This window comes from Reyranella humidisoli, from assembly GCF_019039055.1.
In the GTDB taxonomy this organism is placed as follows: Bacteria; Pseudomonadota; Alphaproteobacteria; order Reyranellales; family Reyranellaceae; genus Reyranella; species Reyranella humidisoli.
Window position 1 is genome coordinate 1175269 of sequence record NZ_JAHOPB010000001.1, and the last position, 56096, is coordinate 1231364.

Consider the following 56096-nt stretch of genomic DNA (forward strand, 5'->3'; position numbering starts at 1 on the left):
TGACCGACACCCTCCCCGTTTCTTTGGCCGACGTCCGCGCCGCCGCCGCGCGCATCAAGGGTGCCGTCGTCCATACGCCCTGCCTGCGCAGCGAGACACTGTCGCGCATCGCCCAGGCCGATATCTGGGTGAAGTTCGAGAACCTGCAGTTCACCGCCTCCTTCAAGGAGCGCGGCGCGCTCAACACACTGCTGCAGCTCACCGACGAGGAGCGCCGCCGCGGCGTCATCGCCATGTCAGCCGGCAACCATGCGCAGGGCGTCGCCTACCACGCGGGACGTCTCGGCATTCCCGCGACCATCGTGATGCCGTCCTTCACGCCCAACACCAAGGTGAAGCACACGCGCGACCACGGCGCGCGGGTGGTGCTGAAGGGCGACACGCTGTCGGAAGCCGCGGCCGAGGCGCACCGCCTGGCCGACACGGAGAGACTGGTCTTCGTCCATCCCTACGACGATCCGCGCATCATCGCGGGCCAGGGCACGATCGCGCTGGAGATGCTGGCGGACGCGCCGGAGATCGACACGCTGGTCGTCCCGGTCGGCGGCGGCGGCATGCTGGCGGGCTGCGCCGTCGCGGCGCGCGGCTTGAAGCCCGACGTAAAAATGATCGGCGTCGAATCGGCCGGCTACTCGGCCATGCGCCAGCTCCTGGCCGGCGAGACAGTGACGGTGGGCGGCGACACGATCGCCGAGGGCATCGCCGTGCGCGACATCGGCCAGACGCCGCTTGCCATCGCGCGCGCCCTGGTCGACCGGGTACTGGCGGTCGATGAGGTGGCAATCGAGCGCGCCATCGCACTGTTCCTCGAGGTCGAGAAGACCGTGGCCGAGGGCGCGGGCGCCGCGGGCCTCGCGGCCCTGCTGGCCCATCCCGAGGTCTTCAAGGGCCGCAAGGTCGGGCTGATCCTCTGCGGCGGCAACATCGACACCCGCCTGCTGGCCTCGGTCCTGCTGCGCGGGCTGGTCCGCGACGGCCGCATCGTGCGGCTGCGCCTGATGATCGGCGATGCGCCGGGCCAGCTCGCCCGCGTGGCCGGCCTGATCGGCGGGGCCGGCGGCAACATCGTCGAAGTGCTGCACCAGCGGTTGTTCGGCGTGGTCGCCAAGGCCACCGAACTCGACGTCACCGTCGAAACCCGCGATCGCGCCCACCTGGGCGAACTCCTGGCCGCCCTCCAATCCGACGGCTTCAAGGTCCGCGTCCTGGAGGGCGCGGACGCGTAAGTCCGCCGCCAGCGTGCGGAACTATTTCGGCGCCAGAACGACCGCGCCCGCCGCGGCATCCGTGACCCCGAGACCGTTGCCCAGGTCTTCGAGCGTGTCGCGGAAGGAATTGAGGGTCGCGATCATGGCGGGCCGCGCCGCGACGCAGGCGTCCATGTCCGGCCACTCGGCGATCAGGCAGTAGGAGCGATCGCCGGTCTTAATGATGTTTGCATGCACCAAGCCCGGCCATGCCTGGGCGATGTCCTTGTGGGCATCCAGGAACGCCTGATCGCGACCAGGCTTTACGCGGAAACGCACTGCATTGAATGCAGACATCGGCCCCTCCCCCGTAGATCCTGAAACGATACGCACCTCCCGCGTGCCCGCGCAACACACGCCCGGCGCCGACAGGCCGGGATTTCAGCCCCAACCGCCTCCATAGTCGGCAAAAAAAGCCCAAATGACACAGAGCAGGACGTAGCGGCGTTCGCCCACTCGCCCTAAAAGACCGGCCATGTCCGCCTCGACCCAGTACGTCCCCTCGCCCACGCCCGACCTGGCCCGTATCCAGCGCGCGTTGATCTCCGTCTCCGACAAGGAGGGCCTGGTCGAGCTGGGCAAGGCGCTGGCGGCGCACGGGGTCGAAATCCTCTCGACCGGCGGATCGGCCAAGTCGCTGCGCGACGCCGGCCTCAAGGTGGTCGAGGTGAGCGACCACACCGGCTTCCCCGAGATCATGGACGGGCGGGTGAAGACGCTGCAGCCCTCGATCCATGGCGGCATCCTCGCCCGCCGGACCGACGCGGGGCACCAGAAGGCGATGAGCGATCATAAAATCGCGGGTATCGATCTGGTGGTGGTGAACCTCTACCCGTTCGAGGCGACCGTAGCGCGCGGCGCCGACTTCCCGACCTGCGTCGAGAACATCGACATCGGCGGCCCAGCGCTGATCCGCGCCTCGGCCAAGAACCACGACTTCGTCACGGTCGTCGTCGATCCCAAGGACTATGCCCCGGTGCTGCAGGAGCTGGAGGCCAACAAGGGCGCGACGACCCTGAAGCTGCGCCGCACGCTCGCGGCCAAGGCCTATGCCCGCACCGCGTCCTACGATTCGGCGATCGCCAACTGGTTCGCTGGCCAGGAAGGCGAGACCTTCCCCGAGCGGCTGACCCTGTCGGCCGAGCGCGTGCAGACGCTGCGCTACGGCGAGAACCCGCACCAGAAGGCCGCCTTCTACAGCGACGGCAGCAAGCGGCCGGGCGTCGCCACGGCGCGCATGGTCCAGGGCAAGGAGCTGTCCTACAACAATATCGGCGACACCGAATCGGCTTACGAGTGTGTCGCGGAGTTCGCGGAATCGGCCATCGTCGTCGTGAAGCACGCCAACCCCTGCGGCGTGGCGGTCGATGCCGACCAGTTCACCGCCTACCAGAAAGCCTATGCCTGCGATCCGGTCTCGATCTTCGGCGGCATCGTCGCGGTCAACCGCACGCTCGAAGCCAAGGTCGCGGCCGAACTGGTGAAGCTGTTCCTCGAAGTGGTGATCGCGCCGGACGCGACGCCCGAGGCGCTGGCGATCCTCGCCACCAAGAAGAACGTGCGCGTGCTGCTGGCCGGCGCCCTGCCCGATCCGACGACGGCGGGCATGACGCTCAAGAGCGTGGCCGGCGGCTATCTCTTCCAGACGCGCGACAACGGCCACCTGACGAAGGCCGACCTCAAGGTCGTGACCAAGCGGTCGCCGACGGCGAAGGAACTCGACGACCTGCTGTTCGCGTTCACCGTCTGCAAGCACGTGAAGTCGAACGCCATCGTCTATGCCAAGGACGGCGCCACGGTGGGCGTCGGCGCCGGCCAGATGAACCGCCGCGACAGCTCCCGCATCGCCGCCATCCGCGCCGCCGAATCGGGCGAGGCCGCGGGCCTCAAGGTGAGCCCGGCGGTCGGCAGCGTCGTGGCGTCGGACGCCTTCTTCCCGTTCGCCGACGGGCTCCTGGCCGCCGCCGAAGCCGGCGCCACCGCGATCATCCAGCCGGGCGGCTCGATGCGCGACAAGGAAGTGATCGACGCGGCCGACGAAAAGGGCCTCGCGATGGTCTTCACCGGGATGCGGCACTTCCGGCATTAAAGAACCTGTCGGCTCGACCGGAGCGCGCAGCGCGGAGTGGAGAGACCTTCTCTCGACTTAAAGCCGGCAAATCGTGGAGAGAAGGTCTCTCCACTCCGCCTCGCTACGCTCGGCTTCGGTCGAGACGACGGGGTTTTATGAGACCTTGATCTGCTTCGCCGACGCCATCGCCTTGCGGCGGGCTTCCTTGACGGTGCGGGCGGTCGCGAGCGCGACGGCCATGCGGCGGTGGCCCTTCACCTCGGGCTTGCCGAAGATGCGCACCGACGTTCCCGGTGCGGCCAGCGCCTTGGCGATGCCGGTGTAGGTCGGGTCCTTGAGAGTGCCGTCGCCGAGGACGGGCACCGAGGCGCCGGGCTGGCAGGTGATCTCGGGAATCGGCAGGCCGAGGATGGCGCGGACGTGCAGCTCCATCTCGCTCATGTTCTGCGACACCATCGTGACCATGCCGGTATCGTGCGGACGGGGCGACAGTTCGGAGAACCAGACCTTGTCGCCCTTCACAAACATCTCGACGCCGAACAGGCCGCGGCCTTTCGCGCCGCACAGTTCGTTCACGACCTTCTTCGCGATGTCGCGCGCCTTGCGCAGGGCGGTCTTCGACATGGCGTGCGGCTGCCAGCTTTCGCGATAGTCGCCGTCGACCTGGATGTGGCCGATCGGCTCGCAGAAGCCGAAGCCGCCGTCATGGCGCACGGTGAGCAACGTGATCTCGTAGTCGAAGTCGATGGCGCCCTCGACAATGACAAGACCGGTGCTGGCGCGCGTGCCCTCCATCGCGGTCTTCCAGCTCCTGGCCACATCGGCGGGCTTGCGCGCGACGCTCTGGCCATGGCCGGACGACGACATGGTCGGCTTGATGAAGCAGGGAAAGCCCACCGCCGCCGCGCCTGCCTGCAGCTCCTCGAGGCTGCCGGCGAAGCGATAGGGCGAGGTCGGCAGCTTGAGCTTTTCGGCCGCCAGCTTGCGGATGCCGCGGCGGTCCATGGTGAGTTGGGCGGCACGCGCCGTCGGGATGACGGTCCAGCCCTCTTTCTCCAGCTCGACCAGCGTGTCGGTCGCGATGGCCTCGATCTCGGGCACGATGAAGTCGGGCTTCACCGTCTCGACGACATGGCGCATCGCTCCGCCGTCGCGCATGTCGAACACGTAGGCGCTGTTGGCGACCAGCATGGCCGGCGCGTCGGCATAGCGGTCGCAGGCGATGACCTCGATGCCGAAGCGCATCGCCTCGATGACCACTTCCTTCCCGAGTTCACCCGAGCCCAGCATCATGAGCTTGATCGCGGAGGGCTTGAGCGGCGTGCCGAATTTCTTGATCTTCATCCGGCGATAATAGCAGAAGCCCGACCGCCTCTGCGCCCTCTACGGGATCGGCTCGACCGCGCCCACGGCGAAGCCCCGCGGCAGGACCTCGACGTCGAGCGGCAATCGACCGATTGTTTCCCCGTCCAGATCGACCAGCGTGTCGACCTCGGACGCAAAGCGGAAGGATCGCCCGCGGCTCGTGCACACCTTCGGATGGCCGACATGCGAACCGTCGGCCAGCCGCGGCATCACGCCCAGCAGGGCGCCGAGCCGGGACACGTCGCCGACCTCGACGAGATCGAGCATTCCGTCATCGAAGGCGGCGCCCGGTGCCAGGCGCAGGCCGCCGCCGCCGTTTTCGGTGTTGGCGATCAACGCGGTGAATAGATTGCTGGTGCCCCTGTCGATCCCATCGACGGTAATTGCAACGCCACGGGAGCGGAAACCCAGGATGACGGCGGGCGCCATCAGCATGTAGGCGACGTCGCCGAACTTCTTGGCCCAGCGCGACTGCGACGTGCGCTGGCTGACCAGAGCGGCGGCACCAATCGCCGCCATCAGATAGCCGAAGCGCTCGACCGGACGGCCCTCGGCGCCGATGCAGCGGACGCGTACCAGATCGATCGCCCGTCGCCCCGTCGCCGCCGCCGCGTCATAGGCCTTCGATGGATCGGCGCCATGGCCGAGTGCCCGGCAGAGTTCATTGGCCGTGCCCGCGGGAATCGGGCAGAGGACCGCTTCGGGCGCGAGAAGCTGGCCTGACGGATCGAGCAGGCCGTTCAGCGTCTCGTTCACGGTGCCGTCGCCGCCCACCGCCACGAACCGGCGGGCCCCGCTCATCAGAGCTGCCCGCGCGAGTTGCGTGGCGTGACCCGGCGCTTGCGTGAACTGCGCCTCGAACGGCCCCAGCCGCTTCTCGAGTTCGGCCTTGATCGCCGGCCAGCGCAGCCCCGCGCCTCCCTTGTGGGCGAAACGGTTGACGATCACCGAGGTCTTCATGGCTGAACATTAAGAGGGCACGGGCGCGCCACAGACAATGGGAGCGGGGAATGTTCTCGCTTTCCCGCTGTAAATTTGAGGGGATATCAGCGCCCTCGAACGCCGTTCCCCGAAGGCCTGTCGGTTACCTCGGCGGGAATTGACACCAGTCCACGTGGCAACCACATGTCGACATCGCGACGCAGAATTGTTCGCGGGGGAGTTCCGAGTTGTCCGTAAGCCGTCGCCTGCTGGCCCTTGCCGGCCTTTCCCTCCTGTCGCTCTCCACCGCAGCCCTCGCCCAGGGCGGCCCCCCGGCCATGCCGGTCGGCGTTTCCGAGCCGGTTGCCAAGCGGGTGACCCAGTGGGACGAATATTCCGGCCGCTTCGAGGCCGTCGCTTCCGTGGAAGTACGCGCGCGCGTCTCGGGCTTCATCGACAAGATCGATTTCCGCGACGGCCAGATCGTCAAGATCGGCGATCCGCTCTTCACCATCGACAAGCGGCCCTACGAGATCGCCGTCGATGTCGCCGACGCCGACGTCGCGCGCAACAAGGCCCAGGTCGACCTCGCGGAGCTGCAGGTCAATCGCGGTGCGTCCCTAATCGCCTCGCGCACCATCACCGAGGCCGAACAGGATTCGCGCAAGTCGACGCTCGCCGTTGCCCGCGCCCAGCTCAAGTCGGCCGAGGCCGCGCTGCGCAACGCCCAGCTCAACCTCGAATGGACGAACGTCACGGCGCCAATCGCGGGCCGCATCTCGGACCGCAAGGTCGATGCCGGCAACCTGATCTCAGGTGGGCAGACCGGCGCCACGCTGCTCGCCACGATCGTGACGCTCGATCCCATCCGCTTCGTCTTCGACATCTCGGAGGCCGACCATCTCCGCTACAGCCGCCTGATCCTGTCGGGGGCGCTCGCCTCCTCGCGCGACGGCGCCAATCCCGTCCGCATCCGGCTTTCCGACGAGACCGAGTGGAAGCGCACCGGCAAGGTCGACTTCGTCGACAACGCGATGACCGCCCGCTCGGGCACGATCCGCGTTCGCGCCCTCGTCGACAACAAGGACCAGCTCCTGACACCCGGCATCTTCGGCCGCCTCCAGCTCTTCGGCGGTGAGTATGACGCGCTGCTGATTCCCGACTCGGCCATCATCTCCGACCAGGCGCGCAAGATCGTGTTCGTCGTCGGCCCGGGCGACGTCGTCCAGGCCAAGCCGGTGACCCTGGGCACGCTGGTCGACGGTCTGCGCGTGATCCGCTCCGGCCTCGCGCCCACCGACAAGGTCGTGCTCGACGGCCTCGCCAATCCCATGGTCCGGCCGGGCGCCAAGGTCGTGCCCCAGAAGGCCGAGATCACCGCCAAGGCCGGGTAAGGGCCGGTCATGCGTTTTTCCCATTTCTTCATCGACCGGCCGATCTTCGCGTCGGTTCTCTCGGTCATCATCGTGATCGTGGGCTTCATCGCCCAGCGCGGCCTGCCCGTGGCGGAATATCCCGAGATCGCGCCGCCGACCGTCAACATCACCGCGACCTATCCCGGCGCGTCCGCCGAGGTGATCGCCGAGACGGTCGCCACGCCGATCGAGCTCGAGGTCAACGGCGTCGACGACATGCTCTACATCCAGTCGCAGTCGACCGGTGACGGCCGCCTGTCGATCAACGTCGTGTTCAAGCCGGGGGTCGACATCGACCAGGCCCAGGTGCTCGTGCAGAACCGCGTCGCGGTCGCCCAGCCGCGCCTGCCCGAGGACGTGCAGCGCCTCGGCATCGTCGTCCGCAAGGCCTCGCCCGACCTGATGATGGTCGTTCACATGGTCTCGCCGGACGGCAGCCGCGACCAGCAGTACATCTCCAACTACGCCACGCTCTACGTGAAGGACGTGCTGACCCGCGTCGACGGCGTCGGCAACGTGTTGGTGTTCGGCGGCCGCGACTACTCGATGCGCATCTGGCTCGACCCGGCCCGAGTCGCCGCGCGCAACCTGACGGCCGGCGAGGTCGTGCTGGCGCTGCGGGCAGCAAACCTCCAGGTGGCCGCGGGTGCGGTCAACCAGGCGCCGGCGGTGTCGCCGGGCGGGTTCACCCTGTCGGTGCGCACGCTGGGCCGGCTGAGCTCGCCCGACCAGTTCGAGAACATCGTGATCCGCGCCGAGACGGACGGGTCGGTGACACGCCTCCGCGACATCGCCCGCGTCGAGCTGGGCGCGCAGGACTACACGCTGAACGCCTACCTCAACAACAAGACGGCCACCGCGCTCGGCATCTTCCAGCGCCCCGGATCCAACGCGCTCTCGACCTCGGACGCGATCATCGCGGAGATGGAGCGGCTCAAGAAGAGCTTCCCGGCCGGTCTCGACTACACGATCGTCTATAATCCCACGACCTTCATCCAGGCCTCCGTCGACGCCGTCATCACCACGCTGTTCGAGGCCGTGATCCTCGTCGTCATCGTGGTGATCCTGTTCCTGCAGACCTGGCGCGCGGCGATCATCCCGATTCTCGCCATCCCGGTCTCGCTGATCGGGTCGTTCGCCGTGATGGCTGCAGTTGGCATCTCCTTCAACACGCTGTCGCTGTTCGGCCTGGTGCTGGCGATCGGCATCGTGGTCGACGACGCCATCGTCGTGGTCGAGAATATCGAGCGCTACCTGGCGCAGGGCATGTCGCCCAAGGAGGCGGCACACAAGACGATGGACGAGGTCGGCGGCGCGCTGATCGCGATCTCGCTGGTCCTGATCGCGGTGTTCCTGCCGACCGCCTTCATCACCGGCCTGCAGGGCACCTTCTACAAGCAGTTCGCCATCACCATCGCCGCCTCGACCGCGATCTCGGCCTTCGTGTCGCTGACGCTCTCGCCCGCGATGGCGGCGCTGCTGCTGAAGTCGCACGCCCTGTCGCATGTGGAGAAGGCGAGGCCTGGCCTGATGGATCGGCTGGCCTGGCCGGTCCACTGGTTCTTCCGCTGGTTCAACCGCGGCTTCGACGCGCTGTCGAACTTCTACGGCCGCATGACGGCGCGGCTGATCCGCATGGGCTTCATCATGCTGGTGATCTATGCCGGCCTGCTGGCGCTCACCCAGAACCGCCTCGCCTCGACCCCGACCGGGCTGGTGCCGCAGCTCGACCGCTCCTACCTGATCGCGGCGATGCAGCTTCCCGCCGGCTCGACGCTCGAACGCTCGGACGCGCTGGTACGCAAGGCGAGCGAGATCATCATCTCGCGCCCGGGTGTCGCGAACGCCGTCTCATTCGTCGGCTTCGACGGCGCGACCTTCACCAACGCGCCGAACACGGGCGTGATTTTCGTGACCCTGAAACCCTTCAAGGAACGGCCGGGCATTACCAAGGACATGATCCTGGCCGACCTGCGCGGGCAGATGTTCGCGTTGCGCGAGGCCTTCGTGTTCGTCCTCGAGCCGCCCTCCGTGCCGGGCATCGGCACCGGCGGCGGCCTCAAGGGCTACGTGCAGGACCGCGCCGCGCGTGGGCTGACGGCGCTGGAGGGCGCCACCTGGGCGCTCGCCGGCGCGGCCGGACAGGCGCCGGGCCTGACGCAGGCCTTCACGCTCTACAATACGCGCACGCCGCAGATCTTCGCCGACATCGACCGGACCAAGGCCGAGCAACTGGGCGTGCCGATCGCGCGCGTGTTCGAGACGCTGTCGGCCTACATGGGCTCGGCCTACGTCAACGACTTCAACATCCTCGGCCGCACCTACCGGGTCACCGTGCAGGCCGACGATCCCTATCGCCTCACCCTGCGCGACGTCGAGAACCTCAAGACGCGCAGTGTCTCGGGCGAGATGGTGCCGATCGGCGCCGTCGCGACCTTCGAGGACATCACCGGCCCCTACCGCGTGGCGCGCTACAACCTCTATCCGGCGGCCGAGGTGCAGGTCGCCCTGCAGCGCGGCTACTCCTCGGGGCAGGGCATCGCCACGATGGAAGCGCTGGCGGAGAAGGTTCTGCCGTCGGGCTTCGGCTTCGAATGGACCGAGATCGCGCTGCAGGAGAAGCTGGCCGGCAACACCGCGATCCTGGCCTTCGGCTTGGCCGTGCTGTTCGTGTTCCTGCTGCTAGCGGCACTCTACGAGAGCTGGCTGCTGCCGCTGGCCGTCATCCTGATCGTGCCGATGTGCATCCTCGCGGCCATGATCGGCGTGAACATCCGCGGCCTCGACCGCAACGTCCTGGTCGAGATCGGGCTGGTGGTGCTGGTTGGTCTCGCGGCCAAGAACGCCATCCTGATCGTGGAGTTCGCCAAGCAGGCGCACGAAGCGGGCATGACCCGCTTCGACGCGGCGGTCACCGCGTCCAAGACGCGCCTGCGTCCCATCCTGATGACCTCGCTGGCCTTCATCCTGGGCGTGGTGCCACTGGTCATCAGCACCGGCGCCGGCGCGGAGATGCGCCAGTCGCTGGGCACCGCGGTGTTCTCCGGCATGCTGGGCGTGACGATCTTCGGCCTGATCTTCACGCCGGTCTTCTATGTGCTGAGCGTCGGCCTGGCAGAGCTGCGCTTCAAGTGGCGCAAGCAGGACATCAAGCCGGAGTTCAAGCCGGAATAGGTCTCGGCGCGGGTGGCGGGCGCATCAGGGCGAACGTCACCTGCACCAGACCGGCGGTGAGGCCCAGCGCGACGCCGAGGCGCCAGGCGAGGTCGTAGGAGCCCAGCGCGTCGAACAGCAGGCCCCCGCCCAGGGCGCCCGCGAAGCTGCCGACCTGGTGGCTCATGAAGGCGACGCCTTGGATCATCGCCTGCCAGCGCAGGCCGAACATCTCGACCACCGATCCAGCGACCAGCGGGCCGACGCCCAGCCACAGGAACCCCATGGCCGAGGCGAAGACCAGGGTGCTGGCCGGCGTCGGCGGCATCACGAAGTAGCAGGCGAGCACGATCGAGCGGGCGATGTAGATGCCGCCCAGCAGGCCGAGCTTCGACCAGTGGCCGCCGGCCCAGCCGAAGAACAGGCTGCCGAAGACGTTGAACAGCGCGATGGCTCCCAGCGCGCCGGCGCTGAGCGACGGATCCATGCCGCAGATCGCGAGATAGGACGGCAGGTGCGTGGTGATGAACAGAAGCTGCATGCCGCAGACGAAGTAGGCGGCCGTCATCACCAGGAACGATGGATTGCGCAGCGCCGCCGCGAGCGCAACGCGCGGCGAAGCGGCGCTGATGTCTCCCGTCGCGGGCGTCGGCGGACTCAATCGATCGACGCGGCCCGCGATCCAGGCGGCCGGCAGCATGAACACGACGAGGGCCAGGAAGCCGAGCAGCCCGGCGCGCCAGCCATGCTCGGTCGTGAGCAGCTGGCCGAGTGGCGCCGACAGCAGTGCGCCCAGCGAGCCGGTGGCGGTGATGGCGCCCAGCACGAGGCTGCGCAGCTTCGCCGGCACCGAACGCGCGCCCACGGCGAGCGAGATCGCGGAGGCCGTGCAGGCCAGTGCCACGCCGATCAGCACGCCGCCGCCCAGCATCACGCCGGTCATGCCGCCGGCCATCGCGAACAGGGCGAGCCCGGCCACGTAGAGCGCGGCCCCGGCCGTCATGATCGGCCGGAACCCCCACCGCACCGCCAGCGCGCCCGCAACCGGCTGCAGGAAGCCCCAGGCGAGGTTCTGGACCGACATGGCCAGGGCGAAATCGGAGACGGTCAGTGCGATGTCGCGGGTCAGCGGCTGCATGACGAGGCCGAAACTCTGGCGCACGCCCATGCCGAGGCTCAGCATGACCGAGGCCCCGATCAGGATCGGCATGACCGGCCGCAATTCCTTTAGGATGGCCACGGCGCGCCTCCATCTTGATTACACAGACCTGTGTACCTTAAGGTCGGCACCGGAAGAGGGTCAAGGCATCATGGCGAGAGCGGGCAGCAGGGCAGCGATGCAGGAACGCATCCTCGAGACGGCGGACCGGCTGTTCTACGGCCAGGGTATCCGCGCCGTGGGCGTCGACACGATCGCGGCCGAGATCGGCATCAGCAAACGCACGCTCTACAATCACTTCCCGTCGAAGGACGACCTGATCGTCGCCTATCTCTCGCGGCGGCTGCGGCCCGCGCCGCCATCGGACCGGCCGCCGATGGAGCAGATCCTGGGCGCCTTCGACCGGCTGGAGCGGACCATCGCCACGGGCGTGTTCCGCGGCTGTCCCTTCGTGAATGCCGTCGCCGAGCTCAAGGAGCCGGCCCATGCCGCCAACAAGATCGCGCTTGCGTTCAAGGAGCAGCGGCGGGTCTGGTTTCAGGAGCTTCTGGGACGGCTCGGCATCAAGGAGACGGAATCGCTGTCGATGCAGCTCCAGATCCTGATCGACGGCGCCATCGCCGCCGCCATCGTGCGCGGCGATCCGAAGGTCGCGGCGGCCGCGCGTGAAGCGGCGACGGTATTGTTGAAGGTTGCGGGCGCCCCTCTATTCAAAAAGCAGCGTTAGCCTTGGCGCGCGCTTCGAAAGGTCAGGTCGGATCCGGTCGCAACACGCGATGCAGGTCGAGCACCGGCGGCTGGTAGCCGAGTTGCGAGAGCAGCGTGTGGACCTGGGCGCGGTGATGGGTCTGGTGATTGAAGAAATGCGGCAGGATCACCGACCACGGATCCTCGGTGTCGAAGCCCGAATTGTTGACGTAACGCACACTGCCACGCTCGAAGCCCTCGGGTAGGTTCGCGAAGAAGTGCTCCATGTGCCGGTCCAGCCGCTCTCGTTCGGCGCGGAGCGCTTCGAACTCCTCGAACTGGGGGGCGCCCAGGTTGGTCGAGGCGTGCGAGCCGCCCTCGAACCGCGCCATCCAGATCCGGTCGCCCAGCAGGAGATGGTTCAGCGTGCCATGCACGCTGCCGAAAAAGGCGCCGAGGTCGCGGCGGTATTCTGCGCCGGAGAGGCCGGCGCAGGCCGCATAGAGGGTTTTGTTGGCCAGCCGGTTGTAGCGAGCGTACTGGCCCCAGAGCCCCTGCATGGTCGTTCTAGCGGGCGGCCGCCGAGACCCAGCGGGCCAAGCCGCGCACGAGGCCAGCCACGACAGCGCCCCGCATGCGCAGCGCGCGGGCCTCGAAAGCCTGACGTTCGGCGATGGTGGGATAAGGCGTCGTGAACATGAAAGAACCTCCAAGGGAATGAAAAGAACCTAATTCCTTTCTGGATCTCAGATAATACGGAGTGTTTGACTATCACCTGTGAAAGTAATTCATTAATAGCGCAATGATCGATCATGCGAGCGAGATGGCGGCCTTCGTCCGGGTCGTTGATTCCAAAGGCTTTTCGGCCGCGGCGCCGAGCCTGGGCCTGACCCCCTCGGCGGTCAGCAAGCTGGTCACCCGGCTGGAAACGCGGCTGGGCGTGCGGCTGCTGCAACGGACGACGCGGGCGCTCAGCCTCACCGAGGAAGGCGAGGCCTTCTATGCGACCGCGCGGCGGATCGTGGGCGAGATCGAGACGCTGGAAAACCAGATCAGCGGCCAGAGCGGCACGCCGCATGGCTTGCTGAAGGTCACGACCTCGCTCGCTTTCTCCACCCACCAGCTCGCGCCGGTCATCTCGGAGTTCCTCGAGCGCTACCCGCTGCTGCAGCTCGAGCTGATGCCGACCGACCGCGTGGTCGACATGATCGAGGAGGGTGTCGACATCGCCATCCGCATCGGGCGCCTGGCCGACACCAGCTTCATGGCGCGCAAGATCGGCGAGGACGTGCGGCTGGTCTGTGCGTCACCGGCCTATCTGGCGAAGCGTCGCGCGCCCCAGCGGCCCGAGGAGCTGACCCGGCACAATTGCATCGTTTCGCGCGACCGCACCTATCTCAACCGCTGGCCGTTCCGCATCGACGGGGAGGTGCGCGAAATCGAGGTCGGCGGGCGCGTCGCCGTCACCGAGGGCGAGGCACAGATGCGGCTGGCACAGCAGGGACTCGGCATCGTGCGCCTGACCCGCCTCACCGTAGCGGCTGCCATCAAGAACGGGGAGCTGGTCTCGCTGCTGGAGGAGTTCCGCGCCGAGCAGCCGATTCCGATCCATGCGGTCTATCCGCACCGCCGCCATCTCGCGCCCAAGGTGACGGCCTTCATCGACTTCATCGTCGAGAAATTCTCGCCGCCACCGTGGGAGATGCTAGGCTCGGTTCCAAGCAAGGACGCCAAACAGTAAGGGAGGCAAGAGTGGACGCCGATACCGACCTCTTCGTGCAGGCTTTCTGGGTCAAGTGCCGCGACGTCATCCGGCCCGAACTCGACGATGCCGTCGATGCACTGCGCGCCGCGGGGCATGAAGCCAACATCTCGACGCAGGAGTTCTCGCCCGGCGAGAAGACGTCTTCCGAAAGCTCGCCGAGCCTCCTGCTCACCATCCATCGCGGCGCTTCGTCGGACAGCCGGGAGCTTCGCTATCGTGGCGACGTGCCATCGCGCGAACTCGAGGTCACGGCGACGGGCTGCAAGACGGCGCGGTCCGATCTCTCTCTCGTCACCCAGGCCAGCGTGAAGAACGACATCGCGCTCTGCCTCGGCTCGTTGATCAAGTAACCGGGGAGTATTCCATGGCCGACGCCATCGACGACCTGTTCCGCCGCTTCGGCAAGGCCTTCAACAAGGCCGATGTCGACGCGATCGCCGAGTGCGTGACCGAAGACTTCGAATGGCGCCTCAATACCGGAGGTGGACCGACGGGTCGGGTGCTGAAGGGCAAGGAAGCGCTGAGGGCACACTTCGCCGACAAGAGCACGGCGCATCGCGAGGTTCGTTTCTCCGAGGCGAGCATCCACCGGGCCGGCGACAAGCTGTTCGGCACCTTCCGCGCCACCGGCATCGACCATGCCGGCAAGCCGTTCGATCGCTACGGCATCGACCTCTACGAGGTGAAGGACGGCAAGATCGCGCTCAAGGACAGCTACATGAAGGCCGAGTGATTTCGATGTCGAACGATACCGTCCTCTGGGAGATCGACCGCCGCGGCGTGGCCACCGTCACGCTGAACCGGCCCAAGGTGAACAACGCCTACAACGGCGATCTCATCCAGGGACTGCACGATGCGATGGATTCGCTGGGCGCCGAGAGCGGCCTGCGCATCGTCGTGCTGCGGGGCAACGGCAAGCATTTCCAGGCCGGCGCCGATCTGTCGTGGATCACCGGCGTCGCGAAGCAGTCTCCCGCCGAGAACGAGAAGGTGAGCCGCCTCACCGCCTCGGCGGTCACGCGATTGGACACTTGCCCCGTCCCGACGCTCGCCCTGATCCAGGGCGGCTGCTTCGGCGGCGGCACGGGCATCGCGGCGGCCTGCGACGTCGTCGTGGCGCAGGAAGACGCGCTCTTCTCCATCAGCGAAACGCGCTGGGGCCTGATGGCCGGCATCATCCTGCCGCAGCTCTGCCAGGCGATCGGCCTGCGCCAGACGCGACGCTACGCGCTGACCGGCGAGCGCTTCGGCGCCCACGACGCGCGCCGTCTCGGCCTGGTGCACGAGGTCTGCCCGGTGGGCGGCCTGGCCGAAGCCGGCGAGAAGATCGTCGAGTCCGTGCTGATGAACGCACCGCGCGCCACCACCGCGACCAAGCTGCGTTCGCTCGCCTCGGCCCGCGCCTTCATCGACGAGGGCGAGTTGCGCGATCTCATCGACGAGCACGCCCGCACCCGCCAGCAGGACGAAGCCACCGAGGGCCTCGCGAGCTTCACGGAGAAGCGCAAGCCGTCCTGGTATCCGGGCTGACGCGCTCGGAAGTGGCGTTTCTGGATTGTGCCTGCTCACCCGGCAATGCCCGGGGGATTCATGAGGCTGACGGTGGCAAACGGTCTTCCAGGCTGGCACATTATCGTCACCGATGATGTCCTACGACGAGCTTTTGGAGACGATCCGCCGACAATTCCCCGGATCGTTCGTTCAGCAAGCAGGGGAACGGCCAAAGCTTCGCATCCCCAGGTTGCGGCTCGCGTCGCAGGCGCTCATAGCAAGGCTTGCTCAAGCCGGGGTCGACATCGAAGTCCAGGGTGGGCTTCCGACGAACGACGCACTCGTTGAGGCAGCGGCCGGACTGTCCGCCGAAACGGCGCACGCATTGGGCATCGGGCTGCCACCGCTGCCTGCCCATCCCAAATGCAGGCCGCTCGCGGCGGCGCTCGGCATGGACCTCGCCGTTGCCGACGTGGTGGTCGACCGCCTCTGGGTTGCCAGCCTGGAACTTGGGCGCGGTGGTCGTTACCTCTATCTCGACTGCAAGCTCGGCCATGGCCTTCGCGGACTGCAACTCGCGCTCCCTGGAAATGAGTGGACAGGACTCGATCGCCGGCGAGCCACTGTCAGCTGGGCGCGACAGCATGTCGAGGGAGCGACCTTCGGCCTTCTGCCCGAGCAGCCTCCCGTCGACGCGCCGGATCGAAGCTTCGACGGTGTCATCGCCGTTGAGGCATTTCTGGGCTCCTTGTCCTCGGAGTCCCTGCAGGCATGGCTGGGCGAGATCGGTCGCCTAGTGAAGCCGGGCGGCTTTGCAATGCTGGCGGTCAATGGCTATGCGAGATTGATCCAGTCGGCGTCGCTCGGGTTAGAGTCGGTCGCGGAACTCGGCAGAGCATACCAGGCGCTCGTCGCAAGCGGGCGCGCAGAACTGAACAACCGCGGCAAGCCGATCTCTCTCTACGGTCCGCCCTGCCTTGCCGCCGCAACGTTCGGCGGCGACTGGTTGGTGGATCCCCCTGCGATCGGCGCAGGTCCGAACCGTCGCGACCTCTATTTTGCACAACGGCGGGTCTCATTAACCTCGCATGCACGTCCGATCGAAATTGCCGGTTCGGTCGAGGCCGCGAAAACGACGCCGGTCGGCGCCAGATTCGGTCTCAAGAAAGCCGTCCTTGTCGCGGAGGCGGGAAGCATTACGCGCCGTGCACCGTTGATGATCGACGATCGCGCCGTCGCGCCCGATCTCCGGGCCGTCTTGGCGAGCTGCCTCTTGCGGATGCGCACGGATTTCCCGGACCAGTATCTGCTGCGTTTCACCGATGCGGCTGTCGTCGGCGAAGGTAGCGTGGTTCTTTTTGACGGCAGACGCTACTGGCTGCTGGCCGACAGCGCGCGGGAGTTCCTCAAGCCGGACATGGTGCCCAAGGGCATGGCGGTCGGCAGCAGTCGCGGTACATTCATCATGCCGGGACATGTCTCCCGGACCATCGATGACTGCTGTCTCTTGCTGCAGCGGCCCTGGTCGGAGAATTTCGGTCACTGGCTCGTCGATCAGGCAGCGGCGCTTTCTTTTCTGGTGGAATCAGGCGCCCTGCCGACGCGGCGCATCATCGTCACCAAAACGGCCAGCCTTGGCTTGCGCCAGGTGATCCGGCAGACGATCGATGCCATCTTGCCCGACGCGATCGTGTACGAGCACGACATCGGCGAAGTCTGGCGATGCCGCGATCTCGCCTACTTGATGCCGGTCCATGTTCCCCCGCTATTCAAGCTGCCGGCAGCGTTGCAATCATTGCGCAAGCACCTGTTGCCGCCGCCGTCCTCCCTCTCGGAGGCGACGCCACCGACGCGCCGACTGCATGTCCTGCGATCAAGAGGGGGGAGCCGCCGGCTGGTCAACGAGGCGGAGATCCTCGAGATCAGCGCGCGCTACGGTTTCGAGACGATCGTACCGGAGACCCATTCTGTGCGGGAGCAGGCGAGGATATTCGGCGAGGCCGAGTCGATCGTTGGGGTGAAGGGAGCGGCGCTCACCAACATCATCTTCGCTCCGCCTTCCTGTCGCGTGATGGTCCTGTCGCCGGGCGACTTCATCGATCCCTTCTATTGGAACATCGCCGGCACCCATCACGCGCACTACGCCGAACTCTTCGGAGCACTCGCGCAGGAGGACCGCGCCATCAGCCATAACGACTTCACGATCGATCCCATCCGCTTCGATGCCGCCTTGCGGCGTATTCTCGCTGCCTGATGGGGTTCTGTGTGCCCCAAGGATTGGCAAGCTACTCAGCGGCCTGCTTCTGCGCGGTGCGATCGGGCGTCAGCGTGTAAGTCGTGAACTGGCGGTTGAGCGCCGGCATCGGGCAGGCTTCGAGATGGCCCGCGGCCGGGCGCATCAGGATCATCGCCGTGGTCGCCGTGGAGACGCCGCGCGAGTTGAGGCGCGGCGGGCGGCACACCGAGTAGGGCGTGCCCCAATCATCGAAGAAGGCCTGGCGGAGATCCTCCAGCGTGAGCTTCCCGCGCTTGGGTGACAGCTGGTCGCGCACGCGCTTGTCGCGATAGATCGAATCCGGCGTCTCGGCGAGACCCGTGTCCTTCACCTTGGCGCGCGCCGAATCGGCGATCCAGTGATTGGCGTGCACATAGAGGCCGCGGTCGGGCGCGATCCAGAAGGTCTCGTCGGGCGCGCATTCGAAGCCGAAGGCCTCGCCTCCACAGTGGCTCACCGCCATGTGGTTCGAACCGGGCTTGGGCGTCGACACGATGGTCTGCACCGCGTGGGCGAGATGGGCGGCTTCCAGCACCTTGCGGCGGATGAACGGCAGCGGCACGCCCGGCCCGCGCTGGTAGTCACGGTCGCATTCCAGCGCGTTGGCGGTGAGGCCGATGCCCGCCGAGTTGAGGCCGGAGCGCGCCAGCCCGCCTGCTTCGGTGAAGGTCAGGATGTCGGGCCCGTCGTCGCGGCGGATGCGCAGCACGACGCCGTTCTCGGCGCATTCCGAGCGCCAATCCCAGTTCTGGCCATGCAGCAACACGCCGTCGGCGCTGGCCTCGGGCAGTGCGAGCGCAGCCGTGCAGCCGTCGGGGAAGTGCTTGGCGGCCTGCTGCTTGCGCGCCGCGACCACCATCTCGGTGCGGGCGTTCATCAGCACGACCGCGGCGAAGGGCTCGTTCGCCCCCTCGGCGATGCCGCGCATTTCCTCGGTGTAGGTCGGATCGAACCTGTCGATCAGCGGCACCATCGCCTCGGCGCGCCGCTCCAGTTCCTTCCAGTCGACGCCCGACTTGAGCAGCGACTCGGCGTACATCTTCGCCCCACGCCGCAAGCGATCGGCGGCGGCCTTACCGTGGATCCGACCGCGCTCCCTGGGGCCGCCGGAGAGATCGATCAGCGGGAAGGGAGCGTAGTCGGTCATGGGAGCCTCTTAGGGATGACCCAGCAGGGCCTGGCGGAAACGGTCCTTGAGATGCGCGCCGTCCTGCGGCGGCATCACGAACTCGAGCTTTTCTACCATGACCTTCACGAGCCGGAACACCGGGCCCTTCTTCGTGCGCACGTCCTTCACGAGGTCGGCGACCTCACTGGCCTCACGCACCGTCGTGGCGTCGGGGATGCCGCAACCGCGCGCGATCATGGCGAGGTCGGTGCCGGCGCCAGAATCGGTCGGGCCGTTGTTGCGCGGGCTGGTGTGGGTGGCCTGGTTGCCGGTCTCGCCGAACTTCTCGTTGTCGAGCACGACGATCGCCAGGTTCTCCGGCATCTGCGTCGCCACGGTGGCGAGGGAGCCCAGGCTCATCAGCATGTCACCGTCGCCGGTGATGACCAGCACGCGCTTCGTGGGCTGGGCCAAAGCGAGGCCGAGGCCCATGCCGACCGGTGCGCCCATCGAGCCCCAGAGCGGCATGTTGAGCGGGCGGTCGCCGGCCGCGGTGATGTCCCAGTTGGACGAGCCGAGGCCCGCGATCACCAGCAGGTTATCGTCGGCGCCGTCGAGGAGCTGCTTGACCAGCGGGCGGCGCTGCAGCGTTGCGCCTGACTTGTTGGGGCTCATCCTACTTCTTCCCGAAATTCTTGATGCCGATCAGCTTCTGGCGCAGCAGCACGGCGACGGCCTGGCCACCGTTGAAGGCCGACCGTGCGGCGGCGTCGACCGTGGCCTTCACCTCGTCGGCCGTCTCGACCGAGTAGAGCAGTACGCCCATCGCCTCGAGCACCTTCGGCGTGCCTTGGCCCATCGGGTACTGCCATGAATTGAACTCGCCGTAATCGCCGCGCATCGTGATCAGCGTCAGGAACGGGAAGCGCAGCGTCTTGGGCATGCCCATCAGGTTGATGGTGTTGCCGACGCCCGAGCTCTGCATCAGCAGCACCGAGCGCTGCCCGCCCAGCCAAGCCCCGGCGGCGAGCGGAATGCCCTCCTCCTCGGTCGTGAGTGCCAGGGTGCGGATCGAGTTCGACCTCTGGCAGGCCTCGATCAGGCGGCCATGGCCGGCGTCGGGGACGTGATAGACCTGCTTGACGTCGTGGTCCTGGAAGACCTCGAAAATCTGGTCGCGCCAATCAACATTGGAAGGGGCAGGCTGCGTCGGTGCGGCGGTCATGTTTCTCCCAATCCGGCTCAGGTTCGGCCGGGACCTTAGCTATAACGCCAGCGAAACTGGACGACCGTTGGGAATGAACAGATATAACTATATTGTATGGCTCCCATGGAGCTTTCCCAACTTCGCACCCTGATCCACGTCGCCGACCTCGGCAGCCTGAGCAAGGCGGCCGATCGGATCGGCATCGCCCAGCCCGCGCTCAGCCGACAGATCCGGATGCTGGAAGAGGAGCTGTCGGTCCGGCTGTTCACCCGGCACGGTCGCGGCATGGTCCTGACGGAAAAGGGACGCGAGATCCTCGAGCATGCGACACGCGTCATGGCCGAACTGGAGGAGATCCGTGCCACCGCCTCCGACCTCGACGCGCCCCTGAAGGGCCGGATCGCCATCGGGTTTCCGCCGACGGTGGCCGACATCCTCTCGCTGCCCCTGGTCGCCGCCTTTGGACAGACCCATCCCCAGGTCGAGTTGCGGCTGGTCGGCGCTTACACCGGCCATCTGATCGACTGGCTGCATCGCGGCGAGATCGACGTCGCCATCCTCTACGATCCGCAGTCCGCCCGGTCGCTGCGGTCCGAGCCGTTGCTGCTTGAGAAGCTGTTCCTGATCGGACCGCCCGACTCGGGGCTTTCCAGCGGCCGCTCGATCCCGTTCTCGGAACTCGAGGGCAGGCGTATCCTGCTGCCCAGCACGCGCCATGGGTTGAGGACGATCGTCGAGCAATGCGCCATCGAGGCCGGCATTGCGCTCCAGATCGCCGTCGAGGCCGATTCCTACGCCACCCTGAAGGATCTGGTCCGTCACGGCCATGGCTGGACGATCCTGCCGCTGTCACCCATCTACGACGACATCGCGGCAGGCCGGTTGCTCGCGGCACCGCTGACCGATCCGGCGCCGGTCCGGCAACTGGTTCTGTCCTATCCGGCCGACCGACCGGTTTCCCGCCTCACGCGTTTCGCCGGAGACAAGATCGCCGAGATCGTTGCCGACCAGGTCGAACGGAAGATCTGGCCGGGGCAGTTGCTCAGAAAGGCTTGAGCACCACGAGGAAGACGATGCCGATCATCAGCAGGGTCGGGACCTCGTTCCACCAGCGGTAATGGTTGGCAGGCCGGACGTTCTGGTCGGCCGCGAACTCCTTGCGCCAGCGTCCGTACAGGTGATGCACCGCGGTGAGGCCGCAGACCAACGCGAACTTGGCCTGCCACCACGGCGCGTGCCACCAGTCGCCCTGCCAGGCGAGGGCCAGACCGAAGACCCAGGTCAGGATCATCGCCGGGTTCATGATGCCGCGCAGCAGGCGGCGCTCCATCACCTTGAAGGTCTCGCTCTGCGTGGAACCTTTCTCGGCATCGGCGTGATAGACGAACAGGCGCGGCAGGTAGAGCAGCCCCGCCATCCAGGCGATGACCGAAACGATATGCAGCGCCTTCAGCACCTCGTAGAGCATCAGACAGATCCGGCGATCAGCGGACAGCCGCGATGATCGCCGCTGCAGGGCATCGCCGTCGCACCATGGCAGATCGCGACCTGCGGCTCGGCGAGGATCGCGCGCACGCGATTGGCGAGGCCTTCGATGAAGGCAGGATGCGTTCCCACGGTCGGCACACGAATGTAGGCCGGCACACCGCTCTCGTTCGCCAGCTCCCGGTAGTCCATGTCGAGCTCGACCAGCGTCTCGGAATGCTCCGACACGAAGGCCAGCGGATAGAGCACGATCGCCTTGCCGTCCTTGCCCGCGCGCCGGATCTCGTCGTCGGTCGCAGGGCCGATCCACTTCAACGGCCCGACACGGCTCTGGTAGCAGACTGACCAGTCGAGACCGCCGATGCGATCGGCAATGGCTTTGGCTGTGCGTTCGACCTGCGCCTGGTAAGGATCGCCGGCCTTGATGACTTTCTCCGGCAGTCCGTGCGCGGAGAACAGCACGCGCGTCGGACGACTCTCCGCTTCGGCCAGCCCCTGCTTCACGAGTTCGACCGAGGCCGCGATGAACCCTTCTTCGTCGGGATAGCAGCAGACGGTTTGCGTCGGCACATTGAGCTTCGCCGTGGCCGCCGCTTCCTTCCACGCTTTCACCGACGAGGCCGTCGTCGTCGTGGAGAATTGCGGATAGAGCGGCAGCAGCACGATACGATCGGGCGCGAAGCGCTTGACCGAACGCACGACCGCTTCGGTCATCGGATGCCAGTAGCGCATGCAGACATAGCCGCGCCATTCATGCCCCGGCCCCAGCGCGTCCTCCAGCGCCCGCGCCTGGGCTTCGGTCTGGCCGAGGATCGGCGAGCTGCCGCCGATCTTGGCGTAGATGCCCTGCGCCTTCGCCGTGCGCCGGCTGGCGATGAAGCGCGCCAGCGGCAGACGAAAGAACGATGGCAGCGAGATGATCGCCGGATCGCTGAACAGGTTGCGCAGGAACGGCTGCACCGCCTCGGGCGAATCGGGCCCGCCGAGATTGAACAGGACGATTGCGATCTTCACGTCAGCTCGGCTTCCAGTTGCGGACGATATCGACCAGTCGCGCGACGTGGTCGGGTGGAGTCTGCGGCACGACGCCATGGCCAAGATTGAACACGTAGGAACCGTGGCCGAGCTTGTCGAGGATGCGCGTGGCCTCGCGCTCCATCGCCTGGCCGCCGGCGACCAGCATGATCGGGTCGAGATTGCCCTGCACGCAGATGTGCGGCTGGATCTCCTTCGCCGCCCAATGCGCGCCGATGCCGGTGTCGAGCGACAAGGCGCTGAAGGTCTCGGGCAGGCGGTACATCAGCGCCGCCGGACCGACGGCGCGCGGAAAGGCGATGATCGGCACGTGCGGATGACGCGCACGCAGGCCCTTGGCGATCCGCACCATCGGATCGAGCGACCAGTGGAAGAGCTGTTCCTCCGGAAGCACCCCCGCCCAAGAATCGAAAAGCTGGACGGCATCGGCGCCCGCATCGACCTGATGGCCGAGATGGTCGACGACCGCGTCGATGAGGAGATCGATCAGCAGCTTGAAGGATTCAGGATGGGCATAGGCCCATCTCTTCACCTTGGCGAAGTCCTTGCTGCCGCTGCCTTCGATCATGTAGCAGGCCAGCGTGAAGGGAGCGCCGGCGAATCCCAGGAGCGCCGTTTCCTTCGGCAGCTCCGCCCGCGTCCGGCGGATCGCCTCATAGACCGGCGCCAGGTGCTCCTGCAGGCGCGTCCTGGACAGGCGGCCGAACTGCGAGGGATCGGTCAGCGCCTCGAGCTTCGGACCCTCGCCCTCCTCGAACCAGACCTTCTGGCCGAGTGCGTCGGGCACCACCAGGATGTCGGAGAAGATGATCGCCGCGTCGAGCCCGAACCGGCGAATGGGCTGCAACGTCACCTCGACGGCCTTGTCGGGCGTGTAGCAGAATTCGAGGAACGACCGCGTCGTGGACCGCACGGCGCGATACTCCGGCAGGTAGCGCCCGGCCTGCCGCATCAGCCAGATCGGTGGCGTCGGATGTCTCGTTCCGGCCAGCGTCTCCAGGAGTTTTCCGCCGCTCAAATCTCGTCCCTCATGCTTCCTTCTACTCTATTCATATTAGGTAGTAGCAGTAGTAGAGCCTGTGGCATGTGGGGATGCGCCTTATTGGTCATCTCTCCCCAGGTGGCTGTGGATCGGAATCCATCGATTCGCTCGGTCAAAAGCGCTGATTCCCGACTCACAGGTCATTCGTCCCAAACTGTACGCAGGGGAAGATAATTTGGACGGGTCGGGCGAGTCGTGTCCTGAATCCCGACCCTCCTGCCAACCGTTCCGCCTGTCCCCGCAATGCCCACGGCAATCCCGCGTTTCTCCCGGCGTTGCCGTGAGGTAAAACAAGCCGTGGCCAACCGTAATTTTCACGTCCATCTCGTGTCCGATTCGACCGGTGAGACCGTGTCGAGCGTCGCGCGCGCCTGTCTCGTCCAGTACGAGGGCATCTTCGTTCAGGAGCATGTCTGGTCACTGGTGCGCTCCCCGGCGCAGATGGAAAAAGTCATGCAGGCGGTCGAGCGCGACCGTGGCCCCGTCCTCTATACGCTCGTCGATCCCGAGTTGCGCGACGTCGTGCGCGATCATTGCCGGCGCCTGCAGTTGCCCTGCGTCGGTGTGCTCGACCAGGCGATGAGCGTGCTGGCCGTCCATTTCCATTCCAAGAGCGAGCAGTGGCCGGGACGCCAGCACCAGCTCGACGAAGGCTATTTCGACCGTATCGACGCCATGCACTACACGCTGGCGCACGACGACGGCCAGTCGACGCACGATCTCGAGGATGCCGACGTGATTCTGGTCGGCCCGTCACGGACATCGAAGACACCGACATGTGTCTATCTCGCCAATCGCGGCGTGCGCGCGGCCAACGTGCCTCTGGTGCCGCAGGTGCCGCCGCCGGTCGAACTCGAGGAGGCCAGGCGGCCGCTGATCGTCGGCCTGATCACCGATCCCGAGCGGCTGGTGCAGATCCGCGTCAACCGTCTGAGGCTCATGCAGCAGGACACCGAGTCGGAATATACCGACATGGACACGGTGCAGAGCGAGATACAGGAGGCCCGTCGCCTCTACGCCCGCCGCAAATGGGCGACGATCGACGTCACGCGCCGCTCGATCGAGGAGACCGCGGCGGCCATCCTGCAGATGCTGGCCACGCGCCGGGAGCAGCGACTGCAATCGACCTGAACCATGCTGGAGGCGACCATGAAGACAGTCCTCGTTGCGTTGAGTTTGGCTCTACCGGCGATGGCGGCCCTTGCCTCCAGCGGGATCACGGCGGCCGTCGCCGCCAACGGCATCGACGTCACCCGCGGTAGCGATTCCAATGTTTACGGCAATTGCGTTCCCAGCCTCGTCGTTGAGAACAAGTCGGGCGAGACGATCGACTATCTCCAGGTCGACGTGGTGCTGGCGCTTCGTGACGGCCGCCAGCGCACCATTGAACTCAAGTCGGGCTACCGGGAGGGCGCACCCTCCCCCATCGCGCCCGGCACCAGAACCACGCTGCGGCAGCATCTGGACACGTCGCGTGCCCTCGGTGTGCCCTGTGGCGAAGTCGCCGAGCGCCGCGTTTCCCGGACAGTTTGCGAGACCGCTCATGGCACGGCCTGTGCATCTTCTGTTAGTGTGCACCCCTGAGTTTTTCATCCCGAGGCAAATTCCATGAATCTCCGTCGTAGGACCGTCCTGGGCGCCATGGGCGCCTCGCTTCTCGCCGCGCCGGCCCTCGCACAGGATTATCCGAACAAGCCGCTCAAGATGATCGTGCCCTACCCGCCGGGCGGCGGTACCGACGGCCTCGGCCGCATCACCGCGCAGTTCCTGTCGGAGAAGCTCGGCCAGCAGATCGTCATCCAGAATGTCGGGGGCGCCTCGGGCACCATCGGTTCCGAGATGGTCCGCCGCGCCGAGCCGGATGGCTACACCGTCCTGTTCAACGCCAGCCTGTTCGTGTTGGGCAAGACGGTGGTCCCGTCCTGCCCCTACGATCCGCAGACTGATTTCCGTGCCATTGCCCAGGCGGGCGAGGCGCCGCTGGTGATGCTGGCCAACAACAACGTGCCCGGAAACGACTACGCGGCCACGATGGCGGCCGTCGCCAAGGACCCGAAGAAGTTCTTCGTGGCGATCTCCTCCGGCGGCTCGGCCGGACACATCGCGACACTCGCCTGGCTGAAGCGGATCGGCATCCCTCTCGACCAGATCCTCTACAAGGGTACCGCGCCGGCCAATACCGACCTGATGTCCGGCAGCGTCCAGTTCTTCATGGATCCCTGGACGGCGCTGCTGCCGCTCGCCACGTCGGGCCGCGCGAAGGGCCTGTATGTGACGTCCAAGGAGCGCACCCCGCTCGCACCGAACATTCCGACGAGCGCCGAAGTCGGCCTCAAGGATTTCAACCTGAGTTCCTGGTACGGCGTATGGGCCCCCAAGGACACGCCCGATGCGATCGTGAACAGGCTCGCGGCCGGCATGGCCGAAGTCTCAAAGGACAAGGCCTTCGTCGACAAGACCACCTCGCTCGGCATCGTGCCGACCGCGCGTGGCCCGAAGGACTTTGCCGCCTTCATTAAGTCGGAAGTCGAGACCAACACCGCGCTGCTGAAGGAAGCCAACTTCAAGCCGGAGTGACGCGCGCCCCAGCGCTATTCCGCCGCCTTCGCGATCGGGTCGAAGCGGGTGTCGAAGTCGCGGATGGAGGCTTCGACCGTCGCGGCGATCTGTTTCAACTTGTCGGCATTCACGACCTTAAGGCCGAACAGGTCCTTGACGTAGAACACGTCGACCGCGCGCTCGCCGTAGGTGGTGACGTGCGCCGTGGCGATCTGCAGGTTGAGGCGCGTCAGCGCACGCGTGACGACGTGCAGGAAGCCCGGCCGGTCGCGGCCGTTGACCTCGATCACCGTGAAGGTGTCGGACGCGTTATTGTCGATGAGCACGCGCGGCTCGACGGTGAAGACCCGGTCGCGCTTGGGCCATGAGCCGCGCTGGCTGTCGAGTTCGCGCTGGATGTCGAGGCGGTTGGACAGCGCCAGCTCGACGCGCGCGGCCAGTCGCGCCAGCCGCTGCGGGCCATCGAACGGCTTGCCCTCGAGGTCCTGGATCCAGAACGTGTCGAGCGCCATGCCGTTGGCTAGGGTGAAGATCTTGGCATCCATGATGTTGGCGCCACTGATCGCCATGGCACCGGCGAGGCGCGCGAACAGGCCGTGCGTGTCGAGCGTATAGATCGTGACCTCGGTCACCGAGCGTTCGTCGTCGACCCGGTGCTCGATGGCGAGAGGCTGCTTCGCCCGCTCGGCGCCGCGCACCAGCTCGGCCTGGCGGGCCAGCGTGTCGATCGGGAAGGACAGCCAGTAGGAGGCGTAGCCGCGCGCGAAATGCGCTTCCTTGTCGGCATCGCTCCAACCCGCCAGCCGTTTGGAAATCTCACCTTGGATGTGCTTGATCCGCTCGGCACGGCCACCGCTCAGCGTGCCACCCGAGAGAACCTGCTCCGTCGCATTGTAGAGCTGGCGCAGGAGCGCGGCCTTCCAGTTGTTCCAGACGTTCGGGCCGACCGCACGGATGTCGCACACCGTCAGGACCAGCAGCAGGCGCAGGCGCTCGGGCGACTGGATAAGGGCCGCGAAGGTCTCGATGGTCTTGGGATCCATCAGGTCGCGCTGGAAGGCGGTGCCGGACATGGCGAGGTGATAGCGGACCAGCCAGGCCACGGTTTCCGTCTCGGCGGCCGTCAGGCCGAGGCGCGGACCCAACTGCATCGCCACATCGGCACCCAGCACCGAATGATCGCCCCCGCGACCCTTGGCGATGTCGTGCAGCAGCACCGCGAGGTAGAGAACGGGGCGCGACAGGATCTTGTGCACCACGTCGGCCGACAGCGGATGGTCTTCCTTCAGGACGCCGGACTCGATCTTCGAGAGGATGCCGATGGCGCGGATCGTGTGCTCGTCGACCGTATACGTGTGGTACATGTCGTGCTGCGTCTGCGCGACGACGCGACCGAAGTCGGGCACGAAGCGGCCGAACACGCCGGCCTCGTTGAGACGCCGCAGTGTCGTCTCCGGATCGTGGCGCGACGTCAGCATCTCCATGAAGAGCCGGTTGGCTTCGGCATCGTTCCTCAGCCGGTCGACCAGCCGGATGTTCTGTGTGATCAGCCGCAGGGTCGCGGGATGGATGTCGAGATCGTTTTCCTGAGCAACATGGAACAGGCGCAGGATCGCCACCGGATCCTTGGCGAAGGCATCGGGCGTCGCCACCGCGAGGCGTTCGCCATCGAGCCGGAAGCCTTCGAGTTCGCGCGGCCGCAACGTCTGCCACAGCGCGGCAAGCTTGGGCTTGCGGCGCCGGCTGTCCTCGAGCGCGGCGACGAAGATGCGCGTCAGGTCGCCCACCGTCTTGGCATGCAGGTAGTAATGCTTGGTGAAGCGCTCGACCCCCCGGCTGCCCGGACGGTCCTGGTAGCCGAGGCGCGCGGCAATCTCGCGCTGTAGATCGAACGACAGGCGGTCGTCGGCGCGGTTCGTCAGATAGTGGATGTGACAGCGCACGGTCGACAAGAAACGCTCGGCACGCTCGAAGTGCCGCGCTTCCTCCCTGGTGAGCACGCCCTTGGCCACCAGTTCGCCCGGCTCGCTGACGCGATAGAGATACTTGGCGATCCAGAACAGCAGGTGCAGGTCGCGCAGCCCGCCCTTGCCTTCCTTGACGTTGGGTTCGACGACATAGCGCGAATCGCCCATGCGATGATGACGCTGGTCGCGCTCGGCAAGCTTGGCATCGACGAAGTCGCGCCCGTCGCCGGTATAGAATTTCTGTGCGAAGCCGCGCTGCAGCTCGTCGAACAGCGCGCGATCGCCCCAGAGATAGCGCGCTTCCAGCAATGCCGTGCGGATCGTCTGGTCGCGCTCGGCATAGCGCAGGCTCTCATCGACCGTGCGGGTCGCGTGGCCGACCTTCAGGCCGAGGTCCCACAGGAGATAGAGCATGAACTCGACGATCTGCTCGCCGCGTGGCGTCTGCTTGTAGGGACGCAGGAACAGGAGATCGATGTCGGAAAGCGGCGCCAGTTCTCCGCGGCCGTAGCCGCCGGTCGCCACAAGGCCCAGCCGCTCACCGGCGCTGGGATTGGCCGCCGGATAGGCATGCTGGTCGGCGAAGTCGTAGAGGACCCGGATGATCTGGTCCATGAGGTAGGACGTGGCCGCCAGTACCGCCGGCCCGTCGTTCTTCAACGGGCCCGGCTCCTCGAAGCGGCGGCGGATCTCCGCCCGGCCCGCGGTCAGGGCATCGCGCAGCAGGGCCAGGACTGGCGCGCGCGGCGGCTCACCTCCAGGCGGCATGTCCTCTGCCAGACGGGCGAGGCCCTCCTCGAGCTTGCGGCGCCGGACGATGACACGGCGGTCGGGAATATTGTCGTAGGGCTGGGCCATGGCCGGCGGATACTACAGGGCGCCGCTGGTCTAAAGTAGGGCCATGAGCCCGCTCTCGACCCGTCCTCCGATCCTTGCGGTTTTCACAAAGAACCGTGTGAATCCCGCCTACGATGCGGCCCGGCTGGCCGTCGAAAGGGCCGCGGCGCAAGCCGGCGCCCGCACGGTGCATTATGTGACCGCGACGCCTGACCATGTCGGCGAGCAGAAGGCGCTGGTGGCCGAGGCGCTCGCGGCGCGACCGGACGCCGTCCTCTTCAACCCGACCGACGATGTCGCGATGGCGGAGGATGTGGCGCGGATCACCGCAGCCGGCATCCCGGTGGGGGTGTTCATCAACCGCATGAATGTGCCCGTCGTGACCTTCGTCGGATCGGACGACGTTCGGGTGGGTGAGACGATCGCCCGTGCCCTGTTCCAGGGTCTGGGCGGGACCGGAAAGGTCGTGGCGCTGGACGGTACGCCGGGTGCCCGCACCGCGCGGGATCGCACCGAGGGTCTGAAGCGGGCACTGGCGGAAAACCCTGGCATCGAGCTGGTGGGCTCGCGAGTCGGCTATCTGCAGGAAGTACCTGCGCGCGCGGCCATGGCCGAACTGCTGCGCGACCATCCCCGGATCGACGGTGTCTGGACGGCCAACGACGTCATGGCCTTCGGCGCGCTGAAGGCCCTGGAGGAAGCCGGACGGACCGCGACGGTCGTCGGAATCAACGGACTGCCGGCAGCGATCGATCACATCGAACGCGGGACCATGCTGGCCAGCGTCGACTTCAGCGCCTTCAACATCGCGTCCATCGCCGCCCAGGCCGTCCTTCGTCATCTTGCCGGCCAGCCCGTACCGGCCGAGATCATGGTGCCGGCAGAGTTGATCGACCGGTCGAATTGTCACCGCTGGAAAGTGCCCTTCGAGCGCCGTCCCATCCCGAATTGGGCCGATTTCGTGCGATAATGCCTGGCGTCATGTCGTTTAAAGCAATCCTCGCAACGGTCGCGGTCCTGACGGGCGCGGCGTCGATCGCCTCTCCGGTCCTGGCCCAGGGCGCGCGTCCCGCGGCGCCGGCCGCGCCCGCGCCCGCCGGCCAGATCGATATCAACAGCGCCAGCCGCGACGATCTCATGTCGCTCGACGGGATCGGCGAGGTGCGGGCCGACGCGATCATCCGCGCACGGCCGTTCAAGACCAAGGCCGACCTGGTCGAGCGCCGGCTGATCCCCGAAGCGGTCTACGAGAAGATCGCCGACAAGGTGATGGCCCGCCCGCCGCCCGCCGCCCCGCCGGCGCGCCCGGCACAACCCGCACCACGGCGGACGTGAACGACGCCACGATCTACGCGCTGGGCACGGCGACGCCCACGCGCGCCCATCCCGGTGCGCTCGCGGTGATCCGGCTGAGCGGCCCGCGCGCGGGCGACGCGCTGGAACAGCTCACCCGCAAGTCATTGCCGACGCCGCGTCGCATGGTGTTGCGCACGATCCTCGATCCCGTCAGTGGCGAGGCGATCGACAAGGGACTGGTCGTCTGGTTCGCCGCACCTAACACCGAGACGGGCGAGCCGATGGTCGAGCTGCACCTTCATGGCGGCCGCGCCGTGGTCGGGGCCGCGCTCGACGCGATTGCCCATCTCGGTTTCTGCCGGCTGGCCGAACCCGGCGAGTTCACGCGCCGCGCCTTCGAGCACGGCAAACTCGACCTCACGGAGGCCGAGGGCATCGCCGACTTGGTTGCGGCCGAGACGGCGGCGCAGCGGCGGCAGGCGCTGCAGCAGATGGATGGCGCGCTGCACCGGCTCTACGAGGAATGGCGCGGTAAGGGCCTGCGGGCGCTGGCGCATCTCGAGGCCGCGATCGATTTCCCCGACGAGGATCTGCCCGAGGGCCTGGCTGACGAGGTGCGGGTCGCAATCGCCGGGCTCCAGGCAGAGATCGCGGCGCATCTGGAGGATCGGCGTGGCGAGAGGCTGCGCGACGGCCTGTCGATCGCGATCATCGGCCCGCCCAACGCCGGCAAGTCCTCGCTGCTCAATCTCCTTGCCCGGCGCGAGGCGGCGATCGTGTCGGAGACGGCCGGCACCACGCGCGACGTGATCGAGATCCATCTCGATCTCGGCGGCTGGCCGGTCGTGCTGGCCGATACCGCGGGCCTGCGCGACTCGACCGACGCCATCGAGCAGGAAGGCGTGCGCCGCGCCCGCGCCCGGGCCGCCGCGGCCGACCTGCGCGTGCTGGTGCTCGACGCGTCCGGCGACTGGCGGGCGGAAATGCAGGCCATCATCGCGTCGACCGAGCACTGGACTCCGGCACGCGACATCGTCGTGGTGAACAAAACCGATCTTGCGCCCGTTGCGACCTCTGGGATCGTGGCCCTGTCGACAACGGGCGGCGCCGGCCTGCCCGAGTTATTGACCCGGCTGGAACAGTCTGCCGAGGCATCGATGCAGGACGGCGCCGGCGCGCCGCCGCTGACACGAGTGCGCCATCGCGAGGCCCTGGTCGACTGTCAGGCTGCGCTGGAGCGTGCCCTGGGTGCGCCTGAGGTGGCGTTGGCAGCGGAGGACCTGCGCCTTGCTCTGCGGGCCATCGGCCGCATTACCGGCGCGGTGCGCCTCGACGAATTGCTCGACGTGATCTTCCGCGACTTCTGTATCGGCAAGTAGTCGACAAGGCGGCGGGAACGAGTCGGAGCACGCGCCGTTCAGGTCGCAGCTTAAGCTGTGAACAGTGAGGCATGATCGTGCGGAAATCCAAGACTGCGTCGAAGTCCCAGGCTCCTTCGGAAGCCCGCCCCGGCGGCGAAACCCACCAGACCACAACATCTGCCAACCAGACGCTGACGACCAACCAGGGCGTCGCGATCTCCGATAACCAGAATTCGCTGAAGAGCGGCGCGCGCGGTCCGACCCTGCTGGAGGACTTCGTGCTGCGCGAGAAGATCCAGCATTTCGATCACGAGCGCATCCCCGAGCGCATCGTCCATGCCCGTGGCAGCGGCGCGCACGGTTACTTCCAGCCCTTCAAGAACCTGTCGAAGTTCACCAAGGCCGAATTCCTGCAGGACCCCAAGAAGACCACTAAAGTCTTCGTCCGCTTCTCGACGGTGGCCGGCGGCGCGGGCTCGGTCGACACGCCGCGCGATGTGCGCGGCTTCGCGGTGAAGTTCTACACCGAGGAGGGCAACTTCGACCTCGTCGGCAACAACATCCCGGTGTTCTTCATCCAGGACGCCATCAAATTCCCCGACCTGATCCACTCGGTGAAGATGGAGCCCGATCGCGCCTTCCCGCAGGCCGGCTCGGCGCACGATACGTTCTGGGATTTCGCCTCGCTGATGCCCGAGAGCATGCACATGCTGATGTGGGCTATGTCGGACCGCACGATTCCGCGCTCGCTGCGCCATATCGAAGGCTTCGGCGTCCATACGTTCCGGCTCGTCAACGCCCAAGGCGAATCGACCTTCGTCAAGTTCCACTGGCGCCCCAGCCTCGGCGTGGCCTCGACCCTGTGGGACGAGGCGGTGAAGCTCGCCGGTGCCGATCCCGACTATCAGCGCCGCGACCTCTGGGAAGCTATCGACAACGGCGACTATCCGGAATGGACGCTCTCCATCCAGGCCTTCGACCAGAAGACGGCCGACGAGCTCGACTTCGACATCCTCGATCCGACCAAACTCATCCCGGAAGAGATCATCCCGCTCACGCCGATCGGCCGCATGGTGCTGAACGAGAACCCGGTGAACTTCTTTGCCGAGACCGAACAGGTGGCCTTCCATCCCGGCCATATCGTCCCGGGCATCGACTTCACGCCCGATCCGCTGCTGCAGGGCCGCCTTCACTCATATCTCGACACCCAGCTCAGCCGTCTGGGCGGGCCGAATTTCCACGAGATCCCGATCAACAAGCCGGTCTGCCCGATGCGCAACTTCCAGCGCGACGGTCACATGCGCATGGCGGTGCCGCCGGGCCGCGTTGCCTATGAGCCCAACTCGCTCGATCCCAACGGCCCGCGCGAGAACCCGACGCGAGGCTTCGCGAGCTTCCCCGATCCGAACGCCGGGCCCAAGACGCGGGAGCGTCCCGAATCCTTCGCCGATCACTACTCGCAGGCCCGCCTGTTCTGGCGTTCGATGACGCCGCCCGAACAGGGCCACATCGTCAGCGCCTTCACCTTCGAACTGAGCAAGGTAGAGACCCCGGCGATCCGTACGCGCATGCTGGGCCATCTGGACCTGATCGAGCCGGAACTCGGCAAGCGGGTCGCAACCGCCATGGGCATGGTGGGCGAGGCCGACAAGATCACGCCGGCCGTGCCGCCGCGCGACGATCTCGATCCGTCGCCGGCCCTCAGCATCATCGGAAAGGCGCCCAAGACGGTGCAGGGACGCACGGTCGCCGTCTTGGTCACCGACGGCAGCGATGCGAACGCGGTCCAGAAGCTACGGCAGGCGCTGAAGAAGGAGGGTGCCAACCTCAAGCTGGTGGCGCCGAAGGTCGGCAAGCTCGAAGGCAACGGCCTCGTCCCCGACATGCAGCTCGATGGCGCGCCGTCGGTGTTGTTCGACGCCGTCGTTGCCCTGCCCTCGGAGGCGGGCGCGAAGGAGCTGCTGGGCGTGGCTGCGGCCATCGACTGGTTGCGCGATGCCTTCGGTCATCTCAAGGCCATCGGCTTCAACGCGGCGACCAATCCTCTGCTCGACAAGGCTGGCATCGACACCGATGCCGCGATGGGCGTCATCGCGCTGGACGGCAAGAACGGCATCGAGGGCTTCATTGCCACGGCGAAGAAGCACAAGATCTGGGAGCGCGACAAACTGGTGCGCCCCCAGCGGTGATCCATGCGGAACGACAGGCTTGCCTCCTATCGCGCCAAGCGTGATTTCAGCCTGACGGAAGAGCCGTCGGGCAAGGCGGCCGTCCCCAAATCGAAGCAGCTGCGTTTCGTCATCCAGCGGCATGACGCGACGCGGCTGCACTACGATTTGCGCCTGGAACTCGACGGCACGTTCAAGTCGTGGGCCGTGACCAAGGGCCCGTCGCTCGATCCTACGATCAAGCGGCTGGCTGTCGAAGTCGAGGACCACCCCCTCGATTACGGGGACTTCGAGGGCACGATTCCCGAAGGTCAATATGGCGGCGGCACCGTTCAGCTTTGGGATCGCGGCTACTGGATTCCAGAAGGCGATCCGCACGAGGGACTGAAGCGCGGCGATCTCAAGTTCACCCTTGCAGGCGAACGGCTTCAGGGAGGTTTTGTCCTGGTCCGCATGAAGTGGGACCGCAAGGGTGGCAAAGGTGGGGGCCGCACCAACTGGCTGCTGATCAAGCATCGCGATGATGCTGCGCATGAAGGCGATGACGACAAGGTCTTGAAGGACCCGAAGTCAATCGCTTCGGGACGCACCCTGAAGGAGATCGCACTGGGCACCGGCAAGGCGCCCAAGCCGTTCATGACGAGCAAGAAGCGCGGCGCGGGCGCGGTCTGGCAAAGCAACAAGAAGAATGGCGGAAACACAGCTTCGACGCCGAAGAGCAAGGCAAAGGCGAAGAAGGTTGCCTCCATGCCGAAGTTCGTCGAACCGCAGCTGGCCAAGCTGGTCGAACGCGTCCCCGGCGGGGCGGGCTGGGCCCATGAGGTGAAGTTCGATGGCTACCGGCTGCAGCTTCGCGTTGAGGATGGCGAGGCGACGTTGCGCACGCGCAAGGGTCTCGACTGGACGCGGAAATTCTCGACGATCGCCCAGCAGGCAGAGGCGTTGCCGGATTGCATCCTCGACGGCGAAGCTGTTGCACTCGACAGCCATGGCGCGCCGGATTTCGCGGCATTGCAGGCCGCACTCTCCAACGACAAGTCGGAAGACCTGATCTTCTTCGCCTTCGACTTGCTGTTCCTCGAAGCCGAGGATCAGCGCCCCCTGCCGCTTTCGGAGCGCAAGACGCGGCTGAAGACGTTGCTCGACGGTATGAAGGGCAAGCATTCGGGCCTGCGCTACGTCGATCATTTCGAGACCGGCGGCGATGCGGTGCTGCAATCGGCCTGCCGCATGCACCTCGAGGGCATCGTCTCCAAGGAGCTGGACGCGCCCTACAAGTCCGGCCGCAGTAATGGCTGGACCAAGGCCAAGTGCCGCGCCGGCCACGAGGTGGTGATCGGCGGCTGGACCAGCGAAGGCCGCCGCCTGCGCTCGCTGCTCGCCGGCGTCCATCGCGGCGAGGGCAACGACCGCAAACTGGTCTATGTCGGCCGCGTCGGCACCGGCTTCGGCGAGAGCGTGATGCGCTCGCTGATGCCGAAGCTGCGTGCCGTGGCGAGCAAGACCAGCCCGTTCGCGGCCGGTGCCAGCCCGCCGAAGGAAGCCAACATGCATTGGGCGAAGCCCGACCTGGTGGCCGAGATCGAGTTCGCCGGCTGGACCGGTGCCGGCAACATCCGGCAGGCTGCGTTCAAGGGATTGCGCAGCGACAAGCCGGCCGAGGAGGTCGAGGCGGAAGTCGCGGCGGATCCGGAGAAGACGAAGATGGCCAAGCCTTCGATCGCCAAGTCGGATCGGGCCATCGTGATGGGCGTGTCGATATCCCATCCCGACAAGCCGCTGTGGCCCGACGAGAAGCCGCCCGTCACCAAGCTCGAGCTGGCGGAGTACTACGAGGCGGTGGGCGACTGGATGATCGACCACATCGCCGGCCGCCCCTGCTCCATCGTGCGCACGCCCGACGGAATCGACGGCGGGCAGAAGTTCTTCCAGCGCCATTCCATGCCAGGCTCCTCGAACCTTCTCGACGAGGTGAAGGTGAAAGGCGACAGGAAGCCCTATCTCCAGATTGACCGCGTCGAGGGACTGGCCGCCGTGGCGCAGATGGGCGGGACCGAGCTGCATCCCTGGAACTGCCAGCCGGGCCATCCCGAGCGGCCGGGCCGCCTGGTGTTCGATCTCGACCCGGCGCCCGACGTGAAGTTCGCGGCGGTCATTTCCGGCGCACGCGAGATCGCCGCTCGACTGAGGAAGCTCGGTCTCGTGCCCTTCTGCAAGACGACCGGCGGCAAGGGCCTGCATGTCGTGGTGCCGCTCATCGACGACAGGAAGAGCCCGGACTGGGATACAGCCAAGACCTTCGCGCGAGAGATCTGCCGGCGGGTCGCCGAGGACGAGCCCGGACTTTATGTTATCAAAATGTCGAAGGCGGTCCGGACCGGCCGGATCTTCCTCGATTATCTCCGCAACGACCGCACCGCGACCGCCGTCGCACCCCTCTCCTCGCGCGCGCGTCCGGGCGCCACAGTCTCGATGCCGATCGCATGGACGCAGGTAAAGGCGGGACTCGATCCGATGAAGTTCACCGTGCGCACTGCGCCGGCGCTCCTGAAGCGCAACAAGCCGTGGAAGGACTATGCGAAGTCGGCGAAGCCCCTGCGCGCCGCGATCGAGAAGCTCGTGAAATTTTAATCGGTGTCATCCCGAGCGTAGCGAGGGATCCTTCCTCTTTGACCGCTTAAGGATCCCTCGCTGCGCTCGGGATGACACGAACTGATTGGAGTCGAACATGGCCAAGCAGAAAGCGATGCGTCCCACCTGGGAGGGACACCTGCGTCTCTCGCTGGTGACCTGCCCGGTCGCGCTCTACACCGCGACCGAGCGCAGCGCCGACATCCACTTCAATCTCATCAATCCGAAGACCAACAACCGCATCCGCATGCAGACGGTCGATGCCGGCACTGGCAAGCCCGTCGATCGCGCCGATCTGGTGAAAGGCTTCGCGGTCTCCAAGAACAAGTACGTGCTGCTCGACAAGGAGGAGCTCGACGCGGTGCGCCTGGAATCGACGCGCATTCTCGACATCGAGGAATTCGTCGATGCGTCGGAGATCGACCGGATCTACTGGGACGAGCCCTATTATCTCGCGCCGTCGGGCAAGACCGGCATCGAAGCCTATTCGGTGATTCGGGCTGCTATGGCGAAGCAGAAGAAGGTGGCGCTGGGCCGCGTCGTCATGCACCAGCGCGAGCGCATCTGTGCGCTGGAGCCGCGCGACAAGGGCATCCTGCTCACGACCCTGCGCACCCACGACGAGATCCGCGAGACGTCGCAGGTGTTCGACCGCAGCCTGCCAAAGCCTGACACCCGCATGTTGCAGATCGCCGAGAAGATCATCGAGCAGCAGGACGCCAGGTTCAATCCGTCGCGCTTCAAGGATCGCTACGAGGATGCGCTGCGCGAGCTGATCGCAAAGAAGAAGAAGGGCCAGCCCGTCGTTTCCGAGGCGCCGGAGGAGGACGAGGAGAAGGTTGTCGATCTCATGGAAGCCTTGAAGAGGAGCCTCAGGGGTGGCGGTGGTCCCTCGCGCGACAAGGCCGACCGCTTCCTCGAAGCGCAGGGGCGGAAGACGGCGAAGCCGAAAGCGGAGAAAGCTCGCAAGAAGACCGCGTCCCGCAGAAGCGCGGCTTGAGTCAGCCGCGCCGCTCCCACGCGACCGGCTGCATGACGCCGTCGACCAGGATATGGCGGAAGCCGACGCCGTAGGCGGCATCGATGACATCCGCCGCAAGTGCGACGACTGGCGGGCCGTCGGCAGCGACGACTCGATTGGCGAGGACGATCACGCGATCGGCGAAGCGAGCCGCCAGGCCAAGGTCGTGCAGCACCACGATCACGCAGGCGCCGCGCGCGGCTTCGTCGCGCAGGATCGCCATGGCTCCCAGCGCATAGGCGGGATCGAGGCTGGCGACCGGCTCGTCAGCCAGGAGGACCGCGGCCTCGGTCGCCAGGGCGCGGGCCATCATCATGCGGGCACGCTCGCCTTGGGACAGTGCGTCGATGGACCGGTCTGCAAACTGAACACCGTCGACTCGCTGCAGCGCGCGTTGCACGGCTTCGGTATCCGCGGATTTGGCTGGCCGGCTGAGATCGGCGCCGTGCGGCAGGCGGCCCAGCGCCACGACGTCATGCGCGCGCAGCGGCCAATAGGCCGACGCAGCTTGCGCGAGGTAGGCGATGCGCTGGCCGCGAGTGGCAGAGCCAAGGCTGGAGAGAGGCTCGCTGCCCAGCTCGACCCGTCCCGCCGAGGGCGCATCGAGACCGGCGAGAAGGCGTAGGAGGGTGGTCTTGCCGGCGCCGTTGGGGCCGACGATGGCGGTGACTTTGCCCGGCGCAAAGGCAAGATCGATACCGGACAGGACTTCGCGCTCGCCCCGCCGGCTGACCAATCCGTAGACCGCTATGGCGCTCATGCGGCGAGCCATGCCGCGCGGGCCTTGCGGACGGCGCGGACCAGGAACGGCGCGCCGACCAGCGAGGTGAAGACGCCGAGCTGGAGTTCGTAGGCGGTCGGCAGCAGGCGGACGGCGATGTCAGCGATCAGCACCAGGGCGGCACCGACCAGCATCGAGGGCACGAGGGTCGCCCCGGGCCGGAAATCGACGCGCGCACGCACGACGTGCGGTGCGATCAGGCCGACGAAGCCGATGACGCCGGCAACCGAGGTGGCGGCACCGACCATCAGACCGACGCCCAGTGTGAGCCTGAGGCCCAGTGACTTCGTCTCGACGCCCAGGCTGCGCGCGGTATCCTCGCCCAGCGACAGCGCGTCGAGCCAGCGGCCGGCGCCGAGGACGATCGCGGCACCGGCGATCATGAAGGGCGCAGCGATCGCGAGGTAACGCAGGTCGCGGTCGACGATGGAGCCGGCGAGCCAGAGGGAGATTTCCTGGTAGGCGAAGGGATTGGGCGACATCGCCAGCACCAGCGAGATCAGGGCCGCGGCGATGGCATTGATGGCAACGCCCATCAGCAGCAGAGATACCGTGCCGGTGCCCGACCGGACCGCGCCCATCAGCAGGGCGACCGCGATGCCCGCGCCGGCGATCCCGGCCAGCGGCAGGGCCAGGACGAAGGCCGCGGCGAGACCGCTGTAGAAGGCGCAGACCGCGGCGAAGCCGGCACAGGCCGAAACCCCGATCACGCCCGGCTCGGCCAGCGGGTTGCGCAGCCAGCCCTGCAGCACCGCGCCGCTGAGACCCAGCACACCGCCGATCAGAAGGCCGAGCGTCGCACGCGGCACGCGCAGTTCCCAGACGATGGCCCAGCCGACCTCGTTGCCCAGCCGCCACGGCCACCAGGCCGGACCGACGGCGAGCGACAGGAGATAGAGCGCCACGACCAGCAGGATGAGCCAGCGGTTCACGGCCGCGCCGCCGCGAGCAGGCGGATCGCCTCGAAATTCTCCGGCCCGGCGCAGATCGAATATTTGATCGGCAGGGACACGAGCCGGGTCTTTCCCGCGAGGGCGAGCAGCGCGTGATGGTCGACGAACTCGGTCGCGCGCGCGGGATTGGCGTTGGCCGCACCGTCGAGGACCAGCAAGCCCGGCTGGTTGACGAGCACCTCCTCAAGCGCGATGCGGCCATAGGCCGGGATGCCCAGCCCGGCGGCGAGATTGCGGAAGCCGGCGACACGCAGCAGCTCGTCCATCAGGCTGCCCTTCCCGGCGGTGCCGCGATTGGCCTGAAGCGTGATCGCCGTGGCGATGGGCGCACCGTTCCAGGTGAGCTGGCGCTTCTGCTCGCGCATGTCGGCGATCAGGCCTTTGCCGATCTCCTCGCGGCCCATCGCGATGGCCATGCTCTCGATGATGCTCTCGGCGTCATCGATCGAGGCGCCCCACTTCACTTCGAGCATGCGGATACCGGCGATGCGCAGCAGGCGCTTCAGCGTCGCGTGCGAATCGCGGTCGAAAATCACGAGGTCCGGTCGCAGGGTGAGGATCGATTCGACGGTCGCCCGCACCGTGGGAATGGACGCGGCACGATCTGCCAGCACCGAGATACGGGGATCGCGCGACAGGTAGCTCACGCCGACGAGCTGGCCTGGTGCCGCGAGGCGCATCGCCATCTGGTCGAGGCAGAGGTTCACCGTCACGACGCGCTGCGGTGTCTGCGCGGTAACTGCACCGACAGTGAAAAGCAGGAAAAGTACACCGATCAGTGTACAGCGGAGAGTCATCGGACACGCCAGTCGGCCAGGCGGCGGGAGTCGGGCGTCCAGTCGACCCATGCGATCCGTGGTTCGGCAGACGCATGAGAGAAAGCGACCGTGCCGTCGACCGCCGCGAGCGAACAGGCCGCGTTGAAGTCGAGCACGTCATGGCCGGTGCGGTTGCAGACGAGGACCGGCCTGCCGGTGCTGGAGGAAGCGCGTTCCCATTCGCCGTTGGGCCCGTGCAGGCCCGGCGCCCACGCGGCCGAGGAGAGATGCAGGTCGACACCAAGCGCCGCGGTCTCGTCGATCAGGCGCTTTGAATACATGTCGGCGCAGACGAAGAAGCCGACGCGGCCGATGCCGTCGATCGGGATCACTGTCGGCCGATCGCCCGGTGTCGACCAGGACTCGGAGCCGACACGCAGCGCGTTGATCTTGCGATGCCGGCCGGTCACGGCGCCGTCGGGCGCGAAGACCACCATGCTGTTGAACAGCGCATCGGGCGTGGCTTCCGGCGTGCCCAGCACCAGTGTCGCGCCAGTCTCGCGCGCGAGTGCGCCAGCCCAGGCGAACAACTCGTCTTGACCCTCGGCGATCCAGCCGGTGCCTAAAAGGTCGCGGAAGCCGTACCCGCTCACCGCAAGTTCCGGCGTCACGATGAGGCGCGCACCGTTGGCGGCGGCCTGGCGCACGGCCTGTTCGATGGCCTGCCGGTTGGCCGCGATCTCGCCGGGACGCGGCGCGAGATGGAGGAGCGCGATGGTGGCGGTCGAGGTGGCGGTGGCGTTGGTCACGGCGGACAAGGCTACGCCACCGGCCATGACTTGCAGCAAGTTTCGACGGATCGGCGTCAACGACGGATCTCCCCAACGGTTCGCACGAAGCGCGTCACCGCTCGGTTGACCGTCCCGCTGGATCATCCCGTCCATCGGAAGAGCGACGCTATCGCCGGCAGGTCTTCTGGCTCGCGGGTCAAAGCTCCTGCCCGTCTTCCCGGACTTTCGTCCAGTGACATGTGGGCTCTCGCTCGCCGCTCACAGCTGCGGGTACAGCTGCCGATTGGCCTTTTGGGGGCGGCACGGCATTCCCTGTTCGCCTCCGGTTAGGGAGGACCGTCGATCCCAACCCCGTAAGGCAAGCGCCTTCCGGCCGTCAAGACGAGGTGCCGAGCGACTTGTGTGCGGTGGAGCCGATTTCCGGCGGTCGGAGCCGGCGCCTGCGATAGACTGGCGGTATGACTAGGATATTGCTGACCCGCCACGGTCACGTCGACGGCATTCGTCCCGCGCGCTTTCGCGGTCGCGCGGAGCTGCCGCTGACGGCGCGGGGACTGGCGCAGGCCGACGCTTTGGCCAGGCGCATCGCCGGACGCTGGAAGCCGTCTGCCGTCTATACGAGCGCGATGCAGCGATGCATCGTGACCGGTCGTCGGGTTGCAGAGATGTGTGGGATTCGCGCATCGGTTCATGGGGGTCTGGGCGACATCGACTACGGCGCCTGGCAGATGCGCACGCATGAGGAGGTCGCGCAGGAAGCGCCCGACGCCTATCGGCTGTGGCGGCAGGCGCCGCATCTCCTGCGCTTTCCCGGCGGCGAGTCGTTGCAGGACGTCGTGGCGCGGACGGCGGACGCGCTGCGCCTCGTGATGGCACAGCACGGCAGCGAGACGGTCGTGCTGGTCGGTCATGACAGCGTGAACCGCGCGCTGCTGCTTCAGCTCCTCGACCAGCCGCTCTCGGCCTACTGGAAACTGGCGCAGGATCCGTGCGGCTTGAGCGAGATCGAGATCTCCGGCGCGGGGGACGTGCGGGTCGGCTTCCTGAACGACACGAGCCATCTCGAGGGAATCGTCTAGGCCGGCCTGAGGATAACTGGACCATAGCCGACCGGGCGGCGTAAAAGGCCGGCCATGCGGGCCTTTTCATACGACGTGATCGTGGTGGGCGGTGGCCATGCCGGCTGTGAGGCCGCGGCCGCAGCGGCGCGGATGGGTGCGCGCACTCTGCTCCTCACCCACCGGGTCGAGACGATCGGCGAGATGTCGTGCAATCCGGCGATCGGCGGACTGGGCAAGGGCCATCTGGTCCGCGAGATCGATGCGCTGGATGGCATCATGGGCCGGGCCATCGACCGGGGCGGTATCCAGTTCCGCACCCTCAATCTTTCCAAGGGCCCCGCGGTGCGTGGACCGCGTGCCCAGGCCGACCGCAAGCTGTACAGGCAGGCCGTTCAGGACCTGCTGGCCGAGCAGGCCGGGCTCGAAATCCGCGCCGATTCGGTTGCAGATATCATTCTGGATACACGGGGCACGTGTGCCGGTGTGGTCACGGAATCGGGTGCGGAAATCAGCGCCGGGCGTGTGATCCTGACGACGGGTACGTTCCTGCGCGGCCTGATCCACATGGGGGAAACCAAGATTCCGGCCGGTCGCGTCCGCGGTGACGGGGTCGAGGAGCCGTCCACGGCGCTCGCCCGGACGCTGGATCGGCTGGGCTTCAAGTTGGGCCGATTGAAGACCGGCACGCCGGCGCGGCTCGACGGTCGCACGATCGACTATGGCGCGCTCGAGCGGCAGGACGGCGACGACCCGCCCCGGCCGTTCTCCTATCTGACCGACAGGATCACCACGCCGCAGATCCCCTGCCATATCACGACGACCACTTCGGCGACCCACGAGATCATTCGCGCCAACCTCCATCGCGCGCCGATGTACTCGGGCCAGATCGAGAGCGTTGGCCCGCGCTACTGCCCGTCGATCGAGGACAAGGTCGTGCGCTTCGGCCAGCGCGACCGGCATCAGATCTTCCTGGAGCCGGAGGGCCTGGACGACTTCACCGTCTATCCGAACGGCATCTCGACCTCGCTGCCCAAGGACGTCCAGCTGGCGATGCTGCAGACCATTCCGGGTCTGGAACGGACCAAGATGATCCGGCCGGGCTATGCCATCGAGTACGACCACATCGATCCGCGCGAACTTCACGCGACCCTCGAAACCCGCCGCGTTCCCGGCCTCTACATGGCAGGCCAGATCAACGGCACCACGGGCTATGAGGAAGCAGCGGCCCAGGGGCTGATCGCCGGCGTCAATGCGGCCGCATCCAAGCCGTTCGTCGTCGACCGGGCCGATGGATATATTGGTGTCCTCGTCGACGATCTGGTCTCGCTGGGCGTCACCGAGCCGTACCGCATGTTCACGTCGCGTGCGGAGTATCGGCTCTGGCTGCGGGCCGACAATGCCGATCAGCGTCTCACCTTGCGGGGTCTGGAGGTCGGCTGCGTCGGCGCCGAACGCGCCGCGATGTTTCACGTGAAACATGAGGCCCTGGAAGCGGCACGGAGTTTGGCCTCAGCCCTGAAGATCACGCCCTCGGCCCTGGGCAAGCGCGGCATTGCCATCAACCAGGACGGTGTCCCGCGGTCGGCGTTGGATCTCCTCGCCTATGCCGATATCGACTGGAGCCGGGTGGTCGGCCTCTGGCCGGAGCTCGCGGCGATCTCGTCCGAGGTGGCCGAACAACTGACGATCGATTCGCGGTACGAGGGGTACCTCTCCCGGCAGCGAGGAGACATCGCCGCCTATCGCCGCGACGAGGCTTTGGCACTGCCGGGTGATCTGGACTACGGCGCGATCGGGAGCCTCTCGACCGAGGTCCGCCAGAAGCTGGAGGCCAACCGCCCCGCTACCCTCGGTCAGGCCGCCCGCATTTCCGGGGTTACCCCGGCCGCCCTGGTCGCCCTCCTGAAGCATGTCCGCCGGCGTGCCGCCTAGCATGGACCCGCTCGCGGATGTTTCACGTGAAACACGGGCCCGGCTGGAAACTCTCGTCGAGACGCTCGAGCGGTGGCAGAAGGCCATCAATCTGGTGGGAAAGAACACCCTGGACGGTGCGTGGAAGCGCCATATCATTGACTCCGCCCAGGTCGTTCGTTTGATCCCTCCCGAGGTCAAAACCCTTGCCGATCTCGGAAGCGGTGGTGGCTTTCCGGGTCTCGTGATCGCCGCGATGCGCCCGGACCTCGAAATCACGCTCATCGAGTCCGATGCCCGGAAAGCGGCCTTCCTTGGGGAGGCAAGCCGCAAGATGGGTCTGGAAAAGCTTCCACGGCTCCTGATCAAGCGCATCGAGGTCGCCACGCCCGTCCAGGCGGAGATCGTCACGGCGCGGGCGCTGGCACCGCTGGCACAATTACTGGCCTGGGCGGACCGCCATCGATTGGATACCGGTATTTGTCTGTTCCATAAGGGCAAAGAGTGGCAGGCAGAGGTGGACGAGGCCAAGAAGAGATGGGATTTTACCTGCGAAGCCATTGCAAGCGTGACCGACCGTGACGCCGTCATCCTCCGAATCGGCCCCTACGGCCCCACAGATCTTCGCGATCGCCAATCAGAAGGGCGGCGTCGGTAAAACCACGACGGCGATCAACCTGGCTACTGCCCTGGCGGCGGTCGGTGAGAAGGTCCTTTTGATAGACCTTGATCCCCAGGGGAATGCTTCGACGGGTCTAGGGATATCCCGTAGTGAGCGCTCACCCGGTTCCTACGAATTCTTGTTGGGCCTCAATCCCCTCGATGCCTCCGTCCGGGCGACGCAGATCCCGGGCCTGGATGTCATGCCGGCGGCCGGCCAGCTCGCCGGAGCGGAAATCGAACTGATCGACCTGGAGCGGCGCGAGCATCGCCTGGCCGAGTCGCTGGCGGCGCCGGGCAACGACGCCCGCCACCGCTGGACGATCGTCCTGATCGACTGCCCGCCCTCTCTCGGTCTGGTCACGCTCAACGCCCTGGTCGCCGTCGATGCGGTGCTGGTTCCGCTGCAGGCGGAGTTCCTGGCCCTCGAAGGCATCGGCGCGCTCGGCAATACGATCGAACGGGTCAAGAAGAGACTCAATCCCAGGTTGCATATCTTCGGCGTGGTCCTGACTATGGTGGACCGCCGCATGACTCTCAGCCAGCAGGTAGTGGCCGACGTGCGCGCTCACTATGGCGAACTGGTCTTCGGCACGACGATCCCGCGCAATGTCCGCATTGCCGAAGCGCCTTCGCACGGCATGCCGGTGCTGATCTATGACAATGCCTGTGCCGGATCGCAGGCCTATATCCTGCTGGCGAGCGAGTTCATCCGCCGCCGGCGCATTGCAGCAGAACAGGCGATCGTCGCATGAGCCAGCCTCCGAAACCGCGTGGTCTGGGCCGCGGCCTGTCCGCCCTTCTGGGAGATGACGAAGTCGCTTCCGCCGTCACGCCGGCCGCACCCGCTCCGCTGGCGGCCTCGCAGTCCCCGAAGTCGGCGGTCGCGGCGACGGCCGCATCGACCGACGGCGAGCTGGCCCGGTCCGCCGCCAACCGCATGCCGATCACCCTGCCGATCGGCCAGCTCAAGCCCGGCAAGATGCAGCCGCGCACCAGCTTCGAGGGCATCGAGGCGCTGGTCGAGTCGGTCAAGGAATACGGACTTCTACAACCCATCCTTGTGCGTCCGCTGCGCGATGCGGCCGACTCTTACGAAATCATCGCCGGCGAACGTCGCTGGCGGGCGGCGCAGAAGGCCCAGCTCCATGACGTGCCGGTCGTCATCCGCACGATCGACGATCTGGATGCCCTGCAGATCGGCCTGGTCGAAAACCTGCAGCGCTCCGACCTCACCGCCATCGATGAGGCGCAGGGCTACAAGCGCCTGATCGACGACTACAAGCACACCCAGGAAGACATCGCGCGGATGATGGGCCGCAGTCGCCCGCATGTCGCCAACACGATCCGCCTCCTCGACCTGCCGCCGGCGGTCCAGGAGATGGTACGGGACGGCCAGATCACCGCCGGTCTCGGACGTGCCCTGATCGGTGTGCCCGATCCGCTGGCCATGGCCCGGCAAGCCGTCGCCGAAAAACTGACGGTGCGGGATCTCGAACGCCTCGCGGGCGATACCAAGAGAAAGGCCAAGGGTGGCGGCGGTTCCGCGAAGGGCAAGCCCGGACCAGCCGGCGGCTCGCCCAAGACGGCCGACACGCGCGCGCTCGAGAAGCGGCTGGAGGAGGCGCTCGGCCTCAAGGTCGATCTCGCGTTGCGCGGCCTTGGCGAACAGAGCGTGCTGACCCTGGAGATCCGCGACTTCGATCAGCTCGACACGGTGGTCGACAAGCTCACGCGGCGATAGCCCGTCCGGTCAGTTCGACCAGCCCGCGCCCATCGCGCGGTTGCTGGCGGCGACCGCGGCCCTGCCCTTGTCGGCGCCGACCTCCGTCGCCGTACAGCGCGGATTGAGCGGCAGGCCCGGCCAGACATCGACTTCGAGGAATCTCGTCTCGCCAGGCGCCAGATTCACCGTCGCCGCCTGCGCGGGGTTCTGGGTTAGCGGCGCGTAGCTCGGCACGGCGCATGTGATGACATGCTGTCCCGGGGAAACGTCGACTCGGATCCAGGTCTTGTCGGCAAGCGCGCCGATCGGCTGCTGGTTGTCTGCGACATTGAAGATCGCCTCAGTTCCCAGGATCGAACTCCGATAGAGATAGAGGACCGACCGGCCGGGCGCCGGCGGATCGAACCGCTTGCCCTCCGCATCGGCGCCCGCCCCGGCCATCGGCACGGTGGCGCAGCCAGCAAGGAGGATCGAGGCCGCCATCAAGGATCCCAGCACGCGCACTCACGCCTCCATCAAAGGGTGTCGGCGACGCAACGCGTCCGGGAGCCGGCACGTTGCGCTGCCCATACGGGGGAGGCTGCATCGCGCGCGGGAACTTTCGCGAGTTCCCGGCGTTTGCCTGACCATGGCAAGTGACACGTTGCACGAAGACCCCGACAAGCTCGGCGCCGAGGTGATCGATCGCCACCGCGCTATCGTTTCCATCATGGAAGAACTGGAGGCGGTCGACTGGTACGACCAGCGCGCCAAGGCGACTTCCAATGCGGAGCTGCGATCCATCCTCGAACACAATCGCGACGAGGAAAAGGAACACGCGGCCATGACGCTCGAATGGCTGCGCCGCAACGATCCCAAGATGGACGAGCATCTCCGCACCTTCCTGTTCAAGGAAGGCCCGGTCACGCAGATCGAGGCCAGCATGATGGGCAAGGAAGAAGACGGCGACGGCAGCCAGGGATCCGACGGCAGCCTCGGGATAGGCAGCCTGCGCAAGGTGAGCAAGAAATGAAGAACCATCTTTTCCGTGATCGCGCGCCGATCACGCAGGCCGGCTGGGACGAAATCGAGACGGAGGCCAAGCGCACGCTACGCGCGATGCTCGCCGCACGTCGCGTCGTCGACTTCAAGGGACCGCTGGGCTGGGGTGCGTCCGACGTCGAGCTCGGCCGGGCCGATCCGATTGCCTCGCCACCGGGCGGAGAGAATGTGCGCGCGCTTCTGCGTCGGATACAGCCGCTCGTCGAACTGCGCATTCCCTTCGAAGTGAGTCGCGCCGAACTCGACGCCATCGATCGAGGCGCGCGCGACCCGGATCTCGATACGGTGACGGACGCGGCGCGCGAGATCGCGATTGCCGAGGACCGCGCCATCTTTCACGGCTACAAGGCGGCGCAGATCACCGGCATCTGCGAAGCGCAGAGCGGCCAGGCCGTTGCCCTGGGCACCAGCCATGCCGACTATCCCGATGCCGTCGCCGCAGCGCTCAAGAAGTTGCGGGACGAGGGCGTCGACGGCCCTTTCGCAATGGTCCTGAGCGAGCAGCTCTACAAGGACCTGACGTCGCGCACCGATGGCGGCTATCCGATCCTCAGCCACGTCCAGCGCCTGATCGACGGACAGGTCTACGCGGCGCCCGGCCTCGACGGCGGTCTGGTGATCTCGCTGCGCGGCGGCGATTTCGAGCTGACGGTCGGCCAGGATTTCTCGATCGGCTATCTCGACCACGATGCCGAGCGCGTGCGGCTCTATATCGAGGAAAGCTTCACCTTCCTCGTCCTGTCGCCGCAGGCCGCCATTCCGCTGGTGGCGGGTACCGGCGAGACCCCGCGTTAACGGCGCGCCTTCGCCGACCGCGCGGCCTGGCTGAGGCGGAGACACAGCCGGCGGGCAATCGCCTCGTCGGGCAGGCCCGTCCGCTTGCACTCGATCTCGGCGTCGAGGATTGCGGTCAGGGCGGAACTCAGGCGTGCGAGCGGCCAGCCGCGCACATGGCGTTCGAAACGCTGGCGGACCGGCCCGCCGCGCGGCAGTCCCCTCGCCTTGAACATCGCCCCTTCGAGGTTGCCGCCCTTCGACATGTGCCCTGACACGAGATGCAGTTGATCGGCGTGCCGCTGCAGCGCGCGCACCAGCTGAATCGGATTGCCGCCCTCGGCGAAGACACGGTCGAGCGCGCGGTCCAGTCCGATCAGGTCGCCGTCGAAAGTCGTGGCAATCACGTCGTCGATTCCGATCGACGCGGTGTCGCCAAGTATGGCCATCCCGTCTTCGAGCGTGATGGACTTGCCGCTATCGCTGCCCTTGTAGAGCAGCAGCTTGTCGATCTCGCCGCGCGTCTGGCCGCGATCGCCGCCCAGGCGCTCCACGATCCACTCCAGTGCGTCGGGCTCCACCGTCAACCCCTGGGCGCGCGCGGAACTCTCGACCAGGCCTTCGAGCGCGGCCTCGTTGTCCATGTAGCAAGGCAGGGCCGCCAGACTGGCCTCCGTCTCGGCCAGCGTCCGCAGACCGGACCGCGGCGTCAGGTTGCCTGCTTCGACAACGATCAGGGCATCGCCCGCAACCGCCTCGACGAGATTCTCCAGCGCCGCGACCGACTCCTCGCCTGCCGGCCGCACCCGGATCACGCGGCGACCGCCCATCATGGACATGGCACCGAACTCGTCGGCAAGGCGCGCAGGATCCTGCTTCAGCGAATCGCCGGTGATGTCGACGACGCGGAACGGATCCTTGAGGTCCTCGCAGATCGTTCGAGCCAGCGCCACGGCGCGTTCGGCCACGAGCCCGTCATCGTTGCCGTAGATCACAACGCCCCGGATCTTCGGATCCGGCCTCTTCAGGAAGGCTTCGACCTGGCGTGCTTCGATCTTCACGATCTGTCTATAGCACCGGCCGGGCGCGCGGTTCGACCCTGCTCAATTGGAAGCCGGATAGCGGTCGAGCAGCCGGGCCTGATGACGGAAGGCACGAAGCAATGCCCGCCAGCCGCACGGCGCGAAGCCTGCCGCGCGGTTCTCGGCGGCGAGGGCAAAGACCATGGCCTGCTTCGCCAGGATGCCGCGATAGGCGGTGAAAAATGGGACGGCGGGATCGAAGAACTCGATGGCCTCCGAACCCGCACCGTTGATCTCGAGGATCTTGAAGGTGCCCTTCTGCAGCTCGGCGAGGCCGGCGAAGCGGATGTCGAAGCGCGCCACATGCAGATGCGGCATGCTCGTCGCGACCGCGTCGATACGCTCTTCCAGAGCCGGGGTGATCGCCTCGCTGCAATCCCGGTAGAGGCCGCCCATGCGGTAGGACCAGACGGCGGCGAGCGCCACGTCGGTTCCCGCATCCGGTACGCGATCGAGCGCGGCGCTTTCATAGAGCGCGGTGCGGCCGCGCAGCCGCTCGTCGCGCGCCAGCAGCGCCCGCAGCGAACTCGTGCCGTCGCCGCGCACGGTCGGTGGCGTGCGGATGGTGAGCGAGAGCAGGCGGCCGCGTGTCTCGGCGGGGCGCCGCACATAGAAGAGGCCGGCCTCGCCGGGCAGGTCGAGACATTCCTGCACGAGCAGGGACTCACCCGTCGGGTAGGCGTCGCAATAGGCCTCGAGCGCCGCATGATCGTCGATCCGCCGCACGCCGAAGCCACACCAGCCGATATCCGGCTTGGCGATGATGGGAAAGTCGAGACCGAGGGCAGCCATCGCCGCGCCCGCCCGGGCGGCCGCATCCGGCCCGGACACGACGGCAGCCGTGAGCGCCAGCCAAGGTCGCCCGGCGTCGCCGACCTGGGCGAAATAGGCGATCTTGGATTCGCCGGCGAGGCCGCCGGCGTCGATCATCGGATCGGCCGCCGAGGGCAACGACAGGCTGCGGTAGCGTAGCGAAAGCGCCAGCCACTGCACGACCATCGGAACGACCAGCAGCGGCTTGGGCAGGCTGCAGATCAGGCCCGGCCACAGGCCGGCCCGCGGCCTCTGCGCAGGGCCGGAAGTGTCGCTATCGGGCGTAAGTCTGGGCGTCATGAACTCGCTCGCGGGCAACGCAGAGCGAGTCGATCGGCTGCGCTCTACGAGGCCTTGTCGGTCGCCGGGTCGGCGGCGGCGTCCTCTTCCTGCTTGGCGCGCTCGCGGGCGGCGCGCTTGGCTTCGGCCTTCTCGGCGACCTTGATGGCCTTGAGACGCTCGCGTTCGCGACGCTCGAAATCGTAGTTCGGCTTGCGTGCCATGTGTGCTGGCCCTCCCTGGCTCTGCGGCCCTTAGACCACGACGTTTACGATGCGATTCGGCACGACGATCACCCGCTTCGGCGTCTTGCCGTCGAGTCCGCGTACCAGTTCGGGCAGCGCCAGCGCGGCGGCTTCCGCCACGTCCTTGGGCGCATCCTTGGCGAGCGCGATGGTGCCGCGCAGCTTGCCGTTCAACTGTACGGCGACCGTGACCGTGTCGTCGACCAGCAGCGCGTCCTCGGCCAGCGGCCACGGCGCATCGGCCAGCAGGCTGCGGTGGCCGAGCGCGTGCCAGAGTTCCTCCGCGAGATGCGGCGTCATCGGCCCGATCAGGCGCACGAAGATCTCAAGCGCCTCGCGCAGCGCCCAGCGTGTCGACTCATCGGTCGCCTTCACCGCGTCGATCGTGTTGGCGAACTCGTAGAGACGCGCCACGGCCTTGTTGAAGTGGAAGGCCTCGATGTCGGCGGAGATGCCGGCAATGGACTTGTGCGCCGCACGACGCAGCGCGGTGGCGGCATCGGAGAAGGTCGCGGGCCTGGCCGTGCCGATCGCCGGCAGCGACTCGATCGCCTGCGAGGCGATGCGGAACAGGCGCTGCTGGAAGCGCCAGGCTCCGGTGACGCCGGCCTCGGTCCATTCGAGATCGCGCTCGGGCGGGCTGTCGGACAGCATGAACCAGCGCGCGGTGTCGGCGCCGTAGTCGCGGATGATCTCGTCCGGGTCGACGACGTTTTTCTTCGACTTGGACATCTTCTCCGAGCGGCCGACCTCGACGGGGCTCCTGTCGGAGAGGCGCACGACCTGGCCGCCGTCGCCGCGCCCGATCTCCTCGGGCGTCAGCCACGTCCCGTCGCTCGCGCGATAGGTCTCGTGGCAGACCATGCCCTGGGTGAAGAGGCCGTCGAACGGCTCGTCGCGGCTGGTCATCTGGACCTCGCGCATCGCGCGCGTCCAGAAACGCGAATAGAGCAGGTGCAGGATCGCGTGCTCGACGCCGCCGATATACTGATCGACCGGCATCCAGTACTGGTTCTCCTCGCGATCGAACGGCGCGGTCTCGAGACCAGGCGACGTGAAACGGTCGAAGTACCAGCTCGAATCGATGAAGGTGTCGAACGTGTCGGTCTCGCGACGCGCGGGCTTGCCGCAGGTCGGGCAAGGCACATGCTTCCACGTCGGATGGCGGTCCAGCGGATTGCCCGGCCGGTCGAAGGTGACGTCGTCAGGCAACTGCACCGGCAGGTCCTTGTCCGGCACCGGCACGACGCCGCAGCTCTCGCAATGGATGGCCGGGATCGGGCAACCCCAATAGCGCTGGCGCGAGACCAGCCAGTCGCGCAGGCGATACTGCGTCGTGCCCTTGCCGACGCCGATCTCCTCCAGGCGCGCGATCACCTTGGCCTTCGCTTCTTCGACGCCGAGCCCGTCGAGGAACCCGGAGTTCACGATGACGCCGTCCTCGACATAGGGCGCGGCGGCGATGTCGAGTTTCTTGCCGTCAGCCGGCGCCACGACCTGCAGGATCGGCAGGCCGTACTTGGTCGCGAACTCGTGGTCGCGCTCGTCGTGGCCTGGGCAACCGAAGATCGCGCCCGTGCCGTATTCCATCAGCACGAAGTTGGCGGCGAACACCGGAACCGTCTTGCCCGGGATCAGCGGATGCTTCGCCAGCAGCGGCAGCCTGTAGCCCTGCTTCTCGGCGGTCTCGACCTCGGCGGCGGCGGTGCCGGTCTTGCGGCACTCGGCAACGAAGTGCTGCAGGCCGGGATCGGTCGACGCGAGGCCCTGGACCAGCGGATGCTCGGCCGACAGCGCCATGAACGAGGCGCCGAACAGCGTGTCGGGCCGGGTCGTGAAGATCTCGAGCTGGCCATGATCGGCGCCGGAGGCGTCGGTCAGTTCCCAGAAGACGCGCGCGCCGCGGCTCTTGCCGATCCAGTTCGCCTGCATCAGGCGCACTTTCTCGGGCCAGCGGTCGAGCGTGTCGAGGCGGCTCAGCAGCTCGTCGGCGAAGTGGGTGATCTTGAGGTTCCACTGGGTGAGCTTGCGGCGCTCCACGGGGGCGCCGGTGCGCCAGCCCTTGCCCTCGATCACCTGCTCGTTGGCCAGCACGGTGTTGTCGACGGGATCCCAGTTGACCCAGGCCTCCTTGCGGTAGGCGAGGCCGGCCTTCCAGAAGTCGAGGAACATCTTCTGCTGGTGGCGGTAGTAGGTCGGGTCGCAGGTCGCCAGCTCGCGGCTCCAGTCGAGGGACAGGCCCATCGACTTCAGCTGCTTCTTCATCGTGGCGATGTTCTCGTAGGTCCACTTCTTCGGATGGACCTTCTTCTCCATGGCGGCGTTCTCGGCCGGCAGCCCGAACGCGTCCCAGCCCATCGGATGCAGGACGTTGAAGCCCTTGGCGCGCTTGTAGCGGGCGATCACGTCGCCCTGCGTGTAGTTGCGCACGTGGCCCATGTGGATGCGCCCCGACGGGTAGGGGAACATCTCGAGCACGTAGTATTTCGGGCGCGCCTTATCCATCGCGGCCTTGAAGGTCTGGCGATCTTCCCAGACTTTCTGCCACTTGCTCTCGGTTTCGCTGAAATTGTAGCGCACGGTGGGTGCGGCGGGTGTCGAAGACACGGAGATGTTCCCGAAAAAGGGTGTTCCGAAAAAGACGGAGGCCGCAGCGGATGCCCGCTGCGGCCTCTCACGTCAAGCTTTTGACAGAGAGAAGTGGGCCAGTCTCAGGAACCGCCGGCAATGCGGAGCTGCCGGGCGCGCGTCAGGATGGCGTTCTCGATGTCGATGTTGGTGCGCGGGTCGACCTGGGCGTCGACCCAGTTGCCGCCCCGGGGGCTGGTCTGCTGCTTGAAGACCGAGACGCGGACGCCATCGGCACGCAGTTCGCGGTCGAGGATCGTGACCTGGACCTTCATGCGCTCGTTGGGCGTCTCCGACGGCGTGTACCAGTCGGTGATGATGACGCCGCCGAACGGATCGGCCGATACCAGCGGGATGAAGTTGATCGTGTCGAGCGACGCGCGCCACAGGTAGGCGTTCACCGCGACGCCGCTGCCGCCACCCAAATCGTCCTTCTTTTCACTCTTGGATCCGAACAGGCCGCCGGGGCCGAACAGGGTGCCCTGCTCCTGGGTGCGCCCCCCCAGTCCCGTGCGCACGTCGCCCCTGCTGCGATCGCCCGACGGGCCGGTGGCCCTTTCGATTTTGTTGCCATCGTCGGAACAGGCGGTCGCGCCGGCGGCCACGAGCGCCACAGCGGCGATGCTCACAAATCTGGACAGTCCCGTCATGGATGGCGCCTTGTCTTCCCTTTGGCCGCAAATCCGCGGCGGAGGCAGTGGCGGACCATATGCTCAACGCCCCGTGCACTGCAAGCGGCGGGGCAATATGACACAATAAGTTTTATAATAGAACTCAATTCACATCGTTGATTAGTTGCCATAAAAAACTCAATGGCGCTGGCTATCTCCCCAATGGGTCGGGGCGGGGGCAAAATGTGACAAAGACGCCACAGGTACGGGCGGAATGAAGCGACGGGGCGACCATTTCTTGACCCCCAATTTGGCGAAGTGTTTTATACCCCTGCCGCATTGGCGGATTCTGTGAGCCTCGTCTTCGGGCTTCCAGACCCGCCGGTCGGACAGGCCTTTTGGTACGTACCAGTCTCTGATCAATGAGAGAGGGAGAATGATGAAGAAGCTTCTACTTGGCTCGACCGCCTTGGTCGTCGGCGGGCTGATGGCCGCCCCGGCCATGGCAGCCGATCCGATCAAGATCGGCGTGGGTGGTTATTACACCTTCTACGCTATCGCCGGCGGCATCCAGTCGACCTACGCCACGAACGGTTCCTGGGCGCAGTACCGGGGTCTCCAGTTCCAGCAGGAAGGTGAAATCCACTTCATCGGCCAGACCAAGCTGGACAACGGCACCTCGGTCGGCGTGCACGTCGAACTCGAAGGCTGGGCGCAGGGCAGCACGGCGACGGCCGCCGCGGCCTGGATCGACGAAGCCTTCCTGTTCGCCTTCGGCGGCTGGGGCCGTGTCGAGTTCGGTTCGCGCGATCCGGCGACCTACCGTATGTACTACGGCACGCCGTCCGCGCTGATCGGCTTCGGCGCCATTCAGCACAACTCCAATTTCGCCTGGGCCAACCAGAGCGTTATCGCCAACAACAAGGCGTGGTTCCACGCCACGACGACGACCAACGCCGGTCAGTTCCAGGACGCGCAGGGCATCAACTACTTCACCCCGCGCTTCCAGGGTCTGCAGATCGGTGTCGGCTATCGTCCGAAGGTGAACGTCAACCCGCAGGGTGGCGCTGGCTCCGGCCTCGCGGTCGGTCCGGGTGCCGGCACCTCTGGCGTCTGCGGCTTCGCCAACGCCACTTCGTCGGCGAACTGCCTGACGAACGACTACTCGTATCAGGACATGTTCGACGTCGGCGCCAACTACCTGAACAAGTTCGGTGACGTCACGGTCGCGCTGTACGGCGCGTTCATGTACGCCAACTTCGTTCCGGGCAACCAGCCGTTCGGTGCCGCCGCCAACATGGCGACCGGTGCCAATGCGACCAGCTGGAAGCAGTGGGTCGTCGGTGCTCAGGTCGGCTTCAAGGGCTTCACCCTCGGTGGTGCGCTTGGCTGGGACAACCAGGGCCTCGGCTCGAACTACTACACGGGCCAGAACAACGACACCCGCTTCTACACCGCTGGCCTCATGTATGAGACCGGTCCGTGGCAGATGTCGTTCAGCTGGGTCGGTTCGTACAACAACAACGGTAACGGTTCGGTCGGCTGCGCCACCATCGCAGTCAACGCCGCGACCTGCACCACTCCGGCCGGCGCGGGCGTGCCGGGTGTCAACTCGACCGCTTTCGGTCCGGGCAACAACCCGGCCAACCTCTCGTTCGGCCAGGAGTCGGTCAACAAGTGGGAAATCGGCGTGAACTACGCGCTCGGGCCGGGAGTGAAGCTCACCGGCGGTGGTCTGCTGTACACGGCTTCGGGCCCGTCTGCTGCCGTCTCGGGCAACAGCTGGGGTCTGCTGATGGGTATGGACCTGCGCTTCTAGTCGCAGGACAAACCGGAAAATGGAAAGAGCGGGCGAAAGCCCGCTCTTTTCTTTTGGGGAAACGCCACCCGCTACCGGATCCGGCGCCCCACGAGGTTGACGAACAGGCTGGGCAGGTAGGTCCGCGACACCGGCAGCCGCTCGGTCGCCTGGCGCGCCAGCACAGCGCGGTTGTCCTCATGGTCGAGGACGAGCTGAAACAGGCCCTGTTCGACCGCGCCGGCACGCGGGTCGAGTTCCGGCCTGCCGTCCCGTTCGACGCGATAGGCGACATCCAGGCCGACATCGCCGCCGCTGTAGAACGACGACGCGATCTCCAGGTGTCCGAACAGAAGCATCAGGCCGCGGGCCGAGAAGCGCCAATAGTCGTCGGGAGTGGCATGGAACGCCTGCGACCAGGCGGCAGCCACGTAGGCCAGGCCGCCGGGCCGCAGCGCCCGCTCGATGTTGCGCGCCGCGCGTGCCGGATGGCGCGTATGTTCGAGCACATGGCAGCAGAGGACGAGATCGAACGGCTCCTCGCCCAGCCGGGACTTGAGCGTCCGCGGATCGCTGCAGATGTCGGCGACGCAGTCGACATTGGACCCCTCCGCCAGATCGAGCCCGACGAACTCTGCCTTGGTGCCGAAGCGTCTGGCGACGAGGTTTCGCCAGTTGCGCACGTTGCGCTCGGAGACGAGCGTCCGAGATCCCACCTGCAACACCCGGGGCGCGCGCCTGCCCGCCGCCTGGGCCACCCGGTCGAGCAGCAGTTCGATCTCGCGCGTAACGCTCGTGCCGACAACGCGTAACTCTCCGGGGCGCATCTCGCCGGGAGTGTCGTTGCCGGCCGGCATCAGTCCCGTACCACCAGGATGTGCATGCGCCGCGGTCCATGGGCGCCCAGCTCCATCGCCT

At 66.7% G+C, this 56096-nt stretch carries 53 protein-coding genes and 1 riboswitch (2 of these 54 only partly in view); of the genes, 28 read left to right on the forward strand and 25 right to left on the reverse strand.

All coding sequences use genetic code 11. The features are described from left to right. On the forward strand, nucleotides 1–1226 hold the 3' portion of the coding sequence (locus tag KQ910_RS05715; protein WP_216957504.1) for a threonine ammonia-lyase. The gene continues 1 nt to the left of window position 1, outside the view; only the last 1226 of its 1227 coding nucleotides appear in the window; the start codon is cut by the window's left edge — 2 of its three bases fall inside, at nucleotides 1–2; its stop codon occupies nucleotides 1224–1226. A gap of 21 nt (nucleotides 1227–1247) precedes the next feature. On the opposite strand, the gene KQ910_RS05720 is transcribed toward KQ910_RS05715, so the two are convergent. Continuing rightward, the gene (locus KQ910_RS05720; RefSeq protein ID WP_216957505.1) at nucleotides 1248–1544 is read right to left on the reverse strand and encodes an antibiotic biosynthesis monooxygenase; all 297 of its coding nucleotides are present in this window, start codon (nucleotides 1542–1544) and stop codon (nucleotides 1248–1250) included. Nucleotides 1545–1722: 178 nt separating this feature from the next. Here KQ910_RS05720 and purH point away from each other — a divergent pair, with 178 nt between their 5' ends. Beyond that, on the forward strand, nucleotides 1723–3336 hold the full coding sequence (gene purH, locus KQ910_RS05725; RefSeq protein ID WP_216957506.1) for a bifunctional phosphoribosylaminoimidazolecarboxamide formyltransferase/IMP cyclohydrolase: 1614 nt from the start codon (nucleotides 1723–1725) through the stop codon (nucleotides 3334–3336). A 135-nt stretch (nucleotides 3337–3471) separates the two neighbouring features. Here the strand turns inward: purH and purT are convergent, their stop codons facing one another. Both purT and KQ910_RS05735 read right to left on the reverse strand, forming a co-directional pair. Next, complete coding sequence (purT, locus tag KQ910_RS05730) at nucleotides 3472–4662, reverse strand: formate-dependent phosphoribosylglycinamide formyltransferase (protein WP_216957507.1); 1191 nt, start codon at nucleotides 4660–4662, stop codon at nucleotides 3472–3474. Nucleotides 4663–4701: 39 nt separating this feature from the next. Further along, nucleotides 4702–5643 carry a diacylglycerol/lipid kinase family protein gene (locus tag KQ910_RS05735; RefSeq protein WP_216957508.1) on the reverse strand — a complete coding sequence of 314 codons (942 nt, stop codon included), beginning with the start codon at nucleotides 5641–5643 and terminating at the stop codon, nucleotides 4702–4704. 209 nt (nucleotides 5644–5852) lie between these two features. Between KQ910_RS05735 and KQ910_RS05740 the strand changes: the two genes are divergently transcribed. Further along, the gene (locus tag KQ910_RS05740) at nucleotides 5853–6998 is read left to right on the forward strand and encodes an efflux RND transporter periplasmic adaptor subunit (RefSeq protein WP_229600336.1); all 1146 of its coding nucleotides are present in this window, start codon (nucleotides 5853–5855) and stop codon (nucleotides 6996–6998) included. Nucleotides 6999–7007: 9 nt separating this feature from the next. Next, a complete protein-coding gene (locus KQ910_RS05745) occupies nucleotides 7008–10193 on the forward strand; it encodes an efflux RND transporter permease subunit (protein ID WP_216957509.1) in 3186 nt (1061 codons plus the stop codon). On the opposite strand, the gene KQ910_RS05750 is transcribed toward KQ910_RS05745, so the two are convergent. After that, entirely contained in the window at nucleotides 10180–11412 is a 1233-nt protein-coding gene (locus tag KQ910_RS05750; protein WP_216957510.1) for an MFS transporter, read from the reverse strand. The two genes, KQ910_RS05745 and KQ910_RS05750, sit on opposite strands and share 14 nt — an antisense overlap. Before the next feature lie 97 nt (nucleotides 11413–11509). On the opposite strand from KQ910_RS05750, the gene KQ910_RS05755 reads away from it, so the two are divergent. Continuing rightward, nucleotides 11510–12058 (forward strand): TetR/AcrR family transcriptional regulator, encoded by a 549-nt coding sequence (locus KQ910_RS05755; protein ID WP_216957511.1) that lies wholly within the window; start codon nucleotides 11510–11512, stop codon nucleotides 12056–12058. Nucleotides 12059–12080: 22 nt separating this feature from the next. On the opposite strand, the gene KQ910_RS05760 is transcribed toward KQ910_RS05755, so the two are convergent. Next, nucleotides 12081–12578 (reverse strand): DinB family protein, encoded by a 498-nt coding sequence (locus tag KQ910_RS05760; protein WP_216957512.1) that lies wholly within the window; start codon nucleotides 12576–12578, stop codon nucleotides 12081–12083. Nucleotides 12579–12585: 7 nt separating this feature from the next. After that, nucleotides 12586–12717, reverse strand: a complete 132-nt coding sequence (locus KQ910_RS26920; protein ID WP_255560182.1) for a hypothetical protein — start codon at nucleotides 12715–12717, stop codon at nucleotides 12586–12588. 103 nt (nucleotides 12718–12820) lie between these two features. Between KQ910_RS26920 and KQ910_RS05765 the strand changes: the two genes are divergently transcribed. From KQ910_RS05765 to KQ910_RS05785, 5 genes are all read left to right on the forward strand, one after another. Then, nucleotides 12821–13759 carry a LysR family transcriptional regulator gene (locus tag KQ910_RS05765; RefSeq protein WP_216957513.1) on the forward strand — a complete coding sequence of 313 codons (939 nt, stop codon included), beginning with the start codon at nucleotides 12821–12823 and terminating at the stop codon, nucleotides 13757–13759. 11 nt (nucleotides 13760–13770) lie between these two features. Then, nucleotides 13771–14133 carry a hypothetical protein gene (locus KQ910_RS05770; protein ID WP_216957514.1) on the forward strand — a complete coding sequence of 121 codons (363 nt, stop codon included), beginning with the start codon at nucleotides 13771–13773 and terminating at the stop codon, nucleotides 14131–14133. Nucleotides 14134–14147: 14 nt separating this feature from the next. After that, nucleotides 14148–14516, forward strand: a complete 369-nt coding sequence (locus KQ910_RS05775; RefSeq protein ID WP_216957515.1) for a nuclear transport factor 2 family protein — start codon at nucleotides 14148–14150, stop codon at nucleotides 14514–14516. 5 nt (nucleotides 14517–14521) lie between these two features. After that, nucleotides 14522–15313 (forward strand): enoyl-CoA hydratase-related protein, encoded by a 792-nt coding sequence (locus tag KQ910_RS05780; protein ID WP_216957516.1) that lies wholly within the window; start codon nucleotides 14522–14524, stop codon nucleotides 15311–15313. Between the two features lie 112 nt (nucleotides 15314–15425). Then, a complete protein-coding gene (locus KQ910_RS05785; RefSeq protein WP_216957517.1) occupies nucleotides 15426–17528 on the forward strand; it encodes a glycosyltransferase 61 family protein in 2103 nt (700 codons plus the stop codon). 31 nt (nucleotides 17529–17559) lie between these two features. Here KQ910_RS05785 and KQ910_RS05790 read toward each other — a convergent pair whose 3' ends face one another. The 3 genes from KQ910_RS05790 to KQ910_RS05800 are packed head-to-tail and all read right to left on the reverse strand — an operon-like array spanning nucleotide 17560 to nucleotide 19882. Next, entirely contained in the window at nucleotides 17560–18696 is a 1137-nt protein-coding gene (locus tag KQ910_RS05790) for a C45 family autoproteolytic acyltransferase/hydrolase (protein WP_216957518.1), read from the reverse strand. 9 nt (nucleotides 18697–18705) lie between these two features. Next, nucleotides 18706–19332, reverse strand: a complete 627-nt coding sequence (locus KQ910_RS05795) for a thiamine pyrophosphate-dependent enzyme (protein ID WP_216957519.1) — start codon at nucleotides 19330–19332, stop codon at nucleotides 18706–18708. Between the two features lies 1 nt (nucleotide 19333). Further along, entirely contained in the window at nucleotides 19334–19882 is a 549-nt protein-coding gene (locus KQ910_RS05800) for a thiamine pyrophosphate-binding protein (protein ID WP_216957520.1), read from the reverse strand. A 105-nt stretch (nucleotides 19883–19987) separates the two neighbouring features. Between KQ910_RS05800 and KQ910_RS05805 the strand changes: the two genes are divergently transcribed. Then, nucleotides 19988–20920: a LysR substrate-binding domain-containing protein gene (locus KQ910_RS05805; RefSeq protein WP_216957521.1), complete on the forward strand. Its 933-nt coding sequence runs from the start codon at nucleotides 19988–19990 to the stop codon at nucleotides 20918–20920. On the opposite strand, the gene hemJ is transcribed toward KQ910_RS05805, so the two are convergent. Genes hemJ through hemE form a run of 3 tightly spaced genes read right to left on the reverse strand, consistent with a single transcriptional unit; the run spans nucleotide 20907 to nucleotide 23402 of the window. Continuing rightward, on the reverse strand, nucleotides 20907–21332 hold the full coding sequence (hemJ, locus tag KQ910_RS05810; RefSeq protein ID WP_216957522.1) for a protoporphyrinogen oxidase HemJ: 426 nt from the start codon (nucleotides 21330–21332) through the stop codon (nucleotides 20907–20909). The genes KQ910_RS05805 and hemJ overlap by 14 nt on opposite strands. Further along, entirely contained in the window at nucleotides 21332–22363 is a 1032-nt protein-coding gene (hemH, locus tag KQ910_RS05815; RefSeq protein WP_216957523.1) for a ferrochelatase, read from the reverse strand. The genes hemJ and hemH overlap by 1 nt, the downstream gene beginning before the upstream one ends. A 1-nt stretch (nucleotide 22364) precedes the next feature. After that, nucleotides 22365–23402: a uroporphyrinogen decarboxylase gene (hemE, locus tag KQ910_RS05820; protein ID WP_216957524.1), complete on the reverse strand. Its 1038-nt coding sequence runs from the start codon at nucleotides 23400–23402 to the stop codon at nucleotides 22365–22367. A 321-nt stretch (nucleotides 23403–23723) separates the two neighbouring features. On the opposite strand from hemE, the gene KQ910_RS05825 reads away from it, so the two are divergent. From KQ910_RS05825 to KQ910_RS05835, 3 genes are read left to right on the forward strand one after another with little or no spacing between them, the layout of a single operon-like run. Then, nucleotides 23724–24557 (forward strand): pyruvate, water dikinase regulatory protein, encoded by an 834-nt coding sequence (locus tag KQ910_RS05825; RefSeq protein WP_216957525.1) that lies wholly within the window; start codon nucleotides 23724–23726, stop codon nucleotides 24555–24557. An 18-nt stretch (nucleotides 24558–24575) separates the two neighbouring features. Beyond that, on the forward strand, nucleotides 24576–25010 hold the full coding sequence (locus KQ910_RS05830) for a hypothetical protein (RefSeq protein WP_216957526.1): 435 nt from the start codon (nucleotides 24576–24578) through the stop codon (nucleotides 25008–25010). Between the two features lie 24 nt (nucleotides 25011–25034). Next, nucleotides 25035–26003, forward strand: a complete 969-nt coding sequence (locus KQ910_RS05835; RefSeq protein ID WP_216957527.1) for a Bug family tripartite tricarboxylate transporter substrate binding protein — start codon at nucleotides 25035–25037, stop codon at nucleotides 26001–26003. 14 nt (nucleotides 26004–26017) lie between these two features. On the opposite strand, the gene KQ910_RS05840 is transcribed toward KQ910_RS05835, so the two are convergent. Beyond that, complete coding sequence (locus KQ910_RS05840) at nucleotides 26018–28810, reverse strand: [protein-PII] uridylyltransferase (protein WP_216957528.1); 2793 nt, start codon at nucleotides 28808–28810, stop codon at nucleotides 26018–26020. A gap of 43 nt (nucleotides 28811–28853) precedes the next feature. Between KQ910_RS05840 and KQ910_RS05845 the strand changes: the two genes are divergently transcribed. From KQ910_RS05845 to ku, 6 genes are all read left to right on the forward strand, one after another. Beyond that, entirely contained in the window at nucleotides 28854–29759 is a 906-nt protein-coding gene (locus KQ910_RS05845; protein WP_229600338.1) for a sugar ABC transporter substrate-binding protein, read from the forward strand. Between the two features lie 11 nt (nucleotides 29760–29770). Further along, nucleotides 29771–30124 (forward strand): ComEA family DNA-binding protein, encoded by a 354-nt coding sequence (locus tag KQ910_RS05850; protein WP_216957530.1) that lies wholly within the window; start codon nucleotides 29771–29773, stop codon nucleotides 30122–30124. Then, nucleotides 30121–31464 carry a tRNA uridine-5-carboxymethylaminomethyl(34) synthesis GTPase MnmE gene (gene mnmE, locus KQ910_RS05855; RefSeq protein WP_216957531.1) on the forward strand — a complete coding sequence of 448 codons (1344 nt, stop codon included), beginning with the start codon at nucleotides 30121–30123 and terminating at the stop codon, nucleotides 31462–31464. The genes KQ910_RS05850 and mnmE overlap by 4 nt, the downstream gene beginning before the upstream one ends. 71 nt (nucleotides 31465–31535) lie before the next feature. Then, nucleotides 31536–33635 carry a catalase gene (locus KQ910_RS05860; protein WP_216957532.1) on the forward strand — a complete coding sequence of 700 codons (2100 nt, stop codon included), beginning with the start codon at nucleotides 31536–31538 and terminating at the stop codon, nucleotides 33633–33635. Between the two features lie 3 nt (nucleotides 33636–33638). After that, complete coding sequence (ligD, locus tag KQ910_RS05865; protein WP_216957533.1) at nucleotides 33639–36245, forward strand: DNA ligase D; 2607 nt, start codon at nucleotides 33639–33641, stop codon at nucleotides 36243–36245. Nucleotides 36246–36342: 97 nt separating this feature from the next. Next, nucleotides 36343–37245 carry a non-homologous end joining protein Ku gene (gene ku / locus KQ910_RS05870; RefSeq protein WP_216957534.1) on the forward strand — a complete coding sequence of 301 codons (903 nt, stop codon included), beginning with the start codon at nucleotides 36343–36345 and terminating at the stop codon, nucleotides 37243–37245. A gap of 1 nt (nucleotide 37246) precedes the next feature. On the opposite strand, the gene KQ910_RS05875 is transcribed toward ku, so the two are convergent. Genes KQ910_RS05875 through KQ910_RS05890 form a run of 4 tightly spaced genes read right to left on the reverse strand, consistent with a single transcriptional unit; the run spans nucleotide 37247 to nucleotide 40567 of the window. Then, nucleotides 37247–38026: an ABC transporter ATP-binding protein gene (locus KQ910_RS05875; protein ID WP_216957535.1), complete on the reverse strand. Its 780-nt coding sequence runs from the start codon at nucleotides 38024–38026 to the stop codon at nucleotides 37247–37249. Beyond that, complete coding sequence (locus tag KQ910_RS05880; protein WP_369408289.1) at nucleotides 38023–38979, reverse strand: FecCD family ABC transporter permease; 957 nt, start codon at nucleotides 38977–38979, stop codon at nucleotides 38023–38025. Before KQ910_RS05880 ends, KQ910_RS05875 begins: the two co-directional genes overlap by 4 nt. Continuing rightward, complete coding sequence (locus KQ910_RS05885; protein ID WP_216957536.1) at nucleotides 38976–39797, reverse strand: ABC transporter substrate-binding protein; 822 nt, start codon at nucleotides 39795–39797, stop codon at nucleotides 38976–38978. Before KQ910_RS05885 ends, KQ910_RS05880 begins: the two co-directional genes overlap by 4 nt. Next, a complete protein-coding gene (locus KQ910_RS05890; RefSeq protein ID WP_369408366.1) occupies nucleotides 39794–40567 on the reverse strand; it encodes a carbon-nitrogen hydrolase family protein in 774 nt (257 codons plus the stop codon). Before KQ910_RS05890 ends, KQ910_RS05885 begins: the two co-directional genes overlap by 4 nt. A gap of 139 nt (nucleotides 40568–40706) precedes the next feature. Then, nucleotides 40707–40905, reverse strand: a riboswitch (cobalamin riboswitch). 102 nt (nucleotides 40906–41007) lie between these two features. On the opposite strand from KQ910_RS05890, the gene KQ910_RS05895 reads away from it, so the two are divergent. From KQ910_RS05895 to KQ910_RS05915, 5 genes are read left to right on the forward strand one after another with little or no spacing between them, the layout of a single operon-like run. Continuing rightward, entirely contained in the window at nucleotides 41008–41628 is a 621-nt protein-coding gene (locus KQ910_RS05895; RefSeq protein WP_216957538.1) for a histidine phosphatase family protein, read from the forward strand. A 54-nt stretch (nucleotides 41629–41682) separates the two neighbouring features. Beyond that, nucleotides 41683–43542, forward strand: coding sequence for a tRNA uridine-5-carboxymethylaminomethyl(34) synthesis enzyme MnmG (gene mnmG, locus KQ910_RS05900; protein WP_216957539.1), 1860 nt, complete (start codon nucleotides 41683–41685; stop codon nucleotides 43540–43542). A 1-nt stretch (nucleotide 43543) separates the two neighbouring features. After that, nucleotides 43544–44179 carry a 16S rRNA (guanine(527)-N(7))-methyltransferase RsmG gene (gene rsmG / locus KQ910_RS05905; RefSeq protein WP_216957540.1) on the forward strand — a complete coding sequence of 212 codons (636 nt, stop codon included), beginning with the start codon at nucleotides 43544–43546 and terminating at the stop codon, nucleotides 44177–44179. Next, complete coding sequence (locus KQ910_RS05910; RefSeq protein ID WP_216957541.1) at nucleotides 44100–44936, forward strand: ParA family protein; 837 nt, start codon at nucleotides 44100–44102, stop codon at nucleotides 44934–44936. The genes rsmG and KQ910_RS05910 overlap by 80 nt, the downstream gene beginning before the upstream one ends. Next, on the forward strand, nucleotides 44933–45925 hold the full coding sequence (locus tag KQ910_RS05915; RefSeq protein ID WP_216957542.1) for a ParB/RepB/Spo0J family partition protein: 993 nt from the start codon (nucleotides 44933–44935) through the stop codon (nucleotides 45923–45925). The genes KQ910_RS05910 and KQ910_RS05915 overlap by 4 nt, the downstream gene beginning before the upstream one ends. 9 nt (nucleotides 45926–45934) lie before the next feature. On the opposite strand, the gene KQ910_RS05920 is transcribed toward KQ910_RS05915, so the two are convergent. Further along, nucleotides 45935–46405, reverse strand: coding sequence for a DUF2846 domain-containing protein (locus KQ910_RS05920; RefSeq protein WP_216957543.1), 471 nt, complete (start codon nucleotides 46403–46405; stop codon nucleotides 45935–45937). A 130-nt stretch (nucleotides 46406–46535) separates the two neighbouring features. On the opposite strand from KQ910_RS05920, the gene KQ910_RS05925 reads away from it, so the two are divergent. Both KQ910_RS05925 and KQ910_RS05930 read left to right on the forward strand, forming a co-directional pair. Beyond that, nucleotides 46536–46919: an encapsulin-associated ferritin-like protein gene (locus KQ910_RS05925; RefSeq protein ID WP_216957544.1), complete on the forward strand. Its 384-nt coding sequence runs from the start codon at nucleotides 46536–46538 to the stop codon at nucleotides 46917–46919. After that, on the forward strand, nucleotides 46916–47743 hold the full coding sequence (locus KQ910_RS05930; protein ID WP_216957545.1) for a family 1 encapsulin nanocompartment shell protein: 828 nt from the start codon (nucleotides 46916–46918) through the stop codon (nucleotides 47741–47743). The genes KQ910_RS05925 and KQ910_RS05930 overlap by 4 nt, the downstream gene beginning before the upstream one ends. Here the strand turns inward: KQ910_RS05930 and holA are convergent. The 5 genes from holA to KQ910_RS05955 form a co-directional block, all read right to left on the reverse strand. Continuing rightward, nucleotides 47740–48783 (reverse strand): DNA polymerase III subunit delta, encoded by a 1044-nt coding sequence (holA, locus tag KQ910_RS05935; protein ID WP_216957546.1) that lies wholly within the window; start codon nucleotides 48781–48783, stop codon nucleotides 47740–47742. The genes KQ910_RS05930 and holA overlap by 4 nt on opposite strands. Before the next feature lie 42 nt (nucleotides 48784–48825). Continuing rightward, on the reverse strand, nucleotides 48826–49917 hold the full coding sequence (locus KQ910_RS05940; RefSeq protein ID WP_216957547.1) for a hypothetical protein: 1092 nt from the start codon (nucleotides 49915–49917) through the stop codon (nucleotides 48826–48828). Nucleotides 49918–49961: 44 nt separating this feature from the next. Continuing rightward, entirely contained in the window at nucleotides 49962–50120 is a 159-nt protein-coding gene (locus tag KQ910_RS05945) for a hypothetical protein (RefSeq protein ID WP_216957548.1), read from the reverse strand. Between the two features lie 30 nt (nucleotides 50121–50150). Then, nucleotides 50151–52748 (reverse strand): leucine--tRNA ligase, encoded by a 2598-nt coding sequence (gene leuS, locus KQ910_RS05950; protein ID WP_216957549.1) that lies wholly within the window; start codon nucleotides 52746–52748, stop codon nucleotides 50151–50153. A 104-nt stretch (nucleotides 52749–52852) separates the two neighbouring features. Further along, complete coding sequence (locus KQ910_RS05955) at nucleotides 52853–53419, reverse strand: DUF3576 domain-containing protein (RefSeq protein ID WP_216957550.1); 567 nt, start codon at nucleotides 53417–53419, stop codon at nucleotides 52853–52855. 397 nt (nucleotides 53420–53816) lie between these two features. Here KQ910_RS05955 and KQ910_RS05960 point away from each other — a divergent pair, with 397 nt between their 5' ends. Further along, nucleotides 53817–55199: a porin gene (locus KQ910_RS05960; RefSeq protein ID WP_216957551.1), complete on the forward strand. Its 1383-nt coding sequence runs from the start codon at nucleotides 53817–53819 to the stop codon at nucleotides 55197–55199. A gap of 71 nt (nucleotides 55200–55270) precedes the next feature. On the opposite strand, the gene KQ910_RS05965 is transcribed toward KQ910_RS05960, so the two are convergent. Both KQ910_RS05965 and KQ910_RS05970 read right to left on the reverse strand, forming a co-directional pair. Next, nucleotides 55271–56035, reverse strand: a complete 765-nt coding sequence (locus KQ910_RS05965) for a class I SAM-dependent methyltransferase (RefSeq protein WP_216957552.1) — start codon at nucleotides 56033–56035, stop codon at nucleotides 55271–55273. Next, a protein-coding gene (locus KQ910_RS05970; protein ID WP_216957553.1) for a LutC/YkgG family protein crosses the window boundary here: on the reverse strand, nucleotides 56035–56096 show its final stretch. The gene runs 613 nt beyond the window's last position; 62 of the gene's 675 nt are visible here — the last part of the coding sequence; the start codon falls outside the window, past its right edge; the stop codon is at nucleotides 56035–56037. The genes KQ910_RS05965 and KQ910_RS05970 overlap by 1 nt, the downstream gene beginning before the upstream one ends.

Bases quoted from the DNA above. Each gene is read 5' to 3' on its own strand.
- KQ910_RS05720 (WP_216957505.1), bottom strand. From the start codon at position 1,544: ATGTCTGCATTCAATGCAGTGCGTTTCCGCGTAAAGCCTGGTCGCGAT.
- purH (WP_216957506.1), top strand. From the start codon at position 1,723: ATGTCCGCCTCGACCCAGTACGTCCCCTCGCCCACGCCCGACCTGGCC.
- purT (WP_216957507.1), bottom strand. From the start codon at position 4,662: ATGAAGATCAAGAAATTCGGCACGCCGCTCAAGCCCTCCGCGATCAAG.
- KQ910_RS05735 (WP_216957508.1), bottom strand. From the start codon at position 5,643: ATGAAGACCTCGGTGATCGTCAACCGTTTCGCCCACAAGGGAGGCGCG.
- KQ910_RS05745 (WP_216957509.1), top strand. From the start codon at position 7,008: ATGCGTTTTTCCCATTTCTTCATCGACCGGCCGATCTTCGCGTCGGTT.
- KQ910_RS05755 (WP_216957511.1), top strand. From the start codon at position 11,510: ATGCAGGAACGCATCCTCGAGACGGCGGACCGGCTGTTCTACGGCCAG.
- KQ910_RS05760 (WP_216957512.1), bottom strand. From the start codon at position 12,578: ATGCAGGGGCTCTGGGGCCAGTACGCTCGCTACAACCGGCTGGCCAAC.
- KQ910_RS26920 (WP_255560182.1), bottom strand. From the start codon at position 12,717: ATGTTCACGACGCCTTATCCCACCATCGCCGAACGTCAGGCTTTCGAG.
- KQ910_RS05765 (WP_216957513.1), top strand. From the start codon at position 12,821: ATGATCGATCATGCGAGCGAGATGGCGGCCTTCGTCCGGGTCGTTGAT.
- KQ910_RS05775 (WP_216957515.1), top strand. From the start codon at position 14,148: ATGGCCGACGCCATCGACGACCTGTTCCGCCGCTTCGGCAAGGCCTTC.
- KQ910_RS05780 (WP_216957516.1), top strand. From the start codon at position 14,522: ATGTCGAACGATACCGTCCTCTGGGAGATCGACCGCCGCGGCGTGGCC.
- KQ910_RS05785 (WP_216957517.1), top strand. From the start codon at position 15,426: ATGATGTCCTACGACGAGCTTTTGGAGACGATCCGCCGACAATTCCCC.
- KQ910_RS05790 (WP_216957518.1), bottom strand. From the start codon at position 18,696: ATGACCGACTACGCTCCCTTCCCGCTGATCGATCTCTCCGGCGGCCCC.
- KQ910_RS05795 (WP_216957519.1), bottom strand. From the start codon at position 19,332: ATGAGCCCCAACAAGTCAGGCGCAACGCTGCAGCGCCGCCCGCTGGTC.
- KQ910_RS05800 (WP_216957520.1), bottom strand. From the start codon at position 19,882: ATGACCGCCGCACCGACGCAGCCTGCCCCTTCCAATGTTGATTGGCGC.
- KQ910_RS05805 (WP_216957521.1), top strand. From the start codon at position 19,988: ATGGAGCTTTCCCAACTTCGCACCCTGATCCACGTCGCCGACCTCGGC.
- hemJ (WP_216957522.1), bottom strand. From the start codon at position 21,332: ATGCTCTACGAGGTGCTGAAGGCGCTGCATATCGTTTCGGTCATCGCC.
- KQ910_RS05830 (WP_216957526.1), top strand. From the start codon at position 24,576: ATGAAGACAGTCCTCGTTGCGTTGAGTTTGGCTCTACCGGCGATGGCG.
- KQ910_RS05835 (WP_216957527.1), top strand. From the start codon at position 25,035: ATGAATCTCCGTCGTAGGACCGTCCTGGGCGCCATGGGCGCCTCGCTT.
- KQ910_RS05840 (WP_216957528.1), bottom strand. From the start codon at position 28,810: ATGGCCCAGCCCTACGACAATATTCCCGACCGCCGTGTCATCGTCCGG.
- KQ910_RS05845 (WP_229600338.1), top strand. From the start codon at position 28,854: ATGAGCCCGCTCTCGACCCGTCCTCCGATCCTTGCGGTTTTCACAAAG.
- KQ910_RS05850 (WP_216957530.1), top strand. From the start codon at position 29,771: ATGTCGTTTAAAGCAATCCTCGCAACGGTCGCGGTCCTGACGGGCGCG.
- KQ910_RS05860 (WP_216957532.1), top strand. From the start codon at position 31,536: ATGATCGTGCGGAAATCCAAGACTGCGTCGAAGTCCCAGGCTCCTTCG.
- ligD (WP_216957533.1), top strand. From the start codon at position 33,639: ATGCGGAACGACAGGCTTGCCTCCTATCGCGCCAAGCGTGATTTCAGC.
- ku (WP_216957534.1), top strand. From the start codon at position 36,343: ATGGCCAAGCAGAAAGCGATGCGTCCCACCTGGGAGGGACACCTGCGT.
- KQ910_RS05875 (WP_216957535.1), bottom strand. From the start codon at position 38,026: ATGAGCGCCATAGCGGTCTACGGATTGGTCAGCCGGCGGGGCGAGCGC.
- KQ910_RS05885 (WP_216957536.1), bottom strand. From the start codon at position 39,797: ATGACTCTCCGCTGTACACTGATCGGTGTACTTTTCCTGCTTTTCACT.
- KQ910_RS05895 (WP_216957538.1), top strand. From the start codon at position 41,008: ATGACTAGGATATTGCTGACCCGCCACGGTCACGTCGACGGCATTCGT.
- mnmG (WP_216957539.1), top strand. From the start codon at position 41,683: ATGCGGGCCTTTTCATACGACGTGATCGTGGTGGGCGGTGGCCATGCC.
- rsmG (WP_216957540.1), top strand. From the start codon at position 43,544: ATGGACCCGCTCGCGGATGTTTCACGTGAAACACGGGCCCGGCTGGAA.
- KQ910_RS05915 (WP_216957542.1), top strand. From the start codon at position 44,933: ATGAGCCAGCCTCCGAAACCGCGTGGTCTGGGCCGCGGCCTGTCCGCC.
- KQ910_RS05925 (WP_216957544.1), top strand. From the start codon at position 46,536: ATGGCAAGTGACACGTTGCACGAAGACCCCGACAAGCTCGGCGCCGAG.
- KQ910_RS05930 (WP_216957545.1), top strand. From the start codon at position 46,916: ATGAAGAACCATCTTTTCCGTGATCGCGCGCCGATCACGCAGGCCGGC.
- KQ910_RS05940 (WP_216957547.1), bottom strand. From the start codon at position 49,917: ATGACGCCCAGACTTACGCCCGATAGCGACACTTCCGGCCCTGCGCAG.
- KQ910_RS05945 (WP_216957548.1), bottom strand. From the start codon at position 50,120: ATGGCACGCAAGCCGAACTACGATTTCGAGCGTCGCGAACGCGAGCGT.
- KQ910_RS05955 (WP_216957550.1), bottom strand. From the start codon at position 53,419: ATGACGGGACTGTCCAGATTTGTGAGCATCGCCGCTGTGGCGCTCGTG.
- KQ910_RS05960 (WP_216957551.1), top strand. From the start codon at position 53,817: ATGATGAAGAAGCTTCTACTTGGCTCGACCGCCTTGGTCGTCGGCGGG.
- KQ910_RS05965 (WP_216957552.1), bottom strand. From the start codon at position 56,035: ATGCCGGCCGGCAACGACACTCCCGGCGAGATGCGCCCCGGAGAGTTA.